This window comes from Agrobacterium sp. MA01, assembly GCF_009650195.1.
GTDB lineage: Bacteria > Pseudomonadota > Alphaproteobacteria > Rhizobiales > Rhizobiaceae > Allorhizobium.
This window is the reverse complement of sequence record NZ_CP045854.1, coordinates 3333301-3388842: the sequence shown is the minus strand read 5'-3', so window position 1 is coordinate 3388842 and position 55542 is coordinate 3333301. Positions and strand designations below refer to the sequence as shown.

Below are 55542 nucleotides of genomic sequence, written 5' to 3'. Positions count from 1 at the left end.
AGGTCGATGCCGTTCTCGCGGGCCAGCAAGCGGACCGAGGGTGCTGCGAGTGGTTTGTCGAATTCGGGTGAGGGTTGCCGAGCGGGGGCAGCGGCAGCGGCGGGCGCTGCAGGCGGCGCGGACTTCGTTGGCGTGTGCGGCGCTTCGCCGCTTGTGACCGGCGGGGGCTCGGGTGTCGCGTCCACCGTCTCCGGTGTCGCCGGCTCCTCGCCTGCACCATCCGTTGCGATCCGGATGAGGGGCGCCTTGACCGCGATCGTGTCTCCCACTTCGCCGCCAAGCCAGACCACTGTGCCACTGACGGGTGTGGGGATCTCCACGGTCGCCTTGTCGGTCATCACGGCGGCGACCATCATGTCCTCGCGCACGGGATCACCGATCTTCACCATCCATTCGACAAGCTCAGCCTCGGCCACGCCTTCGCCGACATCGGGCATCTTGATCGTGAATTCGCCCATGGCTCAGGCCTCCATGACGTCGATGAGCGCGCGGCCGACCCGCGCAGGTCCCGGGAAATAGTCCCATTCCTGCGCATGCGGATAGGGCGTGTCCCAACCGGCCACGCGCATGACCGGCGCTTCCAGATGGTAGAAGCAATGCTCCTGCACCAGCGACACGATTTCGCCGCCGAAACCGGAGGTCAGTGTCGCCTCATGCACCACGACGCATCGGCCCGTTTTGGTGACCGACTTGACGATCGTGTCGAGATCGAGCGGCATCAGGCTGCGAAGGTCGATCACTTCGGCGTCGATGCCGGTCTCCTCAGCTGCGGCCAGCGCCACATGCACCATGGTCCCGTAGGTGATTACGGTAACGGCGGAACCCTCGCGGCGGATGTCCGCCTTGCCGATCGGGATCGTGTAATAGCCTTCCGGCACCTCGCCCAGTTCATGGCGGGACCAGGGCGTCACGGGCCGGTCGTGATGGCCGTCGAAGGGGCCGTTATAGAGGCGCTTGGGCTCCAGAAAGATGACCGGATCCGGATCCGCAATCGCAGCGGTCAGCAGGCCCTTGGCGTCATAGGGATTGGACGGGACAACCACTTTCAGGCCGCAGACATGGGTGAACAGGGCTTCCGGGCTCTGGCTGTGGGTCTGTCCGCCGAAAATGCCGCCGCCGGTTGGCATGCGCACCACGATCGGGCAGGTAAAGTCGCCATTCGACCGATAGCGGATGCGGGCCGCCTCCTGGGTCAGCTGATCATAGGCGGGATACATGTAGTCTGCGAACTGGATCTCGACGCAGGGCTTCAGGCCATAGGCCGCCATGCCGATCGCAGCTCCCACGATGCCGGATTCGTTGATCGGCGTGTCGAAGCAGCGGGTCTTTCCATATTTTGCCTGCAGACCTTGGGTGCAGCGGAACACGCCGCCGAAATAACCGACGTCCTCGCCAAACACGACCACGTCGTCGTCGCGCTCCATGGACACGTCCATGGCGCTGCGGACCGCTTCGATCATCGTCATTCTGGCCATGTCAGTATCCTGCCTTCTGACGCTGGCGGCGCAGGTGCGGGGGCATTTCGGCATAGACACCTTCGAAGATGTCCCGCACCGAAGGTTTGCCGCCGGCATGCAGCGTGCCGTTTTCCTCGGCCTTGCGCTGGGCCGTGATCACCTCGTCCATGATCTCGGCTTCGGCCTGCACATGCCGTTCCTCCGACCATGCGCCTCTGTTGATCAGGTGTTTCTTCAGCCGCAGCACCGGATCCCCGAGAGGCCAGGTTTCGGATTCCGTTTTCGGGCGGTAAGCGCCCGGATCGTCGGATGTGGAATGCGCGCCGACCCGATATGTTACGTATTCGACAAGCGTCGGGCCAAGATTACGCCTGGCCCTCTCGGCGGCCCAGCATGCGACCGCATAGACAGCCAGATAGTCGTTCCCATCGACCCTGAGCGCCGGAATGCCAAAGCCCAGCCCACGGGCGGCAAAGGTGCCCGAACCGCCGCGGGCAATGCCCTGAAAGGTGGAGATCGCCCACTGATTGTTGACGACATTGAGGACCACGGGCGCCCGGTAGGTCGAGGCGAAAACCAGAGCCGAATGAAAATCCGACTCGGCTGTCGAACCGTCGCCGATCCAGGCGGCGGCAATGCGGCTGTCGTTCTTGATCGCCGATGCCATGGCCCAGCCGACAGCCTGGACATACTGGGTGGCGAGATTGCCGGAAATGGTGAAGAAGCCATGTTCCTTGGAGGAGTACATGATCGGCAACTGTCGCCCGCGCAGGGGATCGGCCTCGTTCGAGAAGATCTGGTTCATCATCTCGACCATGGGATAGTCGTCGGCGATCAGAAGTCCGGCCTGCCGATAGGTCGGGAAGTTCATATCGCCTTTTTTGAGCGCCTTGCGAAAGGCGCAGCTGACGGCTTCCTCACCCAGATGCTGCATGTAGAAGGAGGTCTTGCCCTGCCGCTGTGCCATCAGCATCCGGGCGTCGAAGGCTCGGAGCGTCATCATATGGCGCAGGCCGGTTCGCAATTCGTCGTCCGTCAGCAGGCCTGCCCAAGGGCCGACGGCCTCGCCATCGCGGTTCAAAACCCGGATGATCGAATAGGCCAGGTCACGGATATCTTCGGCCGCCGCATCGACCGGAGGCCTCGGCACCGATCCGGCCTTGGCAATCTTGACGTTGGAAAAATCGGGCTGGCCGCCCGGCCGAACGGCAGGTTCGGGGACATGCAGGCTCAGATGCGCAGGTTGCACCATCAGTCTCCTCCCGTGAAACCTGCTCCTCTCCCCAGGAGCAGATCAATCGAAGTGAATGGTAAGCGTCTTGCTTGTGGCAAGCCATGACAAAACTGCATCCAATTCTTTGGCCAGTTTTGCCATATGTCTTATGGGACAGCAGATGCCGGCTTCTGGCGTCTAAATAGATCTGGAACTCTTGCGGAAAGCCTCGGGGCTCACACCCATCCATTTCTTGAAGGCCCGATAGAAGGCGCTCGGTTCCGAATACCCCAGGCGGGCGGCAATATCGCTAACGGTATCATGGGTGTTCATCAGCATGTCCCTGGCAAAATCACGGCGAATGTCGTCCTTGATGCTGGCATAGCTTTGTCCTTCGTCATGCAGGCGGTGGCGCAGCGTCGAAGATGACATGCGCATATCGCGGGCCAGATCTGAAAAGCTGCCCCAATCCGCAGGCCCCTTCTGGTTCAGTCGGCGCCTGACGGCGGCAGCCGTGCCGGCGTCATAGCGATAGCGGATCAGGATATTGGCCGGCGCTCCCCGAAGGAATTGCCGCAATGCCTGCTCGTTGCGCGCGATCGGCAAGGCCAGCATGGAGGAATCGAAGCCGAGGCGGCTCACCGGTTGCGAGAAGCGAATGGGAGCGCCGAAGAAAAGCCGGTGTTCGGCACTCAGTTTCGGTTCGCTGCAGCGAAAATCCACAAGGCGGATCGGAATGCGTCTTCCCACCAGCCAGCAGGTCAATCCATGCAGGATGATCCAGTAGCTGCGATAGGCGAAGGCGGAGCGGGGTTTTCCTGTTTCGCAAAGCTCGATCACTGCGGTGCCGTCGCGAACCTCAAGCCGACCTGTCGGTTCCCCCAGGACGACATTCAGAAAACGCAAGGCCCGCCGCAGGGCTCGCTCCAGCGTTGGCGCATGCAGCACGCAATGGCACAGGAGCGTGAAGCTGCCGCGTGGCATCGTTCGTTCGCCGAGACCGAAACACTCGTCATTCAGCTCCTCGGCAATTGCGAGCCAGAGGCGCCCGAAAGTCTGGGTCGAAACCGGTTGGTCGACGACAGGCGGAAGACCGAGCCGGGACAGAAGCGGCTCTGTGGGCCTGCCTGCGCGTCTGAGGCTGTCGAGTGCCTCCTCGACGAAACCCGTCGAGATCATATGTCGTTCGGTCTCAGCCATGGTCGTCGTTCGACCTCAAGTGCGTCAGTGGCAAAAGTGGCCTCAAGAATGGATCAATTTCGTCATCGGTTGCAACTGTGAAACGCAGTAGAGTTTGCGCCATCGGCAGCTTCAGGCGAGGACTGAAGGGGAGGAGGGTCGATGCGCATCGAGAATGGCTGTTTCATCGTGACCGGCGGTTGCTCCGGACTTGGCGCGGCGACGGTGCGCATGATCAGCGAGGCGGGCGGTCGTGTCTTGATTGCCGATCGTGATCGCGATCGGGGGCCATCGCTTGCGCGGGAGATCGGCGACAACGTTGCTTTTCTTGAAACAGACGTGACGCGTGCGCAGGATGGCGCTGCGGCAATCGAGGCTGCGACGAAAGCTTTCGGCAATGTGCGGGGATTGATCAATTGCGCCGGTGTGGCGCCTGCGGAGAAGGTTGTCGGCCGCGACGGGCCGCATGGGCTGGAGAGCTTCGAACGCACGATCGGGATCAACCTTGTCGGCACCTTCAACATGGTCCGGCTCGCCGCTGCCGCGATCCAGACGAACGAACCCGATGCGGAGGGTGAACGTGGCGTCATCATCAATACTGCTTCCGTGGCCGCCTTTGACGGCCAGGTCGGCCAGGCCGCCTACGCAGCGTCCAAAGGCGGGATCGCCGCCATGACCCTGCCGATCGCCCGTGAACTCGCACGGTTCGGCATTCGCGTCATGGCGATTGCGCCGGGTGTGTTCGAAACGCCGATGATGGCGGGCATGCCGGAGCAGGTGCGCGAAGGTCTCGCGTCCAGCGTGCCCTTTCCGCCCCGCCTCGGCAGGCCGGTCGAATTCGCAGCCCTCGCCCGCCATATCATTGAAAACACGATGCTCAACGGGGAGGTCATCCGCCTCGATGGAGCCATCCGCATGGGCGCGCGCTGATCGCTGCTGAAGGAGAAGAGATGGGAGTTCAGGATCCGATCGTCATTGTCGGTTCTGCCCGAACCCCGATCGGGGGCTTTCAGGGCGAGCTGATGGAGATGACCGCAGCCGCGCTAGGCGCTGCCGCCATCCGGGCGGCGCTCGACCGCAGCGGGCTTCCAGCCGAGGCCGTCGAAGAGATCCTGTTCGGCTGTGTCCTGCCGGCAGGCCAGGGCCAGGCGCCTGCAAGACAGGCCGCGATCGGTGCCGGTCTGCCTTTCTCGGCGGGGGCTACGACCGTCAACAAGATGTGCGGTTCGGGCATGAAGGCCGCCATGCTCGCCCATGACTTGCTCGTCGCCGGGAGCGCCTCTGTCGCGGTTGCCGGCGGCATGGAGAGCATGACCAATGCGCCCTATCTGCTTGACCGCGCCCGCGCCGGCTACCGGCTTGGACATGGGCGTGTGCTCGATCACATGTTTCTCGATGGCCTTGAGGATGCCTATGACAAGGGCCGGCTGATGGGCACCTTCGCGGAAGATTGCGCCGAGGCCTACCAGTTTACCCGTGAGGCGCAGGACGCCTATGCCATCGCCTCGCTCACGCGGGCAACAAAGGCTATCGCCGATGGCAGCTTCGAGCGCGAAGTCGTGCCGGTTAACGTCAAGGCCGGCAAGGCGGAACAGGAGATCAGCCGCGACGAGCAGCCGGGCAAGGCAAAGCCGGAGAAGATCCCGACGCTGAAGCCCGCCTTCCGCGATGGCGGTACGGTGACGGCTGCCAATTCCAGCTCGATTTCCGATGGTGCGGCTGCACTCGTCCTGATGCGCCGCTCGGAAGCGGAGCGGCGCGGTCTTGTCCCGCTTGCCACGATCCTCGGGCACGCCACGCATTCGCAGGCGCCTGGCCTGTTTGCCACCGCGCCGATCGGTGCCCTGCAGAAGCTCTCCGATCGCATCGGCCTGCCGCTATCTGAGGTCGATCTGTTCGAAATCAACGAAGCCTTTGCGGTCGTCGCCATGGCCGCGATGCGCGACCTCGATCTGCCGCATGACAAGGTCAATATTCATGGCGGTGCCTGCGCGCTGGGCCATCCGATCGGCGCCTCGGGCGCGCGGATCCTGGTGACGCTGATCGCCGCACTCGAACGGTACGATCTGAAACGCGGCATGGCGGCTCTCTGCATTGGCGGTGGCGAAGCCACGGCGATTGCCATCGAGCGGGCGTGATTGGAGGAAGACGGGATGGTTCTTTCAGAGCTTCAACAGCAGATCCTCGAGATGACGCGCAGCTTTGCCCGGGAGCGGCTTGCCCCAGGTGCCGCCGAACGCGACCGGCAACACCGTTTCCCACGCGAGGAACTGACCGAAATGGGTGAGCTTGGGCTGCTTGGCATGCTTGTGCCGGAAGCCTATGGGGGCTCGGACACCGGTGTGCTCGCCTATGCGATCGCGGTCGAGGAAATTGCCGCGGGCGACGGCGCCTGCTCGACGATCATGAGCGTCCACAGCTCGGTGGGGTGTGTGCCGATCCTGAAGTTCGGCACGGAAGAGCAGCGGCAGCGCTTCCTGCCGAAACTGGCTTCGGGAGAATGGATCGGCGGCTTTGCCCTGACCGAGCCACAGGCCGGATCGGATGCCTCCAACCTCAAAACCCGCGCACGGCGCGAGGGTGATCATTACATCATCGACGGTGCCAAGCAGTTCATCACCTCGGGCAAGAATGGTCATGTCATCATCGTGTTTGCCGTGACTGATCCCAGTGCGGCCAAGAACGGGATCACGGCCTTTATCGTGCCGACGGATACACCGGGCTACGAGGTCGTGCGCGTCGAGGAGAAGCTCGGTCTCAACGCGTCAGACACCTGCCAGATTGCCTTTAACGGGATGAAGATTCCCGTCGAGAACAGGCTCGGCGAGGAAGGGGAAGGTTATCGTATTGCGCTTTCCAATCTGGAGGGAGGGCGCATCGGGATTGCGGCCCAATCGGTCGGCATGGCGCAGGCGGCCTTCGAGGCGGCGCGCGATTATGCAGGTGAGCGAAAGGCTTTCGGCAAAGCAATCGCCGAGCATCAGGCGGTTGCCTTCCGCCTCGCCGATATGGCGACACAGATCGAGGCCGCACGACAGCTCGTCTGGCATGCAGCTTCGCTGCGCGAGGCCGGCATTCCCTGCATTTCGCAAGCCTCGATGGCCAAACTCTTCGCGTCCGAGATGGTCGAGCGCGTCTGCTCGGATGCGATCCAGATCCACGGTGGCTATGGCTATATGCGGGATTATCCGGTTGAGCGGATCTACCGGGATGCGCGCATCTGCCAGATCTACGAAGGGACCAGCGACGTTCAGCGCATGGTGATTGCGCGAAACCTGTAGGATGCCACATTGGGAGCGCTCGGGGACGGACGTGAAAACAGGGAGGAAATGCTATGCTTGAGACGATAGCCTTCATTGGTCTTGGCAATATGGGTGGGCCGATGGCTGCCAATCTCGTCAAGGCGGGGTATCCGGTCCGAGGCTTCGATCTTTCTGAAACAGCGAAGCTCGCCGCGACAGCAAGCGGCATCACGCTCTGTGATACGGCGGCGGAAACCCTGACCGGCGCCTCGATCGTCATTACCATGCTGCCTGCCGGTCATCATGTCCTGTCGGTCTGGAGCGAGCTCGTCGGGGCAGTCGATCAGGGGACGCTGATGATCGACTGCTCGACGATCGATGTGGACAGCGCCCGCAAATGCCATGCGCTTGCCAACGAGGCCGGCTGCCTGTCGCTCGATGCGCCGGTCTCCGGCGGAACGGCCGGGGCAAGTGCCGGCACGCTGACCTTCATGGTCGGTGGGGAGGCGGATGCTTTGAACCGGGGCCGCCCTGTGCTTGAAGCCATGGGACGACGGGTCGTCCATTGCGGTTCGGCCGGTGCCGGCCAGGCTGCCAAGATCTGCAACAACATGATCCTCGGGATCACCATGGCGGGGGTCTGTGAGGCCTTCGTACTCGGTGAAAAGCTCGGGCTCTCGCATCAGGCCCTGTTCGACGTGGCCTCGACATCATCGGGCCAGTGCTGGGCGATTAGCACCAACTGCCCGGTTCCGGGTCCCGTTCCGACATCGCCGGCAAACCGGGACTACAAGCCGGGCTTTGCCGCCGCCCTGATGCTCAAGGACATGCGGTTGTCGCAGGAAGCGGCAAAATCGACCGGTGCGGCTACGGCTCTCGGCGCGCATGCGACTGAGCTTTACGAGCTCTTCGACCAGCTCGGGCATGGCGGCGAAGATTTTTCGTCGATCATCAACACCATCAGAGACAGGTCTCCCTGAAGAACAAGTTGCGGAGGCCCTTAAGCGACGAGCGGCATCAAGCCACCAGTACAGAGCTTAAGCTGCCGTGAACTCACGCGCTTCAGCAAGGCGGCATCATGGCTGATGGCAAGGATGCCGAGGCCCTGGCGGCGACGCTCCATGAGGAAGGACCAAATTTCCACCTGGGTGATCGGATCAAGCATGGCGGATAGTTCGTCGGCGACCAGGAAGCGGGTGTCGGGGCCAAGCGCCCTCGCCAGCACAACCCGTTGCAGTTCGCCGCCCGAGATTTCGTGCGGGTAGCGATCAAGCCAGGCACGCGACACGCCGATGGCATCCAGCGTCTGATCATCCGGCTGCCAGGCTTCCGCGATGATCCGGCCTAGCCGCCATCGCGGATTGACGGCGAAGATCGAGGACTGGTGGATGTGTTGAACCCCGCAATAGCCCAGGGCAGGGGCTGCACCATCGAGGAGAACCTCGCCTTTTTGGGGCTTCAGATAGCCCGCCGCGATGCGCCCGAGCGTCGATTTGCCAGTGCCGGAGGGGCCGGAAAGGCCCAGAATCTCGCCCGGCTTCAGCGTCAGCGACACCCCATCAAGGATGGGCTTTGCTTTGCCAAAGCCGAAGTCGACATCTCTTACCTCAAGCACGCGCAGCCTCCCGCACAAGCGGTGCGGCCGAGAACTGGTTTCCCGGCATGGCCAGCCACAGCGCCCGTGCATAAGGCAGCGTCAGCTGTCTGCCATCCTCCGAAAACGCATTCGCCGGCTCGGTGCCCAGCAATCTGCCCTGTTCCAGGATCGCGACCCGGTTGGCATGGGAGACCGCGGTGACGAGATCATGGGTAATCAGAAGCACGGCCTTGCCGCTATCGGCAAGGCGGCGCAGATGGCGCAGGACGTTTTTCGCAGCGTCCGGATCGAGCCCGCTTGTCGGCTCGTCGGCGACGATCAGATCCGGCTCTCCAATCGTGGCGATGGCGAGAAGCAGGCGGCGCGCCATGCCGCCCGAGACCTGATGCGGATAAAGCCGCATGACCTCGGCGCCAAGGCCGAAGCTCTCAAGGGTGGTCACGAGGTCTGCCATCGTTTTCGTTTTGCTGCTGCGTTTTGCGGCCCACAGCAATTGTTTGCCACAGCGGGCCAGCGGGTCGAGATGGCTGAGCGATTGCGGAACCAGCGCCATGCGAGGGCGGTGGTCCTTGCCGCCATTCGCCGCTTCAACCTGCTCCCCGTTCAGCGATATGTTGCCGCGCACCACAGCATTTTCCGGCAGAATGCCGAACAGGGCATGGGCAAGCAGGCTCTTTCCTGCGCCCGAAGCACCCACCAGAGCCAGGATCTCACCGCGATCCACCTTGAGGTCGATGCCGTCGAGGGCCGGTACTTCGCAGCGATGGATGAGGCCGTCATAGCGCAGGAAACCGATGGACAGGGATTCGACTGAAAGCATCACGTCTGCTCCTGCCGGGGATCGGTCAACAGCCGGAGCCCATTGCCGATGGCATCGAAACTCAAGACCACGAGTAGCAGTGCCAGCCCCGGAAACAGGCCTAGCCACCATTTGCCGGCGGAAAGGTAGCGCATCGAATCCGACAGCAAAACGCCGATTGCGGGGTTGGACGGTTCAAGCCCAAAGCCGATGAAGGTCAGACCCGCCTCATGCAGGATGGCATGGGGGAACAGAAGTACGAGGCCGACAAGCAGCTGCGGCACGAGATGCGGCAGAAAGTGATGCCGGCCGATGCAAATCCAGGATTTGCCGAAATGCCGCGATGCCTGCACGAACTCGGCCTGGCGCAGTTGCAGCAGTTCCGCCCTCAGAATGCGGGTGAGCCGCGGCCAATGGGTGACGGCAACCGCAATGATCACCGCCGTGGTGCCGCCGCCAAGACCGAAGGAGATGAGGATCAAAAGCACGAAATGCGGCAGTCCCATCGCAGCATCGATCAGGAAGGACACGGCTTCATCGGCGAGCCGCCCGCCTGTTGTCGCCACAAGTGCAAGCAGCATGGCGATGACGACGGACCCTGAAGCCGCAATCAGGCCGACCCAGAAGCTCAAGGCGAGGCCATGCAGCGTGCGGGCGAACATGTCGCGTCCGAGCTGATCGGTACCGGCTAGATGGGACAATGACGGTTCGAGCAGGCGCGTGGAAAAATCGGCATCAATGCCGTAGCGCCCGTAGAGATGGGTGGAGACGAGCACGGCAGCCAAAGCGAGCGCTGCTACGGTTGCGACCGCGAGCGTTCGTATCCTGTGTCCGTCTGGCGCGCGATCGGGGGCGGAGGGCGGGAGATCGAGGATGTCGCTCATGCGATGCGCACTCCCGACGCCATGCGCGGATCGACCAGCCTGTAAAGGAGATCGGCAATCGAGTTGCCGAGGAAGACGACAAAGGTCAGCGCCAGTGTGATCGCAAGGAGCAGGGGTACATCGCCACGGATGCCGGCTTCCACGGTTGCTTTGCCAAGCCCCGGATAGGAAAACACCTGTTCGGCGAGAACCGAGCCGCCAAACAACTCGCCAAGCGAGGCAAAGAGAACCGTGATCGCAGGGAGCGCTGCATTGCGTGCGCCATGGCGCAAGGCAATGTCCATGCGCGAGGCGCCTTGCGCCTTGGCATAGAGCGCATAATCGGACTGCATGATCTCGATCATCTTGGCACGCGTGTGCAGCGCGATCTGGGCAATGCCGAGCACGCTGAGCGCCATCAGCGGCAGGGCAAGATGCCGGGCGCGATCAGCCAAGGTCACGTCTTCAGGCAGGACGCCAATCGGGGCAGCACAGCAGATGGGTGCCCAGTTGAGCCCGACTGCAAAGACGACAAGCAGCATGATCGCCAGCCAGAAGGTGGGCGTTGAAGCGAGCACATAGGAATAGAGCCGGATCATCCTGTCCGCCCAGGAGCCGGAAAAGGCACCGGCGATCACGCCGAGGGCGAAGCCGAGCACGCCGGAGAGGAGCCAGGCAAGCCCCATCAGGGGAAGCGACGCCTTGAACCTCGAGACGAGGACGTCGGCGACCGGCGCGTTATAGGTCATGGAATAACCGAGGTCGCCGGCCATCAGATTCTTCGCCCAGCGAAAGAACTGTGTGGTCGCTGGCTGGTCGAGCCCCCATTTTTCGGCAATCAGGGCGCGCTGCTCGGGCCCGACACGCGCGATGTCGGCCCCGAGATAAGCATTGATCGGATCGACAGGTGAATTCTTCATCAGCGCAAAGGCGACGATCGCGACCGTCAAGAGGACGAGCACAAGCCGGAGCGCCTTTGCGGCGATCAACCCGACCCAGCCCAATTGGCCCGCCTTACTCACACGTCCATTTCCAGTTCTGGATCATCGCGGTCATCGGCCATCCATGGCCATGCGGTTCGATCTGGGTGGCGCCAATCTCCAGGCATTCGTTCACGTAGTAGATGTGATCGAGGTTGACGAGCCAAGCCCATGCGGCGTCGCCCTTGGCACCAAACCCAGTCGTCCCGTCCCATTCGGCTTGTCGCCAGTCTGGGAAGGATGCTTCCAGGCTTGGCGCACCCTGCGCTGCGGCAAGATGCCGATCGACGGCGGGGTTTGCATAGAAGCCGGCGTTAAAGAATTCCACGCCGCCAAGGCTCGACTGGTAGAGATTGTAGACCTCGAGCGGCGAATGGCTGCCCCAGCCAAACATCACCGGCTCGGAATGCATGATGCGGTCGATTTCGTCCCAGCTCTTGCCGGTAGCCGTCGCTTCGATGCCGAGGCCCTTCAATTGTGCCGACACGGTTTCAGCCAGCATGCGTCGTGTGGAATCCGAAGCGGGGTAATTGATTGGGAAGGCTGCCCGGAGGCCATCTTTCACACGGATGCCGTCGTTGCCGAGCGTCCAGCCAGCGCTCTCCAGCTCGGTTTTGGCCTGCTCGAGATCGAAGCTTACCGCTGCGTCCGGATTGGACCAGGCGAGCCCGTCGGCGGGGCCCGCTGCCGGGCTCCCGTGACCGAGCAGGGCGACGTCTACCAACTGATTTCGATCGATCCCGAGATTGACGGCACGGCGGATGGCAGGGTCGGCGGTAACATCATTGCCGAGTTTCTTGCCCTCGCCGACGACCTTGCCCTCGTCTTTCACGATCGGGAAGACGATGCCTCTGTTGTCGACGGACCGGGTAACGATCTGCTTGAAGCCCTGTGGCGGCGTATCGGCGGCCGTTGCCGGCACGGAGACCATGTCCACCTGCCCGGCTTGTGCTGCCGCGAGACTCGTATCTTCTTCGGTAAACAGGAAGGTGATCCGCTCGAATGGCCCGGTCTCGCCATAATAGTTCGGGTTTTTCTCGACGATCAGCTGCTGGCCTTCGGTCCAGGAGACGAGCTTGTAGGGACCAGATCCGATCGGATTTCGCGCGTAGCCCTCGCCATAGCCGTCCGAGGGTACGATGCCGAGCGCATAGAGGTTCTCGGTGAAGGTGATCCAGGGCTTCTTCAGCTTGATCTCGACGGTCTGATCGTCAATGACGCGGGCGGCCTCGAGTGCGGTCAGGTCAGCGGCGCTACCGATCTTGGCCGCCTCGTTGAAGGTGAAAGCGACGTCTTCGGCGTCAAGCGGCGAGCCGTCGGAAAACCGTGTGTCCGGCCGGAGCCTGATGGTCCATGTGAGCCGATCATCGGAGAGCAACCATTCCGTCGCCAGATCGGGACGGGTCTTCAAATTGGCATCGCGTGTCAGAAGGGTCGATTGAAAAAGCGGATGACCATAACGTCCCCAGCCCGTCAGAGGGTCGTAGCCGCCTTCGGGTTCGCCGCCGATGGCGAGCACCAGTTGCGATTTCGGCGTGGCAAGGGCGGTGCCTGACAAGACGGCGGCAGCGAAAGCAGTCGAAACTGCAAGCCGCAGAATTGCCTTGGTCATGAAAATTCCCCTATACCCAATCAGATGGTGTCGTAAGCACCCCCTAAGTGGCAGGACAATAATGCTGGGTGTGTATGATGTCTATATCAAAACATCATACGAAGGGAGTTTGATATGCAGCGCGTGACGATCACCCTTGATGACGACCTGATGCAGGAACTCGATGCGCTGATTGAGACACGCGGGGATCAGAACCGGTCGGAGGCGATCCGTGATCTCGTGAGAACGGGTCTGAAGGAAGCTACCCGAAATTCGAAGGGTGATGAACCCTGCATCGGCGTGCTGAGCTATGTCTACGATCACGCGGCCCGCGACCTTGCAAGGCGGCTGACAAACAGCTTCCATCATCATCACGACCTGACGATCGCGAGCCTGCATGTGCATCTCGATACCGAGAATTGCCTCGAAGTCGGCATCCTGAAGGGGTCGATGAACGAGGTGCAGCATTTTTCCGACCACATCACTGCAGAGCGATCGGTGCGCCACGGAAGTGTCCAGATCATACCACTGCAGGGCAGCGAAGACTGACCGCTCGGTTGGGTGGTCCATCCTTCGTCCCAGCCTCAAGCTCCGACAGGTCTCACCGAGCCTGGTGTGACGCCTTCGTGACCTCGGATCTGATTTCCGCCCCATGCTCGTCCAGTCGCGGTGGAGGCGAGACAGCAAATTCCGGCTCGCCGTCAAAGCTGTAAGGTGGCCGGACGGTCGTGAAGTCTCCCATCTCGGCGTTCGGAACGGTGACGGCAATTTGCAGATGCCTTGCTTGTGGGTCTTCGAGCGCCTCGTCGCTGTCGTAGGCCGGCGCATAGGGCACTTCGTTCGTTTCCAGCAAACCGCACCATTCGTCACGCGGTTTGCTTCGAAATACCGGAGCGAGAATGTCGATCAGCTCATCCTGATGCCGGATGCGATCCAGGCGCTCGCGGAAGCGGGGATCGTCTGCCAGGTGGCGCTGCTGGGTCGCATCGAGCAAACCTTCCCAGAACTTCTGTGGCGAGGAGAGATGGAAGGCGATCCATTTCCGGTCGGCGCATTCGAAGGTGTAGGATTGGCTGACCACCGGTCGCGACAAGGGCCCCATGACCTCTCCGGCGCTGTAGTAATGGGTAAAACTGTCCAGATTGAAGTGGCTCATGGCCTCCAGCATCGAGATATCTAGCCTGCGGCCCTTGCCTGTCTTTCCGCGCTCGATCAGGGCCGCGAGGATGCCGGTTGCCGCATAATGTCCCGTCACCGCATCGGCCAGAGCCGGGCCGATAACACGGGGTCGGTCGGGTGGTGTCACGAGGCGCAGAAAGCCGCTGGCCGCCTGTGCCACAGTGTCGTAGGCCGGTCTGTCGCGCGCCGGCCCTGAGGTTCCGAAGCCTGAAATCGCGCAGTAGACGAGCCTCGGATTGAGTGCTCGCAGTTCGGTTTCGCCCGCGCCGAGCTTTTCCGCGACCCCCGGCCGGAAGTTCTGGATGAACACATCTGCCGAAGCGATCAAGGCGAGAAAGACCTCGAGATCTTCGGGGTTTCGTGTGTCGAGGGCGATGGAGCGCTTGTTACGGTTGTAGGTCTGGAAATGCGGCGAGTAGAGCCCGCCTTTAAAGGCCCGGAATGGATCGCCTTCTCCGGGGCGCTCGACCTTGATGACGTCGGCACCGAGGTCTGCCAGTTGCATCGCTGCGGCCGGACCTGTGATGTAGGTCCCCATCTCGATGACCCGAATGGACTGAAGCGGCTTCATTCGGATGTCTCTCCGTCATAGGAAATGGCCAAATCCGCATGGTGGGACAGGATGAAGCCGATCGGGCGTTCGCTTTCCTCATAAAGATGGGCAGCAAGGCCGGCGGCGCGGGCGATCAGCGGGACCGCCTTGAGAGCCGCGAGCGGCCATCCCGCATCAAGCATGACGGCTGGAATGGCGCCCGAGACGTTGATGGGCAAAGGCCGGTTCATGATGCCGGGCGCGAGGTTGCCCAGCAGTCTGAGGGTGGCGATGTGCTGCCCGGAAATCTGCAGTTCGTCGGCCACGGCCAGCAGACGGTCCGCGCGGGGATCTCCGCCTGCATGCTGGGGATGACCAAGCCCCGGAACCTTCCGGCGCTCTTTCAGGAAAACATCAAGCGAGTGGCGGACCGCCGCTTCGTTTCCGCCAGCGGCGACCAGTTCGGCCAGATATCGTCCCGCGACCTCCGATGAGCCGGCAACAACGGTGCCCATGCCGAGAAGACCGGCAGCCATCGCGCCTTGCCAGGCCTCGGGGGCTGCTGCAAGCGTCATGCGGGCCGCCTGCACCGACGGAACCAGTCCGTGCTCGGCAATCGCGACCAGACAGGCATTGAGGGCCGTGGTCTGTCGCTTGTCCGGTCGTTTGCCGCAGACCAGCAGCCAGAAGTAATCGGTGAAATCGATCTTGCCGATCAGGTCATCACACAGATCATGGCCTCTGACCGTGATGGATGTCGCATCCGATGTGGCGATCGCGGTGAAAGCCTGGTCCTGCTTGCCAATTCTCATTCAGAGTTCCTTTTCGCATAGCGAAAATAAATTCACTTGCCGAATAATAGAACCTGTTCTAGCTTTGCGTCAACCCGGCGGGAGACGGGTCGGTCGAGTGGAGGATGTCGATGGGTCAGATCAATCAGTTCACGATCACCGAAGCGGTGAAGGAAAGTTTCCAGACCGAGGAGGGCAGTCGTTTCAAGTTCCTCCTGGAGACGTTCATCGATCACCTCCACGACTATACGCGTGAAGTGAACATGACCCATGACGAGTGGATGGGCATGCTGATGTTCCTCTATGATTGCGGGAAGATCTCCACCCCGGAACGGCACGAGTTCATTCTGCTGTCCGACGTCGTGGGCCTGTCCGCCCTGGTCGACATGATCAACACCCGCGGTGGGGCGACGGAAGGATCCAATCTCGGCCCATTCTACCTCGATGATGCACCGGAACTCGAATTGGGCGGCGATCTCGCCCGGGGGCGTGACGGCACAACGCTGCTGGTGCATGGCATCGTGCGTGACTCTCTTGGCAATCCGCTTCCGGGCGCGATCGTCGATACCTGGCAGGCGGATGGCAGCGGCACCTATCCGATCCAGGAGCATGGGCAGGACAAATACGACTTGCGTGGCAAGATCACCGCGGACGGCGAAGGCCGCTACTACTACACCACGGTCCTGCCGAAGCCCTATACCGTGCCTTATGACGGTCCGGTCGGACGGCTGCTTCGTGCCGGCAACCGGCATGCCTGGCGGGCAGCGCATCTGCACTTCATTATACGTGCCGAAAAAATGCGGGCGATCACGACGGAACTGTTCTTCGAGAACACCGAATACATCGACAATGACGCGGTTTTCGGAGTGCGAAAATCGTTGATCGCCAAACTGGAACCTGTCAAGAAATCCGAGGAATTCCCGTTTGCCCTCGAGAAGCGTCCGGACGCGAAGTGCAGGTTCGATTTCGTGCTTGCGCCCGAGGGCTGAACTTTGCTGGACAGGGTGGACATGGTTGAGGATCCGAAGCGATCGGCGGAGTTCGTTGAAGCGCTGGCAAAGGGGATCGCCGTCATCGAATGTTTCGATGCAGCGCATCCTGACATGACCCTGAGTGAGATCGCGCGGCGCGTCGGTCTTTCACCGGCTGCTGCCCGCCGAAGTCTGATCACGCTGTCGGCGCTCGGTTACGTCGGCTCGGTCGGAAAGCGGTTTTTCCTGAAGCCAAAGGTTATGACGCTCGGCTCCGGCTTCTACTTTGCCGCCCGCATCGATGAGATCCTGTTGCCGGAACTTAGGCAGATCGTCGAAACCCATGGTGACGCGGCCTCCATCGCCATGCTCGATGGGCACGACGTCATCTATATCGCGCACCATTCCACCCAGCGCGCGAGAAGGGCGACGGCCGTGGTCGGCGCGCGCTATCCCGCTCACGCAACCTCGCTGGGGCGCGTTTTGTTGGCGGGCCTGCCGAAGACCGAGCTCGAGCGCTACTTCGCGAGGGTGGAGCCGAAGGCGCTCACTTCACGCACAGTCACTGACAAGAATGCCCTGCGTGCGCTGATCGACGAAGCCGGGGAGCGCGGATATGCGACGACTGTCGATCAGCTAGATTTCGGGATTACGGCTCTCGCGGTGCCGATCCGCAATGCAGAGGGCAAGGTTACGGCTGCGGTCAACTCCTCGGGCTATTCGGGGCTAATCGGCCCGGACCAGATGGTGACGGACCGACTGGGTGATCTTCGGGTTGCTGCAGGCCGGATCAGCGCTGCTGCGGCCCGAACGCCAGCGCTGTCGGCAGCACTGAACGGTTAAGGGAGCCGAAGGGCCTGCGCCGGCTTTGCGCGCTCTGATTAATCAGCGAATTAAATTTCGTATTGCGAAGATTGGGAGGTGGGCATGTGTAAATTCTGTGACGTGAGACTGAGATCCCCTGCAGATTCCGGCGGAGGATCCGTTCCGCAGCTTGGTCGCTCCAGCGCGACGCAGCCGCTGCCGGCTGGACTGGGCCAGCCCGGTCGCAAGACCTTGATCAAGGGCGGCGCCGTCCTGTCCATGGATCCGTCCGTCGGCAATTACACCATCGGCGATGTGTTGATCGAGGGGGCGAAGATCCTCGCCGTCGGCCCCCACCTGGACTCTGCCGATGCGGCGGTCATCGATGCCAGCGGCATGATCGTCATGCCGGGTTTCATCGACACCCATCACCATCAGTTCGAGACCGCTCTGCGCAGTCTCTTGTCCGATGCCATTCTGGTGAATGACGGGCGTCCGGAAAGCACCGCCAATTATTATGAGTGGATGCTGCAGAAGTTTTCGGTCCTCTATCGCCCGGAGGATGTCTACATCTCCGAACTCGTCGGCGGCATTTCCCAGATCGATGCCGGTGTGACGACCGTGATGGACGTGAGCCAGATCCATCACTCGCCGGAGCATTCGGATTCCGCGATAGCTGCCCTCAGGGATGCCGGCCGCCGCGCCGTCTTCGGCTATTTCGAAGGCTGGGGCGATCTTGCCAAGTATCCGGGCGACGCTCGCCGGATCAGGGCCGAACATTTCTCCAGCGATGATCAATTGCTGACCATGGTGATGGGCGGGGAGATCTACCTGCCTTTCCATGAAGAGGCGTGGGCGACGGGTCGCGAGCTCGGTCTGCCGATCGCCCTGCATGTTGTCGGAACCTTCGGCATGCAGCCGACATTCGACGGCCTGGCCATGGCCGGCAAGTTCGGCCCGGACAATATCTTCATCCATATGACCGGCATGAGCGACATGGCCTGGCAGCGGGCGGCGGATGCCGGCGCGCATATCTCGCTCTCCGTGCCGATCGAGATGCAGATGCGCCACGGTGAACCGCCGCTTCAGAAAGCCCTCGACCTCGGTCTGCAGCCATCGCTTTCCACTGATGTCGAATGCACGATGACCGCAGACATGTTCACGCAGATGCGCTCGACGATCACCCTCCAACGGATGATCGCCAACGAGAAGGCGCTGCGCGGCGACGACTATCCCAAGCTGCTCTCGGCCATGGATGTGATCCGGTTCGCGACCATCGAAGGCGCGCGGGGCCTGAAGCTTGAGCACAAAACCGGAAGCCTCACGCCCGGCAAGGATGCCGATATCATTCTGCTCGATGCAACCGCGCTCAATGTGGCGCCCCTCAACCATGTGCCCGGCGCCGTTGTCACGCTGATGGAGCGCAGCAATGTCTCGACGGTCTTCTGTGCGGGGCAGGTCAAAAAGTGGCAGGGAAGCCTGATCGGTCACGATATCGGGAAGCTGCGGCGGGAGCTGGAGGCGAGCCGCGACTATCTGTTCGAGAAGGCGGGCGTTGAGCAGGATCTGTTTCGCCAGTAGCGCGAAACCTGGCGCAAAAAGAAGCTGACGGGCGCATTCCATACGGATGGGCCCGCCAGCTGTGCGGAAAAGAAGATGCGACCCGGAGCTCAGCTGCGGGTCCAAGGGCTCGATTGAGCCGCAGTCAGGCTTGGTTCTTTTGCACCAGCACGAAGTCGTGCTTCACTTCCCAGAATTCCTCGCTGAAACCGTATTCGGCGGCACGCTGCGGATCCCTGCGGCGCTCGAATTTCGCCAGCAGGCTTTCCTTGACGCCGAAGACGGCATCCGAATGGATGTACTTATCATCCGGATCGAAGATATGGGTGACAAGCGTCTCGTATCCATTCGCCTTGATAATGTAGTGCAGATGGGCCGGGCGATAGGGATGGCGGCCGAGCTTGCCGAGCAGCTGGCCGACCGGGCCGTCGTCGGGGATGGGATAGAATTTGGGCTTTACCGCCCGGAACCAGTAATGACCGTCCGGGCCCGTGCGGAAGACGCCGCGCAGGTTGAAGTCGGGCTGGATACCCTTCTGCTGCACATCGTAGAAGCCCTCGTCATTCGCCTGCCAGACATCAATCACGGCATCTGCGATCGGCTTGCCCTCGGTGTCGAGGATGCGGCCCTCGATCACCATGTCCTCGCCCTTCGAGTCGAGGCAGATGTTGGCCCCCATCTGCAGTTCGGGGGCGTCCGCCACGTGGAAGGGGCCCAGCACTGTGCTTTCCGAGGCGCCAGAGGGTTTGCGGTTGTTGACCGCATCGACCAGCATTGAGACGCCGAGCACGTCGGACAGCAGGATGAACTCCTGGCGCCACTCGTTGCACATCTGACCGGTGCGGGTGAGGAAGAGGATCGCCTCCATCCATTCCTCCTGGCTCGGTTCCAGTTCCTTGACCGCCTCGTGCAGCTTGCGAGTGATGACCTCCATCACCTGTTTCAGCCGCTCGTCCTTGGCATTGGCGTTGCGGCCGGTGACCACCTCGACGGAGGTCTCCTCAGTGAAGTAGCCCTTTTCATGCGCTTCCATGATCGTTCCTCACCGGTCCAGAATGGTTTTCAGGACGCGCCGCAGCTCGCCTTCGGGGTCAGAGACCGCGGCTTCCGCACGCCAGGCGACGTGATGGTCGGGGCGAACCAGAAGTGCACCGGAATCGCGGATTTCGCGGGCGCGAGCCCAATCGCCGGAAAAGTCCTGCCAGGTCTGGCGAGGACCGATCTTGTGGACCGTGATCGGGAGGCCGAATTCCTTGGACAGGGACTTTGCGGCCGCCACCCATCCATCGCCGCCGATGCCGGTCAGAACGGTGAAGACGCCATGGCCAGTCAGGTCGAGACTCGAGACCTTTTCGCCTTCCGGGCCGAACAGCCAGACATGCGGCAGGCGGGCGCCGGGCCAGCTTGTCGGCTGGTGATGCAGTTCGGCATCCTTTTCGAAGGCCGGTTCCGGCTGCCCGTCGGTGACGATGGCGCCCGACTTGTAGCGCTGGTTCATCTCCACGCCGTGCGCGTCGAATTCATAGACCTTGTGCACAATCGCTTGGCGGATGGCCTCACGCTGCCTTTCCGCATCCGCCGTGTTGTCGCAGCGGGCGTCCATGTTTTCCTGCATCTTCACCGGGTCGACGGAGTCGAGCATGCCGAGCGCCTTGAAGATCGGACCGAATTCCTCGATCGACTTGTTGGCGCGGGTGACGATCTGTTTGGCAACCGGGGCGCGTTCGGCCTGGTAGCTGTCGAGCAGACCCATGCCGGCCTGGCCGCGGATGACGGCGGCGAGCTTCCAGGCGAGGTTGAAGGCATCCTGGATCGAGGTGTTGGATCCGAGACCGTTCGACGGCGGATGGCGGTGGGTGGCGTCACCCATGCAGAAGACGCGGCCGTTCGACATCGTGGTCGCGTACATGTTGTTGACTGTCCAGGTGGAGACCGACTTGATCTTCGGCTGCAGGTCCTGAACGCCGACGAGATCGCGCACGACCTTGGTGGCGAAGGCATCGTCAACCGCCGGTGCCGGCTGGTTGATGTCGTAGCCCCAGACGATCAGCCACTCGTTCCATGGGCGTACCATGCGCACGAGACCCATGCCGATGCCGCCGACATCGGCGCCCGGCTGCAGCACCCAGTAGAGTACCGAGGGGCGGTGGGCGACGTAGCGCGAGAGATCGCACTCGAAGAGGATGTTCATCGAGCCGGCGACGCCCATCTTGCCTTCGAAGGAGAGGCCGGCATGCTCGGCAACCTTGGAGTTGCCGCCATCGGCGCCGACCAGGAACTTCGATCGGATGGTGATGTCCTTGCCCGTCAGCCGGTCGCGGCAGGTGGTGGTCACGCCGTCTGCATCCTGCACATGGCTCAGATATTCCGTCGACATGCGTGACTGCGCACCGCGCGAACAGGCGGTCTTGAAGAGCAGCGGCTCCATATAGGTCTGCGGCAGGTCGTTCATCCGCCCGGGCGAGGAGAGGAGATGTTCGGCGCGCGAAAGCGGATGGTTGCCCCAACTCTGCATTCGGCCGATCTCTTCGCCGGCGACCGCCGTGCAGAAGACGTTCTGGCCCATCAGGTCCTGTTCTGTCGCGAACATATAGGCTTCGTCCTCAACGTCGCGGCCAAGATCGCGCAGAACCTCCATGGTGCGCTGGTTGGTGATGTGGGCGCGCGGCGTGTTAGCGAGCCAGCGGTAACGGTTGATGACCATGGGCTCAAGGCCGTAGCTCGCGAGCAAGGCGGCGGTTGCCGAGCCGGCCGGCCCGGTGCCGATGATCAGGACGTCGGTTGTGATGTCAGCCATGTGGCCCTCCCTTTTTCGTTTGTTCAAGCGATCCACCCCTCAAGGTGCGGCGGACCGGAAAGAGTTCGATGCCGGTGCGGTCGGTGATCAGGCCCCAGATCCCGCGCGGTGCAAAAAGCATGGTGACGATGGCGAGCGCCCCGAGCAGCAGCAGGTACCAGGACCCATAGCTCGACAGCGCATTCTGCATCAGGAAGAAGATAATTACGCCGAGGATCGGCCCTTCGATGGTGCCGATGCCGCCGATCACCACGATGAAGATCACATAGGCCGTCCAGTCGGTGAGCGAGAAGGCAGCATCCGGCGAGATGCGAGCCTTCTGCAGATAGATGAGTGCGCCGACGACGCCGGTGATGAAGGCGGTGGAGAGGTAGATCACGAGCTTCAGCTTCTGGGCGTCCACCCCGAGTGCCCGGGCGGCCGTCTCATTGTCGCGCACGGCGGCGAGCCCTAAGCCCTGCTTGGAGCGCAGCAGGCGGTAGACGAACCAGATGGTCAAAACGAGCACGATCAGCGCCAGCCAGAAGGCGATGGCGTCGGCGGCTGCTGCGGTCCGCATGCCGAACCAGTCTTCGAGGAACGAGACGCCGAACATTTCGCGCGTCGCTTCGCGCGGAAGTGAGGTGCCTGTGCCGCCGCCGAGCGCCTTCCACTGGGCAAAGAGCAAGCGACCGACCTCGGCGATGACCCAGGTGCCGATGGCGAAATAGGGACCATAGAGGCGGAAGGCGAAGAAGGCGGTTGGTATCGAGACCAACACGGCGAAGAGGCCGGCAAGCGGGATGGCCAGGATCGGATCGACACCCAGAAGGATGACGAAGCCGAAGAGCGCATAGGCGCCGCAGCCGACGAAGAGCTGCTGGCCGACGGAGATCAGCCCCGCATAACCTGCCAGCAGGTTCCAGCTCTGGGCGAGCGCCAGCATGGTGAGGATGAAGAAGAGGTCCTGCACCACGCCGCGCGAGACGACGAAGGGGGCTGCTGCCAAGAGCAGCACGAAGAGGATGGCTGCAAGCGAGAACAGCGTGGAGAGGCGGGTGCGCGTCTCGACCCGCCAGGATGGCGTCGGGCGCATGACCTTCGGCAGGATTTCTCTGTTGGCGTTCATCGTCACCTCAATCGACAGCGCGCGGGAAGAGACCCCGCGGACGGAACAGCAGGACGAGCAGGAAGGCGATATGGCCCGAGAGGATCTGCCATTCCGGATTGATGGCGGCTCCGACGGTTTGGGCCACGCCTAAAATGATGCCGCCGGCAAGCGTGCCCCAGAGCGAGCCGAGCCCGCCGATGATGACGGCTTCGAAGGCGTAGATCAGACGTGCCGGCCCGGCTGTCGGATCAAAATTGGCGCGGGTGCCGAGATAGAGAGCGGCGATCGTGACGATCACCATGGCGAGCCCGGTTGCGATGGCAAAGATCTGGTTCGGACGGATGCCCATCAGGCCGGCCGTTACCACATCGTCTGATGTGGCGCGGAAGGCACGGCCGAGGGCGGTCTTGTAGATCAACTGGTTCAGGCCGACGATCACCAGGATCGCGGAGGCGAAGGTTAGCAACGGCATCACGCCAGCATTGATGCCACCGAGCGAGAGCGAGGCCTGTTCCAGTGCGCCTGCGGGGATGCGCTGGCTGTCGGCGGTGAAGGCTTCGAGCAGTCCGTTCTGGATGACGATCGACAGGCCGAAGGTGACGAGAAGCGGCGGCAGGATATCCTTGCCCAGCGTCCGGTTGAGGAGGTGATATTGCAGCAGGTAGCCGATCCCGAACATCAGCGGTCCCGCGATCAGGGCCGCCAGGAATGGATTGAGCCCAAGCGTCGAGACGAGCAGCAGGATCAGGAAGGCGGCAAAGACGATCAGGTCGCCATGGGCGAGATTGACCAGCCGCATGATGCCGAAGACGAGCGAGAGGCCCGCGGCGAAGAGGGCATAAAGCCCGCCGAGCAGAATGCCCTGGAGAATGGTATCAAGCCAGTTCATGGGGTTCCGCTCCGAAATAGGCTGCGTGGATATCGGCGCGGTCGAGGTCTGCGGGACGCCCCTCGAGGGTGACCCGACCTTCCATCATGCAATAAACGCGGTCTGCGACCTTCAGCGCCTGGGCGATGTCCTGCTCGACGATCACGATGGCCGCACCCGTTTCGCGGATGCGCGGGAAGGCGGCGTAGATGTCCTTTATGACGACAGGAGCGAGGCCGAGGCTCAACTCGTCACAGAGCAGAACCTCCGGATTGGACATCAGCGCCCGGCCGATCGCGACCATCTGTTGCTGGCCACCTGAGAGTGCCGTCGAGGGATTACGGCGACGCTCCTTCAGGATCGGGAAGAGCTCATAGACTGTTTCGAGCGACCAGGGACCGCTCACCTTTCGGCCGTGGCGACCGACGAGCAGGTTTTCCTCGACCGTCAGCGAGGGGAACAGTCGACGACCTTCGGGAACGAGCGCGATGCCGCGGGCCATGACATCGGGTGCTGCGAGCGCGCCGATCGGCTGGCCACGATGCAGGACGGCGGCAGGATCATTGCGCAGCACGCCTGCTATCGAGCGCATCAGCGTCGATTTGCCCGCGCCATTTGCGCCGATCACGGCGATCGTCTCGCCGGGATTGAGGACGATGTTAACACCGAACAGGGCCTGGAAGTCGCCGTAGAAGGCGGTGAGGTTCTTCGTTTCGATGAGGCTCATGGTTCAGACCTCCATGCCCAGATAGATTTCGCGCACCTCGCGCGAGTTCATAATGGTCTGCGGATCGCCATGGCCGATCATCCGCCCGAAGTTCAGGACCAGGATCTTCTCGGCGACCGCGTTTAAGGCGTGTAGAACATGCTCGATCCAGATGATCGCCATACCGCGCTGGTGAACGCGCTTGATCGTTGCGACGAGCTGCCGGCACTCGCCTTCGGTCAGCCCGCCGGCGATTTCGTCGAGCAGCAGAAGCTTGGGCCTGGTGGCAAGGGCCCGGGCGAGTTCCAGCCGCTTGCGCTCGAGCAGCGTCAGGCTGCCCGCTGGGCGGTTCGCCTTTGCGATCAGGCCGGTCTCGACGAGGATCTCGGCGCAGAATTCCGCGACCTCGGCTTCGCCGCTTTCACTGCCGAAGGCGCCGGCGACGATCAGGTTTTCGAAGACCGTCAGTCGCTCGAAGGGCTGAGGGATCTGGAAGGTGCGGCCCATGCCGGCGAAACAGCGCTGCATCGGCGGGACATTGGTCACGTCGCGACCATCGAAATGAACAGTGCCCTTGGCGACGGAGAGGTTGCCGGTGATCAGGTTGAACAGCGTCGACTTGCCGGCGCCGTTCGGTCCGATGATGCCCAGCGCTTCGCCGGGTTCGACGGAAAAGCCGATATCCTCGGCGACCACCAGGGCCCCGAAGGATTTCGACACACCATTCAGTTCCAGAATCGGCATGGACACTCCTCCGTCAGGCCAACGGCGCCCCGACAAGCACGGGCACCGCAGCCACATGCTTCACAGGGTTCAGCTCAACGCTTCCATCTTGCCGCCGAGCGGGATGTTCGGTGCCTGGCCGTTTTCGACGACGACCAGATCGTAACCACCGCCGGATTTCAGCCGCCACTGGCCGCCGACGAGCGGGGTCTTGGCGACGTTCTTCTGGGCGAAGGGCGGCAGGTTGGCGTTGTTCCAGGCGATGGGACCGACCAGCGTGTCGAGCTTGGTTTCGCCGATCGCCTTGGCCACGGCATCGCCGTCCGTCACGTCTTCCGCGCGCTTCATCACGTCGACGGCGAGTTCGAAGAGCGCATGGGCAAAGCCGATCGGCTGTGTCCACGGGCGGCCGGTTGCCGTGGTGAAGGCGGCGGCCACATCGGAAGCCGTTTCGCCTGTCAGCGAGGACTTGAAGGGATGAGACGGCGTCCACCACACTTCGGTCGAGAGGTTGTGGCCGGCATCACCCAGGGCTTCCACGGTCTGCGGAAAAAGCAGCGCCTTGCCGATCGAGGCGATCTTCGGCTTCAGGCCCTGCTGCTTGGCCTGGTTCCAGAAGGTGGTGAGGTCAGGCGGGATCATCACGCCGGTTAGGATCTCGGTCTCGGCCTGCTTGAAGGCGTTGATCTGGGCGGAGAAATCGTCCGTCAGGTTCTGGTAGCGGCCGGTGTCGGTCAGGCCATAGCCGAGCTTCTCCAGCACCGGCGGGAAGCCGACGACCTTGTCGCCCCAGGCATTGCCGTCGCCGTCGTTCGGGAAGAGACCAGCGACCTTTCTGTTGGTCTCGATCTGACCCCACATACCGGTGAAGACCGCAATGATGTCCTCCAGGCCCCAAAAGAAGTGATAGGCATAGTTGAATGGCTTCCAGCTCGCAGGGTCGCCGGGATTGCCCTGCTGTCCGATGAACCAGGGCTGCCAGGGGGCAACCGTCGACAGGCAGGGGACCTGCTCGGCTTCGCAAGTGGTGGAGACCGGATTGGTGGTTTCGGGCGTCGAGGAGACGAGCATCAGGTTGATCTCGTCGTCGACGATCAGTTCCTTGGCGACTTCGGCGGCACGGTTCGGATTGGACTGGCTGTCCTTGACGATGACCTCGTAGTTCAGCCCCATCTTCTTCGTCGTCGCGAGGAAGCTGTCGATGACGAATTTGTCGGCCTCACCGAAGCCCGCGAGCGGGCCCGTCTGCGGGCTGACATAGCCGAGCTTCACCGCTGCTGACTGCGCAATCGCCGGGGCGGCAAGGCCCGAGGTCGCCAGCACGGCGCCGCCGGCTGCCGTCGTCTGCAGGAATTTGCGTCTCGTGAACATGTTTCCTCCCATCATCGTCTCTCCTCCCAAAGAGTGCGCTCTGCGCGAGATGTCGTCTCTGTCAGTCGGGCCTGACGCCCTCCCAGGCCTTTTGCAGAAGTGTGCGGATCGACGCGCGGTCGATCGGACGCGGGTTCCAGTAGGGGTTTTCGGTGGCGATATCGGCAGCGCGATCGAGATCGGCTTCAACAAGCCCGAAATCCTTGAGCGACAACGGCGCGCCGATCGACTTGGCGAAATCCCAGAGGCCACCACCGATCGAGCCGCCGAAGAGCTCGGCTGCTGCCTTGAGCTCTTGTTCTGCAGCCTCTGCATTGAAGGCGGCCGTGTGCGGCAGCATGACTGCATGGGTTTCGGCATGGGGCGTGTCGAAAGAGCCGCCCAGCGTGTGGCAGATCTTGTGGTGCAGCGCCATGCCGACAGTGCCGAGCACCGTGCCGCAAAGCCAGGCGCCATAGAGCGCTTCCGCCCGCGCCTCGGTGGCTTCAGGGCTCTTCACCAGAACCGGAAGGCTATCCCTAAATGCCCGTAGACCGTCGAGCGCCATCAGCGTCGAGACCGGGTTGCGATCCCTAGCATAGAGGCCCTCCACGGCATGGGCCATAGCGTTGAGACCGCTGGTGACGCTCATGCCGACCGGAAGACCTAGGGTCAGGTCCGGATCGTAGATCACCACTTCCGGCAGGATGCTTGCGTTCCGGACCGTGGTCTTGCGACCACCCTCGGTCTGGCCAAGGATCGGGGTGACTTCGGAGCCGGCATAGGTCGTGGGGATGACGACCTGCGGCAGATCGGTGCGATAGGCGATTGCCTTGCCGAGCCCGGTTGTGGAGCCTCCACCGAGCGAGACCACGCAGTCGGCTTCGGTGTCCCTGACAACCTTCAGCGCTTTCTCCGTCACCTCGACGGGTGTGTGCATGACGGCACCCGAGAAGACACCAACTGAGAGGGCTCCGAGCCGATCGGAGAGGGCTTCTGCATCCGCCTTCTGGTGCGGCGTTGCGAGGACCAGCGCACGGCGGCAGCCGAGGGCTTCCACGGCGCCGCTAACCTCTGCGCTGCGGCCGGAGCCGAAAAGTATACGCGCCGGGCTGCCAGCATAGGTGAAGCTCTTCATTTTCCCCTCCCGGGCCGTGCGCGGACCATGACGAACTTGACGCTGATGCGCGAGGTGGGTTTTCCGTCGATCTCCGTCTGCTCGAACGGATGCACCAGTTCGGGTCGGACGCCGAACAGCGCATCTTCACCGAGTCTCGGATCCTCAGAATCGTAGATATGTGTGGTGATCGTCTCGAAGCCGGGTGCCCGCACGACGAAATGCAGATGCGCTGGACGGTGCAGCGGATAGCCCGCCTGGGCGAACAGCCGCCCCACAGGACCGTCACCGGGGACGCCGTAACCTGCCGGCCTCACCGTGCGATAGTGGAACCTGCCGTTCTGATCTGGGCGGAACAGACCCCGTAGGTTGAATTCGGGCTGCAGATCCGGCTGCTGGTTCTCGTAGAAGCCTTCGGCATTCGCCTGCCATGTTATGATTTCAGCCGTGGTGATCGGCAGGCCGTCCAGATCTTCGACGCGGCCCTCGACCAGCAGCGGCTCGCCTTCGCCGTCGAGCGAGATGGAACTGCCCAGTGCCCGCTCCGGGGTATCCGTCCGGAAGAACGGCCCGCGGATGGTGTTGGGGGTGGCGCCGGACGGGCGGCGGGAGTTGATCTCTTCCACAAGCGCCGAAGCGCCGACGAGATCCGAAAACAGCACCCATTCCTGGCGGCGTTCGTCCGAGGCGTGCCCCACTTCGGTCAGGAAGTCGAGCACTTTGCGCCATTGCTCCGGTGTCGGGCGGAATTCCTTGACGAGATCGTGCACATGGCAGACCACGGCAGAGAGCAGGCGCGCGTTTGCGTCATCGGTTGTGCCGAAGCGGCTCGTGAAAGCCTCGGCAGAGGTCGCTTCATTGAAGGTGATGAGGTCTGCGGCCCGCGACATGCATCTCCTCCCAAATCCGCATTGCTGGTCGAGAGGAAACTAGCAGGGCTCGCATGCAGGATTGATGATTTGTTTGGGAGCCAATATAACAATCCGTTATGAAGTTCGACGAGCGACACCTCATCCAGCTGGCTGCCGTGGTCAAAACCGGCGGTGTAACCGAAGGCGCAGCCCTTCTGGGGCTGGCCCAGCCGGCTGTGTCACGCACTTTGTCGATGCTGGAAAAGAGAATTGGCGAACCGCTCTTCATCAAGGGTAGGCGCCCAATGCAGCCAACGCCGCTCGGGATTGCGCTGGCGGAACATGGGCTTGCCATGCTGGCTGCCTCCCGCAAGGCTTCCGATCTGATGGAAAGTTTCCGGGTCGGCAAAAGCGGCGTGGTGCGGGTTGGCGGCAGCCCGTTCTTCATGGATTCGCTGATTGCCGGCATGTGTGCCGAGTTTCAGGCGACCCATCCTGATGTGCGGATCGACCAGTCCTATGGCTATTTTCCGGATTTGCGTGCTGCTCTGAAGGCCGACCAGATCGATCTGGCGATCTGCCCGATCGATATTCTGGATGAGGGCTCGGGCCTTGCCTTCCAGCAGATCCTGCCTGGCCGCAATGTCATTGCCTGCCGGGTCACGCATCCGCTGCTCCTGAAACGTCGTCCGCAGCCGGCCCATCTTCTCGATTATGCCTGGGTGGCCCCGCCGCCTGGCAGTCCGCTGCTGGCAGACCTGCGAGCCCTGCTGCTCTCGTTCGGCGCGACTGAGATCCGCATCCGTTATTCGGGCGGGTCGCTTGCGAGTGTGGTCAATTATCTGAAAGCGGCGGACGCGCTGACCGTGATGCCGCATAGCGTGGTCTTTGCGCAGCGCAAGGAAAAGACGATCACGGCCCTGCCGATCAACATTCCACATCCGGAGCGCGCGCTTGCCATCCTCAGGCGTGTCGATGCACCGCGGTCTCCGGCGGTCGAGCAGTTTTCAGCCTTCATCCGCTCAGGTTTCGACAACCTGAAGCACCTGATCAAACGGCACGAGGAAGCCGTGGTCTGGGGCAGTTAACGGGCCCGCGAGGGCGGGCCCATTTGTTTCATGCAAGCGCTTCCATCTTGCCGGCGGTCGGGATGTTCGGTGCCGTCTTGTTGTCGACGATGACGAGATCGAACGTGCCATCGTCCTTGCGACGCCATTGACCGCCGACAAGCGGCGTCTTGGTGACGTTCTTCGCCGCGAAGGGCGGCACGCCCTGGCCGTTCCATTCGACGCGACCGACGATCGTGTCGACCCTGGAGGAGGCGATTGCCGCTGCCACGGCTTCGGCATCCGTCACGTCGTCCACGCGTCCCATGACATTGGTTGCCATCTCGAACAGCGAGTGGATGAAGCCGATCGGCTGCGTCCAGGGGCGGCCGGTCTTGGCGGTGAAATCGGCTGCAAGTTCGCCTGCACTCTGGCCCGTCAGCGATGACTTGAACGGATGCTGCGCCGACCACCAGACTTCCGAGGAGAGGTTGTGTCCTGCGGGTCCAAGCGTCTCGACCGATTGCGGGAAGAGGATCGCCTTGGCGACGGTCACTGCTTTCGGATTGAAGCCCTGCTGCTTGGCCTGGTTCCAGAAAGTGGTGAAGTCAGGCGGAATGACGACGCCGGTGATGATGTCGCACTGACCGTCCTTGAAGGCGTTGACCTGGGCGGTGAAGTCGTCGCTCAGGTTCTGATAACGGCCTGGATCTAGCAGGTCGAAGCCGGCCTGCGCGAGGCCCGGCTTCAGGCCGACATTCGGATCACCCCAGGCATTGCCGTCTGCATCATTGGGGAAGAGGCCGCCGACCTTTTTGTTGGTGTCAAGCTGGCTCCACATGTTGGTGAAGACGGCGATGACGTCTTCCAGGCCCCAGAAGTAATGGTAGGCGAAGTCGAACGGTTTCCAGCTCTGTGGATCGCCCGGATTGCCCTGCTGCCCGATAAACCAGGGCTGCCACGGCGCCTTGGTGGATATGCACGGGATGCCTTCGGCCTCGCAGGTCGTGGCGACCGGATTGGTGTTTTCCGGGGTCGAGGCGACCAGCATCATATTGATCTCGTCCGAGAGGATGAGTTCCTTCGCCACGTCCGCCGCCCTGTTCGGGTTTGACTGGCTGTCCTTGACTATGATCTCGAAGTTCTTGCCTGCCTCGGTCGCGAGGAAGGAAGCGATGTTGTAGGCGTCACTCTCGCCGAAGCTTGCCAGCGGCCCGGTCTGCGGGCTGACATAGCCGAGCTTGATCTTGGCCCCTTGGGCGATCGCCGGTGCGGCGAGGCCCCCGAAACCATAGGCGAGACCGGTAGCAGCCCCCGCCTTCAGCAGTTTTCTGCGCGTAATCATGCTGTCCTCCTCCCAGTTGTGTTTGTGAAACTATGCCGCGACGCGGCGAAATGGCCGGCTTCCCTCCGCAAGATCGTGCAGGATCGCGTCCAATGCTGCGACTTCCATCTCGGACGCCTGGTGTATGCGTCCCGGAAAGAGTTCGCATCGGAGCCTCGCACGCGCCCTCCCAAGCGCTTCCGAGGCTTCTGCGAAAGCCGAGACCGGGATCCAGGGATCCTGATCTGAGCCGGAGAGATAGACGGGCATGCCGTCGAGATCGCGTGCGGGACGCTGGTCCGCCGCCTGACCCACACGGCAGCCGGTGAGATTGACCATCGCGCCGTTCCATGGCCCGAAGGCCATGGCATATTCGAGCGACAGGCAGGCGCCCTGGCTGAAGCCACCGATCAAGAGCGGTTTTTCCGGACCGCCTGCCTGTCGCAGGGCCCCCACAAGCCCGTTGACATAGTCGAGCGAGGCCTGAAGTTCGCTGCGCGTCGGGTCAGTCAGGGCATCGGTGGCACGCGCGGCATACCAGGAATTGCCTGTGGCGCGTGGCAGACAGAAGGATACGCCGCGCACCGAGAGCCGCCCGACGACCTGCTCGATCATGTCCTCGGGCGATTGGGTTCGCCCGTGAACGAAGACGCAGAGTACCTCGGCCTCCGCGGGTCCAACTCCTGCGGATAGCGGCTCGCCATGGATGGCCATGATCGCCTCCGGATCAGAAGTTGGCGGGTTCGAGACCGGCGATCAGCTCTTCGCGGCGATCCTCGAACCATGGCGGGAAGACGAGCGTCGAGCCGATGGCGTCGGCCGGCTCGTCCTTCGCCCAGCCGCCTTCGACCGACCAGGCGATCTCGAAGAGCGCCCCGCCTGGCGAGCGGACGTAGCAGGATTTGAAGTAGTTGCGATCCTTCTGGTCGGAGACGTCGGTGAAGCCGAGGCCTTCGATATGTGCCTTGAGCTTCAGCTGGTTCTCCTCGTTGACCGTGTTGAGCGCGAGGTGATGGATGGTGCCGCCCGATAGCGTCCAGGTGCCCTGCGGCCCGGTCGGCTGGTGAAGCACCTCGACCATGCTCGTCGGACCACCATTGTTCGGCACCGAGAACATCAGGCCCTCGTCGCTGTCGGCTTCCTTCTTCATGCCCATGCCAATCGTCAGGAAGTCGTCCATCGAGGTGCGGTCGAAGACGGCGATGGCTGCGCCGTAAATGCCGCGGATGCCCTGTACCTCGCCAATGCCCTCGGCCTCGTTGGTGATCGGCGGGCGGGTGTCCGCCGGGCTCTCGACCAGTTCATGGTCGATGCCGCAGGGATGGGCGAGCGCCACGCGGGTGATGCCGAAGCGGCTGGTCTTGGCGGCAGGAATGCCGCGCTCGTTCAGCCTGTCGACCCAGAAATCGGCCGAACCGACGGGGATCGACAGCTGGATGATCTTCGACTGGTTCGTGCCGCGTTTGCCGAAGATGCCGGGCTTCTTGAAGGGGAAGGTGGTGACGATGGTCGAGGGGTCGCCGCTCTTGGCACCGTAGTAAAGGTGGTAGACCGGGATCGTGCCATCGAAAAGCACGGTGCGCTTGATCGAATGCAGGCCAAGTGTCTTTGTATAAAAGTCATAGTCCTCCTGAGCGCCGTCGGTGCTCAGCGTGAGGTGATGATAACCCGAGATGAACGACATGTTTCTTCTCCTCCAGAAACTGCAAATATACGGATCGCGCCGATCCCCGACACACGGGCCCTCCAGCGGCTAACCGTGCCGCACCCGTTCTCCTCGCGTCGGAGCGGATCTACTCCAATTGTCAGACTATAGAGGGCGCAAGGCCGTCTGTTGATAAAATTGCTTATGCTCGATATAGCAGATCGCTATGAAGATCGATGAGCGTCATCTCGTCCAGCTTGCAGCCGTCGCCGAAACCGGTGGTGTCACGGAGGGTGCTGCCATGCTCGGCATGACACAGCCTGCGGTTTCGCGGACACTGTCCATGCTGGAGCGCCGGGTGGGTGAACCACTCTTCACGCCAGGCAAGCGCCCACTGCAACTGACACCGCTCGGCCAGCAGCTGGCCATCCAGGGTCGCTCGATCCTGGCCGCATCGCGCAAGGCGGTGGAGATCGTCCGCAGTTTCCAGTCAGGCACGACCGGGCGGATCAAGGTGGGCGGTGTGCCTTTCTTTATGGATGCCGTCATTTCCCAGATGATCGCGAGTTTCCAGTTGCGCGAGCGCGACATCATGGTCGAGCAGTCCTACGGCAACCTGCCAGATCTGCTGACCGAGCTCGATTCCAGCCAGATCGACGTTGCCATCACCCCGATCGGCAGCACGGACCTGAAGAGCGACTTCGAGTTTCAGCCGATCCTGCCGGGGCGCAACGTCCTGACCTGTGCCGTCGGGCATCCGCTGCTGAGGAAGCGGCGGCTTAGCATCGAAGATATCATGACCTATCCCTGGGTCGCGCCGCTTCCTGGCTCGCCTCTGGTGCTTGATTTGCACAATATCCTGATCACGCTGGGGATCAGCGAGTTGCAGGTCCGCTATTCCGGCGGCTCCCTGTTGTCGGTTGTCAACTACATCGCCTCGACCGATGCGCTGGCGATCCTTCCGCATTCGGTGGTCTTTTCCTTCAAGGGTGAGAACAAGATCTCTATCGTGCCCGTCGATATCCCTCAGCCGGAGCGGACGCTTGGCATCATCACCAAGCGCAAGACCTATCCGAACCCGGCCTGTCGCAAGTTTCAGGAACATATCGTCCGGGAATTCACCGACCTGAAGAAGGTGATCGAGCGCCACGAGAGATCGATCGTCTGGGGTGAGGGGCCCTTCCTTCCGGAACGGGATCGCTGATCCATTCCCGAGCCTATCCTCGGTGCCTGCGAAAAAAATGTTCTAAAGAGCGTAACGAAACGCAGTCTGCGCCGTCTAATCCGTGTAACCCCCAACGCGTCAGCGGAACCGTCAATGACAAGCACAGACCAAATGCCAGGCGCTTTAGCAACTGGCTGGACAAAGCCCAAGCGCTTCGATCGCAACCTCGTCGTGATCGGTGCGGGCTCGGCCGGGCTCGTCTCCGCCTATATCGCAGCCGCCGCCAAGGCGAAGGTGACGCTCGTTGAAGCCAACAAGATGGGTGGCGATTGCCTGAACTTCGGCTGTGTTCCGTCCAAGGCTCTGATCAAGAGTGCCAAGGTGGCGCATCAGATGCGCAATGCCGATCATTACGGTCTTGAAGCGGTCGAACCCAAGGTTCCCTTCTCGGCTGTTATGGAGCGGATCCACAAGGTGATCGCGGAGATCGAACCGCATGACAGCGTCGAGCGCTATACGGGTCTCGGCGTCGAGGTTCTCCAGGGCTATGCGAAGCTGATCGATCCGTGGACGGTGGAGATTGCGCTGAGCAGCGGCGGTACACAGCGGCTGACGACGCGGGCGATCGTGATCGCAACCGGCGCGCAACCCTTCGTGCCTCCGATCCCGGGCCTGGCTGAAGTCGGTTATCTGACCTCCGACACTTTATGGGAGCGGCTGCGCGACCGGCCGGAGGTGCCGCGTCGTCTCGTCGTTCTCGGCGGCGGGCCGATCGGGTGCGAGCTCGCACAAAGTTTCGCCCGGCTGGGCTCGCAGGTCGCTCAGATCGAGATGGCCCCGCGTGTGATGATGCGCGAGGATCCAGACGCGGCCGGCTTTGTCGAGGCGTCGCTGAAGGCCGATGGTGTGCAGGTGCTGACTGGCCACAAAGCGGTCTCCTGCGGCACGGATGGCGACGACAAATGGATCGAGGTGGAGCATCCCGGCGGCCGGGACCGTATCGGCTTTGACGAGATCATCGTCGCCGTCGGACGCGCGCCGCGTCTGAAGGGCTTCGGGCTCGAGGAACTCGGTATCAAGGTCGATCGGGTTGTCGAGACCAACGATTATCTTCAGACGCTCCACCCGAACATCCTGGCCGCCGGTGACGTGGCAGGGCCTTATCAATTCACGCATGTTGCCGGGCATCAGGCCTGGTTTGCCGCGATCAATGCGCTGTTTGGTGATCTCAAGCGCTTCAAGGCCGACTACTCGGTCATCCCCTGGGCGACCTTTACGGACCCGGAAGTGGCGCGCGTCGGCCTCTCTGAAACGGATGCAAAGGAGAAGAACATCCCCTACGAGGTGACGCGCTTCGGCATCGATGATCTTGATCGGGCAATCGCCGACAGCTCTGCACATGGCTTCGTCAAGGTGCTGACTGTACCCGGCAAGGACAAGATCCTCGGCGTCACCATCGTCGGCGAACATGCAGGCGATCTGCTCGCGGAATTCGTCTTCGCCATGAAGCACGGCCATGGGCTCGGAAAGATCCTCGGCACGATCCACATCTACCCGACGCTGGCCGAAGCGAACAAGATGGTGGCCGGGCAGTGGCGGCGCGCGCATATCAATGGTTTTCTGCTGTCGCTGCTTGAGCGCTTCCAGACCTGGAGGCGTGGATGATCGATGCGAAGATCCTGCCCCTGCAAAAGGCGGCGCTCCAACCAATCGCCGAGTTTCTTGCGAGGCGCGGCGTGCGGGCGGATCAGATCAGCGTCGTCGGTTTTATCGCCGGGTTCGGTGCCTTTGCGGCCCTCGGCTTCGGATACTGGCTGGCCGCGCTTCTACTTATCCTCGTCAATCGCGGCTTTGATGGCCTCGATGGTGCGGTTGCGCGTATTCAGGGGCCGACGGATCGCGGTGCCTATCTCGATATCGCGTTGGACATGGTCTTCTACGCGTTGATGCCGCTCGGCTTTGCGATCGCCTCGCCAGAGGACAACGCTCTGCCGGCGGCGATACTCATCGTCTCCTTCGTCGGCACGGGCTCTTCCTTTCTCGCCTTTTCGGCGGTCGCAGCAAAGCTTGGCCGCAACGCGCCAGAGTTTCCGACCAAGGGCATCTATTATGCGGGCGGTCTGGCGGAGGGTTTCGAGACGATCGCCGTCTTTGTCGCCATGTGCCTTTTCCCCGAGAGCTTTGCGCTGATCGCCTACGGTTTTGCCGCGCTTTGTGCGCTGACCACTGTCATTCGCTGGCGTCAGGGATGGGTCGCTTTCTCTCAGGGGCCGCGATGAAGGCTCGACACGCCGTTTCAGCTGACCGCGTTCAAGCGGTCGAGTGCGTTGCGGACCGCCAGCCGGGCGCGATGCAAGAGAACGCGCATATTGCCTTCGCTGATGTTGAGCAATGCGCATACCTCGCTGGGGTCGAGTTCCTGCTGGCCGCGAAGGATGAGCACGGCCCGTTGCGTCGGCGGCAGAGTGTCGATCACCTCTTCGACGTGCTGCAGCACGCTTCGACCCTCGATGTGACGTTCCGGGGTCAGGTTCTCCCAGAGTTCCGGGATCTGGCGCCAGTGGCCGCGACCGTCAAATGCGTCTGCCAGGCTGTCGCCACTGGCGTGATCGTCGAAGAAGACGGTGCGTCCTTCGCGTCTGGCGCGGCTGCGCGCCTTGTTGATGAGGATGGTGTAGATCCAGCTGGCAAGCGAGCTGCGGCCCTCGAAAAGGTCGATGCGACCGAGCACGGCGATCCATGTGTCCTGAACGACCTCCTCGGCAAGGTGCCGGTGCTGGACGATGCCGGTGCAGAAACGGATAAGCGCGGCATTGTGGCGCCGATAAAGAATGTCGAAAGCCGCAGCATCGCCATCCACCAGGCGCAAAACCAGAGCCTGATCATCCCCTTCGACCTGCGTCACGCCGCCCCTCACATCAATCCGGCGGCCATTAGCGAAACAATCATCTTTAAAGTCCAGCCGCATTCGCCCCCATCAAGTCATAGTGACCATGCCGTGTCTGTCGTCGCTGGCGATGCGGTCTTACAGCGCGTCGACTGCTTTTCTGGAGATGTCCATGACTGAACGCAACGCGTCTCGCCCCGGCCATCTATCGTCGGATGCGAACGAGCCCGCCTCACCAACCACGGCCCGCAGAAGCAAAATCTGGCGGTTTACGCCTGTGGTCGTCGTCCTTGCTGGCCTTGCTCTGGGCTATGCCTTTGGCCTGCAGGACTATCTCAGTCTGGCATTTCTCGCTGAACAGAGGCAGGCCCTGAGGGCCTATGTCGATGCCAATTTCCTCTGGTCGGCAATGCTTTTCCTTGGGATCTACATTGCCGCCGTCGCCTTCTCCTTCCCGGCCGCTTCGGTGTTGACCATCTTCGGCGGCTTTCTGTTCGGCTGGATGATCGGTGGCGCACTCGTCGCGGTCGGTGCCACGGTCGGGGCCTCGATGCTCTTCCTTGCGACGCGATCGGCCTTCGGCAGTTTCCTTCGCCATCGCGTCGACGGTGTCGTGAAGAAGCTTGCCGACGGCTTCCGCGAAAACGCTTTCGGCTACCTCTTCGTCATCCGTCTGGCGCCAGTCTTTCCGTTCTTCGTGGTGAACATTGCCGCAGCTCTTTTCGACATCAGCCTTGGCCGTTTTTTCGCGGCGACGTTCTTCGGCATCCTGCCCGGCACCTTTGCCTATGCCTATCTCGGGCAGGGTGTCGACAGCGTCCTCCTGGCCGCACAGGAGAGCGGCCAGGAAGCGAAGATCTCGGATCTTGTCACCCCGGAAATCACGCTCGCCTTTTTCGCGCTGGCGCTTGTCGCGCTGATCCCGACCGTGGTGCGGCAGATCCGCAAGCGGGGTGCTTCGCGATGAACAGTGAGATCACAGGGTTGGGGGAAGCTTAAGCCATGTTTCGATGCAGCGAAGTCGCCGAACGGGCGAGCCTTCTGATCGATGGCGAACTGGGCTTGTGGCCACGATTGAACATCCGTCTTCATCTGGCGATGTGTCGGGGATGCCGGGCATTCGTCGAGCAAATGCGGATAACCCGCGATCTTGCCGTATTGGCTGGGGCTGCGGAGGATCCGCTGCCGAGTGCCGAGATCGAGGCCGCGCTGGCCAGACGACGGATCCAGTCTGGACGACCATCATGAAATCCGTCGGACATCACGAGCGTAGTTCCAGAAAAAAGAGCCAATGTGCTCGAATGCCATAAGGTCAATTTCAGGGAGAAGGGCAGATCATGCGATTAATGACAGGGATTTTCGCCGCAGGGTTCATCGCGGCCGCCAGCGGTTTGCCAGCACTTGCGTCCGGCCCGGATCTTTCCGATTGGGCTGCCATCGAGAAGAGCGCTTCCGGCCAGACGGTCTATTTCAACGCTTGGGGTGGGTCGGAGAACATCAACGCCTATCTCGAATGGGTCGGCGCCGAGATGCAGTCGCGCTACGGAGTGACCGTCATCCAGGTGAAGCTCGATGACACCGCGAGTGCGGTCGCCAAGGTGATTGCCGAGAAAGCCGCCGGCAAGGACGCGGGTGGCTCCGTCGATCTCATCTGGATCAACGGCGAGAACTTCGTTTCGATGAAGCAGCAGGAGCTGCTTCTGACACCGGGCTGGGCGACTTCCTTGCCGAACTGGGTTTATGTCGATGTCGACAACCAGCCGACGATCCTGACCGATTTCACCGAGCCGACGGAGGGGTTGGAAAGCCCCTGGGGCGGCGCGAAGATGGTCTTCTTCTATGATAGCGCCCGGACCGACGCCTCAACCCTGCCTGACAGCGCAAGCCAACTGCTCGACTGGGCAAAGAAGAACCCCGGGCGCTTCTCCTATCCGGCTCCGCCTGATTTCATCGGTTCGTCCTTCCTCAAGCAGGTGCTGAGTGAAGTGATCGACGATCCGGGCAAGCTTGCCGAACCGGTGAACGAGGCAAGTTTCGAACGGGACGTCGAGCCGCTCTTTGCCTATCTCGACCAGCTTCATGACGCCGCATGGCGGTCGGGCAAGGCCTTTCCGCAAAACTATCCGGACATGAAGCAGAAGCTCGCCGATGGCGAACTCGACATCATCTTCGCCTTCAATCCGTCGGAAGCCTCTGCCGGCATCAAGGCAGGGGAGCTTCCCGACACGGTGCGATCCTTCACCTTCTCCGGCGGCACACTCGGCAATACCCATTTCGTTGCCATTCCCTACAATGCGAATGCCAAGGAAGGTGCGCTGCTGACGGCGAATTTCCTGATTTCGCCGGAGGCGCAGCTGCGCAAGCAGGATCCGACCTATTGGGGTGACCCGACCGTCCTTTCGATGGCGAAGCTGCCGGATGCCGATCGTTCTGCCTTCGCAGCACTCGATCTCGGCGTTGCGACGCTTTCGCCTGAAAAGCTGGGACCCGTTATCGCCGAGCCGCATGCCAGCTGGATGGAGCGGATCGAAGTCGAGTGGCGTCGACGCTATGCCAGCGGCAACTGAGCCGTGCAGGGAAGTCTGAAGGCTCGCAGTTTTGTCGATCGTTTGACCGCGCTTCTTCCTAGAAGCGCGGTCTTGCTTACGCTCGGCCTGTTGCTGCTGCCAATCGCCTTCGGCCTTCTCGGAACGCTCCTGCCAGCCTTTGGCTACCTGCCTGCGCTCGGCGGTGTGGGCCTCAGCCTTGAACCTTTCCGAGCTCTCGTTGCTACGCCGGGGCTTGTTCCGGCTGCCGTTCTCAGTCTGGTTACTGGGCTTGTCGCCACCATCCTCTCGCTCGGTATAACCCTGTTGTTTGTCGCGGGCTTTGCCGGGACACCCGTTCTTGCGCGCATCCAGCACATCATCTCACCGCTTCTCGCCGTGCCGCATGCTGCCGCGGCCTTCGGGCTCGCCTTCCTCATCGCGCCCTCCGGCTTTCTCATTCGGCTCGTGGCGCCGCTTTTCGGAATAGAGCGGCCGCCCGACATTCTCATTCCGCATGATCCCTGGGGGCTGGCCATGATCGCCGGCCTTGTGATCAAGGAAACGCCCTTCCTGTTCCTGGTGACCTTGGCGGCTCTGCCGCAGGTCGACCTCACTGCTGCCCGCAGGCTGGCAGCCTCTTTCTGCTATGGGCGGATTGCGGGTTTCGTCTATCTGCTCTGGCCAGCGCTCTACCGGCAAATCCGTTTCGCTGTTTATGCCGTCATTGCCTACTCGTCCTCGGTCGTCGACGTTGCCGTGATCCTCGGCCCCAATCTGCCCGGCACACTTGCCACGCGTCTCGTGCAGTGGATGAACGACCCTGACCTTTCCGTGCGGTTTCTCGCGTCGGCCGGTGCCGTATTACAGCTCGGCGTCACCCTCACCGCACTGCTTGCATGGTTCGGTCTGGAAAGATTGAGCACCATACTGCTGAGATCGTTCGGCGATCGCGGCTATCGTTTCGTGCATGACCTGACGGTCCGCAGGCTCGCGATGATCGCAGTCACCATCATAGGCGCAAGCGTGTTCGCGGGTCTTTTCCTCCTCGGTCTTTGGTCGCTCGCTGGCCTCTGGCAGTTTCCAGATCTTCTGCCGCGCGATTTCACCCTGCGCAGCTGGATGACGACCCTTCCGCGCATCGGCGATCCCCTCGTGACGACGCTGATCGCGGGGCTTGCCTCGACGCTGATCGCGGTGGTGCTGACTGTCGGCTGCCTAGAGCGCGAAATCCAGACGGGACGACGGGGCGGTGACAGGAGCCTGCTGCTCCTCTATCTGCCGCTCATCGTGCCGCAGATCGCCTTCGTTTTCGGCCTTCAGCTGCTCTTTGTCGGTAGCGGCAGTGATCAACGCCTCACCGCTCTCATCCTGGTGCATCTTGTGTTCGTGCTGCCTTACGTATTCCTGTCCCTTGCCGATCCGTGGCGGGCGCTCGATCGCCGCTATGAAATCATCGCCACCGCGCTCGGCCGCTCACGTCTCTCGGTGCTCCTGTCGATCCGCCTGCCGATGCTGATCCGCCCCATCCTGACCGCTCTTGCCGTCGGCTTCGCGGTCTCGGTTGGGCAATATCTGCCGACGGTTCTGATCGGGGAGGGGCGGCTGACTACCATCACCACGGAAGCTGTCGCACTCGCCTCCGGCAACAACCGCCGCGTCATCGGAGTCTATGCCCTGTTGCAGACCATTCTCCCCTTCCTCGCCTTCGTGCTTGCCGCGCTCTTGCCGGTTCTTCTCCATCGCAACCGTCGTGAGATGAGGGTGTGATGATGCCGCAAAGTCAGGTCGCCACGGGCCTTCGCCTCTCCAGCATCGTGATCTGCCTCGGAGATTTCAGGCTGATCGCGCTCGATACAGAAGTGCCCCCTGGCTCGATTTTCACAGTCATGGGTCCTTCGGGCTCAGGGAAATCGACACTGCTTTCCTTCATCGGCGGTTTTCTCGAGCCTGCCTTTCATGCGGAGGGTGGCGTCTCCGTTGGTGATGTTGATCTTCTGGCGCTTGCGCCGGAGCAGCGACGGGCTGGTATCCTCTTCCAGGATCCGTTGCTCTTTCCGCATATGTCCGTCGGCGCCAATGTTGCCTTCGCCATTCCCGGCGAGGTTTCGGACCGGAAGCTCAGATGGCGGATGGCAGCCGAGATCCTTCGGGAGATGGAGTTACCGGGCTTTGAGGATCGCGATCCGGCGACGCTTTCAGGTGGCCAGAAGGCGCGCGTGGCGCTCGCCCGTGTCCTGGTCTCGCAACCCCGCCTGCTGTTGCTCGATGAACCCTTCTCCAAACTCGACATGGCGCTTCGCAACCAGATGCGCTCACTCGTCTTTGACCGCGCTCGCAGCGCCGGTCTGCCGGTCATTCTTGTCACGCATGACGAGGCCGATGCGGAGGCGGCGGGCGGACCGGTGCATCGGCTTGGCGATCAGGGGAACGATCATGGATGAAGACGCCGGCATCAACGCCGAGATCCTGCTGCTCGGTGGTGGCCATGCGCATGTCGAGGTGATCCGGAGGCTTGGCCAGTTGGGTCTCGGGGCGAGGATGATGCTCGTCTCCCCTGGCCGATTTGCGCCTTATTCCGGCATGCTCCCGGGCTATATCGCCGGCGTCTACAGTTTTGACGACTTTCATATCGATCTGGCCGCATTGTGCTTGCGCTTCGGTGTGACCTTTCTCGAAACATCTGCCAGGCACATCGATCCCGAAGAACGCATCGTGCGCCTCGCAGAGGGCGGCGCCGTCGGCTACCGCTACCTTTCCGTCGATATCGGTTCCACGCCGTCGTTGCCGCTGGGGATATCAGCCGGCATTTCCGTCAAGCCGATTTCAAGTTTCACCGATCGCCTCGGACGGCTCGACGCTCTCATCGCTGCAGGCGAGAGCGTGAGGCTCGCAGTCGTGGGGCAGGGGGTGGCGGGGGTCGAGGTCGCTTTCGCCCTGAAGCAGAGATTTGCCGGCCGGGATGTCGAGATTGCGCTGATCGGTAGGTCTACGGTACCAGTGCCGGAGCGTAGCGTTCGAGCACGGCAATTGGTGGAGAAAGAATTGCAGGTGGCAGGGATCGCCCACCATCCGACTTTTGACGTGGTCGGTTTTCAAAACGGCGAAGTCGTCGCGCGAGATGGTCGGAGGCTTGTCGCCGACGAAGTCATCTGGACGACCTCGAGCGGTTCACAAGGGTTCCTGCGGGAGACCGGGCTTCTGCTCGATGCAGGAGGTTTCATCCGCGTCGACGAAAGCCTTCGCTCCCTGTCGCACCCGGATATCTTCGCCGCCGGTGACGTGGCATCTCTGGCTGATCCACGTCCCAAGGCGGGTGTCTTTGCAGTCCGTCAGGGCCCAGTCCTTGCGGACAACATCCATCGCAGTCTGAAGGGGGAGCCGCTCGAAGCCTATCGCCCGCAGCGATCCTGGTTGGTGCTGATATCGCTGCCGAACGGCCAGGCGATTGCCGACAAATGGGGATTGGCCGTTGTTGGGCGCTGGGTTGCCCGCTGGAAGGACCGGATCGACCGAGGTTTCATGCAACGCTACAAGTCGGATATGTGATCGCGCACTCCGTCACCTGGACGTGGGCTGTTCTCGGCGTGAAAAAAGCCCCGCACACCGAAGTGTGCGAGGCAGGCCAGGGAGGCCTTGGGGAGTTGGGCAGGGATCAGAGGTCGCCGAGCAGTTCGTTCACGCGGCTTTCTGCCGAAGCGAGCGCTTCATCGACCGACTTGTCGCCATTGACGGCAGCGCCGATTTCCTCGCCAATGATGTCCTGGATCGGGAACTGACGCTGGACCTCAGCCGGCAGGGAGCGGCCAGTGTCGGCAATCTTCGCGATGTTCTCGCGATGCGGAAGGTCCTTGAACTCGGCCATGTCGAAAACGGCCTTGGAAGCAGGCAGGTGACCGGTGCGGGCCCACTGGAAGTCGTTGTCAGAGAGGAACTTGAAGAGCTTGCCGATGGCATCCACCTGTTCCGGTGTGCGGTCCTTTTTCGGCATGACCCAGCTGTGGCCATCGGCATAGGTGCTGTCCTGCGCGGCAAAGAGTTGCGGTACGGGATAGACGGTATAGCTGTTCGAGAGCGCCGTGCCTTCATTCTCGGACTGGGCGACATAATCCCCGATCAGCCAGGTGCCGTTGATGGCAATCCCGCCTTCGCCGTTGGCAAAGCCCGAGACGGCGGCAGCATAGTCGAGGCCGGTCGTCGAGATGCCCTCATCCTTGGTGGCCTTCATCAGCTCGACGGCAGCCTTGGCTTCCGGCGTGTTCAGCTTGATTGCCGTTGGATCCGAGAAGAAGTCGGAGTTCTGCTGCTGCAGCAGGGTGTAGAGAATGCGCGCGTAGGAGGCCGTCTCGTTGGCCATGATCTGGATCAGATAGGGTTTTCCGGTCTTTTCCTGGAACTGCTTGCCCTGGGCGATCAGTTCTTCCCCTGATGTCGGGAGCATCGGCGTGCCGTCCGCGTTGACGAGACCTGCCTCCTTCATGAGGTTCAGGTTGACGTGGAAGAGCATTGTCCAGTTGTCGAAGGGCAGCCCATAGAGCTGGCCTTCCTTGGTGACGCCATTGCGGCCCGCATCGGTAAAGTTCTCCGGCGACACGCCCTGAGCGGCCAGGACTTCGTCGATCGGCTCGATCAGGCCACGGCTCTGATAGTCTGAGATCGCGGAGTAATGCATGGAGACGACCTCGGGTGCTGCACCGGAAGCCAGCTGGGCGTTCAGCTGGTCGTAACCCGGCCATTCGACCGTGGTGACGTTTACGTCGATATCCGGATTATCGGCTTCGAACTTGTTGACGAGTGCGGTGATGATGCCGCATTCGCCGACGGCGGCCGATACGTCGGTCACGCTGCCATAATCCGCCTCGCAGGCGCCGAAGAAGCGTTGCAGCTCGATTGTGGTTTGCGCCTGCGCCGAGGCGCCGTAGCCCAGCGCAGCGATCGCAACGGTGGTCATCAGAATCGTTTTCATCGTGTCTCACTCCCTTGTGTCGGGCTCCTGGCCCTGTTGGAATAAAGCCGGCCGGCTCCTCTCCGGCCGGGTAGGCTTCACTTCACCGCGCCGCCGGAAACGGCCGTCACGATGTGTTTCTGGAAGATCACGTAGACGATCAGCGCCGGGACGCTGGCGAAGACCGCCTGGGCCGCGAGAAAGCCCAGGCCCTCGCTCTGGGCAAAGTTGGATTGCGACGAAGCAAGCCCCACCGTCAGGGTGTACATTTCCTTCTTGGTCGCAGAGATCAGGGGCCACCAATAGTCGTTCCAGCCGCCCAGGAAGGTGAAGATACCGAGCGTCGCCTGTGCGGGCAGGGTCTGCGGCAGCATGACCTTCCAAAAGATCCGCCATTGCGAGGCGTTGTCGAGCAGTGCCGCCTCGTCGATCTCCTTGGGGATCGCCCGGAAGAACTGCGTCATCAGGAAGACACCGAAGGCGCCGGACAAGCCCGGCAGCATCAGGCCGAGATAGGTGTTGTGCAGGCCGAACCAGTTGAACATCTGGTGGCGGGCGATGATGACCGCCTGTTCGGGGACTGCGAGACCGAAGAGGACGATAATGAACAGCGTCCGGCGGAAGGGGAATTCGAGCCGCCCAAATCCGTAGCCGGCGAGCGACGACAGCACCAGAACCAGCAGGGTCTGACCGCTGGCCACGACGAGGCTATTGAAAAACCAGCCGAAGACCTGGGAGGAATGCCAGATGTTCAGGTAGTTGGCGATCGTGTAGGGCGCGCGGAAAACCGAGTCAGTGCCTACCATCAGATCCTGGTTGCTCTTGATCGACAGGCCGATCAGCCAGGCCACCGGCGCCATCATGACGACGGAGAGGAGGGCGGCGCCCCAAAGCAGTGGCCTGTAGGTCGTCAGCACTTCCGGCTTGTAGGTGTCGTCTCGGGCGGTCATGCGCCGTCCTCCGTCTTGCGCGTGGACACGATGTACTGCGCCATCGCCGCCACGAGGATGATCAGGAAGAGGTATTGCGACGCTGCTGCCGCACGACCGACATCCCATCGGACGAAGCCGACTTCGTAGATGTACATGACCAGCGGACGCGAGGATCCGTTAGGGCCGCCGTTGGTCATCAGTTGGGCCTGTCCGAAGAGCTGGAACTGGAAGACGATCTGGATGATCGTGACCAGCATGATGGTGCGCGCAATCGACGGCAGGGTAATGCGTGTCAGGACGCGCCAGGGGCCGGCATTGTCCAGGGAGGCTGCTTCATAGAGATCCTGAGGGACCTGCTGGAGTGCCGCCAGAAAGAGCATCATCGGCAAGCCGACACACCACCAGACGGTCGCGACACCGACGGCGAACAGCGACCAGCCTTTGGTCGAGATGAAGTTGATCTGGTCGATGCCCGCCTGCGCGAACAGCACGGACAACAACCCGTCTCCCGGAATGAAGACGAAGCGCCAGATCAGGGTGACGATGGTCACCGAGAGCACCGAGGAGGAAAAGAAGAGCCCTCGGAAGAAACTGGTCGTGCGCGTTGTCCTGTTGAGCGCCAGCGCCAGGAACAGGCCCAGCGCCACGAGTGTCGGCACGCTGACCAGGACAAAGACGATGGTGTTGCGCAGGGCCTGCAGGAAGACGGCGTCGCCGGCGACCCGGAAGTAGTTGGTCAGGCCAACAAAGCGGCCCGGACCGAAGAGGTCCACCTTGTGCAGGCTGAGCCACATGCCCCAGAAGAGGGGAAACACGAGTAGGGCGATGAAGACCAGCAGATAAGGCAGGATGAAGAGCCCATGGCTCCACTGACTGCGGCGATAGCTCTCGGCCATGTCACTCCACCTCCCTGCGATAGGCGCGACCATCGGCGCCGAAGAGGTGGAAGGCATGCGGATCGGCCGAGACCATGACCCGGTCTCCGGCCTTGATCAGCGAGCGGCCGTCTGCTTCCACGACAAGCTTGCTGCCGTCGTCGAGCACGCCGTAGACGAGAGATCGATCGCCAAGGCGCTCGACCACTTCGGCCGTCAGCGGCACGCCGCTGGCTCCGTCGATGACGATGCCGACATCTTCCGCGCGAATGCCGAGTGCTGCACCTTCAGGACTGGAACCATCCGCGACATGGAAGCCGGTGTCGACAGTTCCAAGGCCTGCCGTACTGACGGCAAGGCCTGTCGCGGTGTTCTGCCAGGCGGCAACGGGCAGGAAGTTCATGGCCGGAGAGCCGATGAAACTTGCGACGAACTTGCTCGCCGGACGCTGATAAACATCCATCGGCGTCCCGATCTGTTCGATCTTGCGGGCGTTCATGATGACGATCCGGTCGGCAAGCGTCATCGCTTCCACCTGATCGTGGGTGACGAAGATCATCGTCGAGCCGAGGCGGTGGTGCAGTTGCGCAAGCTCGAGGCGCGTGCGGCCACGCAAGGCCGCGTCCAGATTGGACAGCGGCTCATCGAACAGGAAGGCCTTTGGCTCCTTGACGATGGCGCGGCCGATGGCGACGCGCTGGCGCTGGCCGCCCGAGAGCTTCTGTGGCTTGCGATCGAGCAGGTGGCCGATCTCGAGTGTTTCTGCGGCGGCGAGCACGCGGCTCTCGATCTCGCCCTTGGCCATGCCGATGTTTTCGAGCCCGAAAGACATGTTCTGCTTCACTGTCATATGCGGATAGAGCGCATAGGACTGGAAAACCATGGCGACCCCACGCTTGCCTGGTGGCAGGGTGTCGACGCGCTGGCCGGCCACCGAGATGGTGCCGCCCGTGACGTCTTCGAGGCCCGCGATCATGCGGAGCAGAGTGGACTTGCCGCAGCCCGAAGGGCCCAGGAAGACGACGAATTCGCCCGCTTCAATGGACAGTGAAATGTCCTCGAGTACGGTCAGCGCGCCGTAGCGCTTGGTGACGTTGTCAATTTCAATCGAAGCCGACATGGTTTCTCCTCCCCGTCGTCGATTGGTTACTGGCCCAGCCGGATCATCCGGTAGCTGAGCGGCGCGATCTCTCCCGTGAGGCGCCCGCTTTCGATGATTGCTCCATCGCCATCTACCGGTGCGACGGTCTGCTGCTCGGGGCCATTGACGGCTTTCAGCGCATGTCCCGCGATCACCTTGTCCATGATCACCTGGCGAGCGCCGAAGCCTTCGAGCGCGACATCAAGAGTGATGGCGTCGGTCTCGTGGCGGTTGACGATGAAAAGGGTCAGCGCGCCGTCCGTTTCGCTCTCGACGGCAGAGACGTCGAGATAGGGAACGGCGTCTGCAAAGTCGGTCGAATAACCAGGGCAATCGATCGACAGCTGGTAGGAGGTTCCGCGGCCATAACGCGAGGCGAAGAGGTAAGGGTAGTAGGTGGTCTGGCGCCAAGCCGGGCCGCCGGGCACGGTCATGATCGGAGCAATCACGTTGACCAGCTGCGCAAGGCAGCCGACCTTCACCACGTCTGCGCGGCGGATGAAGGTGTTGAGGATGCAGCCGACCTGCAGAACGTCCTCGAAATTGTAGATGTCTTCGAGAAGCTCAGGCGCATGCGGCCAGCCATCGCGGCCTTCGAGAACCTTCCGGTCGGCTTCGTTGGAATGGTACCAGACGTTCCACTCGTCGAAGCTGATATAGACGTCCTTCTTCGAGCGCTTCTTCGCCTTGGTCACCTTGATCACGGAAGCGATGGTCTCGATGTAGTCGTCGAGGCGGGCGTTCTGCGCCAGATAGGCGGCCGTGTCGCCGGCGTGGTTCTCGAAATACATATGGAGGCTGATGTAATCGACGCTGTCATAGGTGTAGTCGAGGACGGTCGCTTCCCAGGCCGGATAGGTCGGCATCTTGGGAGAAGAGGAACCGCAGACGACGAGCTCGATCGACTTGTCGAAAGCGCGCATGGCCTTGGCGGTCTCGAAGGCGACGCGGCCATATTCTTCGGCCGTCTTCTGGCCGATCTGCCAGGGGCCGTCCATCTCGTTGCCGAGGCACCAGAGCTTGACGTTCCAAGGCTCTTCGCGACCGTTCTTGCGGCGCAGATCCGACCAGTAGCTGCCGCCGGGGTGGTTCACATATTCGAGGAAGGCGCGGGCTTCATCCAGGCCGCGAGATCCGAGATTGACGGCGAGCATCATCTCGGCGTTGGCGGCCTTGGCCCAGTCGGCGAATTCGTGGATGCCGACCTGGTTGGATTCCGAGGTGTGCCAGGCGAGATCGAGGCGAACCGGGCGCTCTTCCTTCGGCCCGATGCCATCTTCCCAGTTATAGGCCGAGACGAAGTTGCCGCCGGGATAGCGGACTACGGGGACATCGAGTTCGCGTACCAGGTCGATCACGTCCTGGCGCATGCCGTTTTCGTTAGCGGTCGGGTGATCGGGCTCATAGATGCCGGTGTAGACCGCGCGACCGAGGTGTTCGACGAAGGATCCATACAGACGTGGATCGATCGTGCTGATCTTGTAATCGCGGTGAACGGTGCCGACAGCCCGCATGTGCATTTCCTCCAAATATATCCGTTATTCGGATATGTATCATAATTGAGGATATGATACACGGGATCGACCGGAGGTCAATCCGGCAACGTGCAGGGGGAATAGGAGGGGGCGCTTCAGGTCTTGATGCGCAGGACAATGTCCTGGTCGTAATTGCCGAAGCCTCGGCCGAAGATGTTGATTCCGCCGGGATGTTCGGCCGTTTCCGGCACTTCGATCCGGACGCGGATCGATCGGTGATCGAGCAGCTCGAGGTCGCCGAGTGTCGTCTCGGAGACCCGCATGCCATCGATGAAGGTGCCGTTGTCCGTCACCCGGAAACTTTTGAGAACGCCATATTGGCTGCCGCGCAGCTTCCACCAATCAGGCGTGAACTTGCCGCGCCGATCACCGAAGTCACCGGGTGAGGTCCAGGTCGCGACCGCCTTTCCGTTGATCGAAATGGTGATGTCGGACGGCCAGTTTTCGGAGGTGCCCGGCACTTCCGAGGAGAGCTCCATGAGCAGCTCGAGTTCCCGGATCGGTACGCCCTTGATCCTTGCATTGTTGGGAAACTGATAGTCGACATAGCCGCGCGTGAACCAGAGAAGGCCCGCCTTCATGCGGTCCGGAGACAGGAAGGTGTCGGGGCTGTCGAGATAACCGATGATCGCATCTGGGCCGCACATGCCGCAGGGAGCGTAGACGTCGTAGCCGCTATAGAGGCCGACCGGCATGGAGACTTCGATTGCCTCGTCCGTCGCCTCATTGGGGCGCGTAAACGTGAGGACGATCTCGTCATGAACGGCATGACAGATCTTCTGACTGCCCTTGCGTGCCTTCTGAACCTCGGTGCGAACCAGGCCCGCTTCTTCCATCTGGTTGAGATGTGTGGATGTGGTCGATTGCGGGAGTTCCAGCACCTCGGCAATCTCGTTGACGTTGAGTGGGCCTCTGGCGTGAAGCAGTTCCAGGATCGCCAATCGTGCCGGCGCGGCGAGGCTCTTGAGGACATCCTTGCCGTCTTCCGGCGTGATCATCAAAAAACGGCTGCTCAAATCGGCTCCCCCTGCATTTCTCAATGCGTATCAGAATTCTTGATTAAAACAAGTCTAGGGAGAGCGCTCCGGTGGCTCCTGAGCGTGATGCGGTTGTTTTGGAGCCCCAGTTTCCGGTTGATGGCGCGTGTATACATCTGGCGCTAAAGGGGCGGGTTTCCTGCGCCGATGGAGTGTCTCACCGCAGCTGTTGTTGACATGATGTATACATTGTGGCTCTCTAGCGTTCGATAGAGGAGGAGCTGTCATGTCCAAACCCACCTTTCCGCTGAATGCCTGGTACGCGGCGGCCTATGATGTCGAGTTGAAGCGCCAGCTCTTGCCGCGGACGATCTGCAACAAGCCGGTTGTCCTGTATCGCAAGGAAAATGGCACCCCTGTCGCGCTCGCTGATGCCTGTTGGCACAGGCTCGTGCCGCTGTCGCTCGGGCGGCTCGAGGGTGACAACGTCATCTGTGGCTATCATGGTCTCGAATTCGACGAGACGGGGCGCTGTGTATACATGCCGTCGCAGGACACGATCAATCCGTCGGCCTGCGTCAAGTCCTATCCGATCGCCGAGAAGCATCGCTTCATCTGGATCTGGCCGGGCGATCCAGCGCTCGCCGATCCCGCACTCATCCCCGACATGCACTGGAACCAGGATCCCGACTGGGCCGCCGATGGCAAGATGATCGAGGTGAAGTGCGATTATCGTCTGGTTGTCGACAATCTGATGGATCTCACCCACGAGACCTTCGTGCACGGCTCGTCGATCGGCAATCGCGCCGTCGCCGAGGCGCCGTTCGAGGCAAGCCACTCCGATAGCTTCGCTTACATCACGCGCTGGATGGAAGACATCGACCCGCCGCCCTTCTGGCGCAAGCAGTTTGGTCGCCCGGGCAAGGTCGACCGCTGGCAGATCATCCGCTTCGAGGCGCCTTGCACTGTCACCATCGACGTGGGCGTTGCCGAAGCGGGAACGGGCGCTAAACAGGGCGACCGCTCGAAGGGCGTCAATGGCTATGTGCTGAACACGATCACGCCGTCGACGGACAAGACCTGTCTCTACTTCTGGGCCTTTGCCCGCAATTACGACCTCGGCAACCAGGCGCGAACGCATGAGCTTCGTGAGGGCGTGGCCGGTGTCTTCCGTGAGGACGAAGAGGTGCTCGAAGCCCAGCAGCGGGCGATCGATGCCAATCCCGATCACCAATTCTACAACCTCAACATCGATGCCGGATCGATGTGGGCGCGCAAGCTGATCGACCGGATGATCGACGCCGAGACGAAGCCACAGGCCGGGCCTCATGCGGTCGCTGCGGAGTGATGGCATGACGGCTGATAACGAACGCGCTCCGAAACAGCAGACGGCAAAGGCGCTGCTTGGGCTGCGCGACCTCATCCTGACGGGTGAAATCGAACCGGGCGAGCGGCTGTCGGAAGTCGCGCTCGCAGAGCGTCTTTCGGTGTCGCGCACGCCGCTTCGTGCCGCCTTGCAGCGGCTCGAACAGGAGGGCCTGGTCGCGCTCATCCCGTCAGGTGGTTACGCCGTGCGTTCGTTCAGCCGGCAGGAGGTGATCGATGCCATCGAGTTGCGGGGCGTGCTGGAGGGCACCGCCGCGCGGCTTGCCGCCGAGCGAGGTGCGACGCCGGCCCGGATGAAGGCCATTCGCGAGGTCGTCGCCCAACTCGACGATGTCTTGTTGGTCGAGCCGTCTGCCATGAATTTCGAGCGCTACGAAGCTCTGAACGGCAGGTTTCATCGCCTGCTCTGGGACTTGGCCGGCAGCGAGGTTCTGCGCCGCGAAATCGAGCGGATGACGAGCCTGCCCTTTGCGAGCCCGAATGCCTTCGTCAACACGGAGTCCGATGCGCCGGCCTTCTACAGGACGCTGGTCGTCGCGCAGGCGCAGCACAAGGCAATCGTATCGGCGATCGAATTGCGGGAGGGGGCGCGGGCCGAGGCGCTGGCGCGGGAGCATGCGCGGCTTGCCCGGCAGAACCTCGATTTCGTGCTGGAGGAGCAACCCGATCTGCGCCGCAAGGTTCTGGCGCTTGCCCTGATGGCGGGCTGATCGGATCTGGGATCAATTTATCTGGGAGGATTTCATGCGTTCCAAGCTGGAATGGCGCGCGGCGCGCGTCATATCGATCGAAGCCCCGGCGGAGGATGTCCGGGCCGTCACCTTCGCGGTGGATGGGCTGCGGCAGGCCTTCGATCCGGGGTCGCATACGAATATCAAAGTCGTCATCCGGGGTGAGCCGGCAATTCGAACCTATACAGTGCTGCCGAGCGCGCCGGACACGCTGAAGATCGCGGTCAAGCTGCATCCCAACAGTCGGGGTGGCTCAGCCTTCGTCTGGAACATGGCTGTCGGTGACGAGACCGAGATGACCGAGCCGGAGAACCGTTTCGAGCTCTCCTGGCGGGCGTCGCGTTATCTGCTGATCGCCGGCGGTATCGGGATCACGCCGATCTATGGCATGGCAAAGGCGCTGGTCGCGCGCGGTCATTCCGTGCGGCTGATCTATGGGGCGAAAAGCCGGGCGCAGATGGCTTTTGTTGATGAGTTGCAGGCTTTGCTGGGGGATGGTCTCGAGGCCTTCGTGCAGGACGAGGGCCAGGCCTTCGATCTCGCAGCTGAATTTGCCACGCTTCCTGTCGATGGCGAGGCCTATATCTGTGGTCCGCACGGTCTGCTGGAAGCCGCACGCAATACCTGGCGCGAGAGTGGCCGATCCATGAGCCGCTTGCGCTTCGAGGTCTTCGGCGACAGCGGGCGCTTTGCCGAGCAACCGTTCTCGGTCACGGTTCCGCAATACGGCCAAACCGTCGAGGTGCGCGCCGACCAGACCATGCTGGATGCGCTGATGGAGGCGGGGATCGACATGGTCTATGACTGTCGCCGCGGTGAATGCGGATTGTGCGCGGTCAGCATCGTCGACGCATCCACGCCGATCGATCATCGCGACGTGTTCTTCTCCCCGGAAGAGCGACACGAGGGAGAGAAGATGTGTGCCTGTGTCTCGCGTGCCGTTGGGGGAAGCGTGACGGTCGACACCGGCTATCGGCAAGAGGCATTGCGGGCCTGAGCCGGCAGTTGCATCAGTCGCTCTCACCCTCGATCAGGATCATCGGCCAGAGCCGGCGGCGCACCGCATCGGGATAGTGGTGGGCGAAGTCCGGCATGGTCGCAAGCAGGCTTTCTGCCAAGGCAATCCCGAGCCCCCTCAAATCAGGGCGAAAGCAGGTGAGAACCGGGTGCAGGAACTGCGCCTGGGGGCTGTATTGGCCGATGACCGCGATATCCTTGCCCGGCTTCAATCCCACCTCCTGCAGGCCGCGATAAAAGCCGACCACGGTCGCCTCGTTAAGGAGGATGATCGCTGTGGGGCGGTCGCGTGATTTCATCACCTGCTGGGCGACGTGGTAGCCGCCCGGCTCGTTCGGGCCGGAGCGATAGACATGCGCCGGGTCGAGCTCCAGGCCGTGGCGGGCGAGCACGACGCGGCAGTGGTTCTCGAAGACATGGCCGAGATTGATGTCGCCATGGGGGCGGCTGATCGCAATCCGCTTGTGGCCGCGCGCCACAAGGCGTTCGATTGCGTCTTCCGCCATGCCTTCGAAATCCAGATCGTACCAGGGCTGGCCGACATCCGTCTGGCTTCGGCCGAGGGTGATGAAGGGTATCTTCGTCTTGTGCAGGAGCTCGAAGCGGGGATCCTGGTGGCGCGTGGCCGACAGGATGATGCCATCGGCGAACCCCCGGGCGACGATTCGCTTCAGGTAAGCGTCCGGATCTTCTTCCGACGAGCAGAGCAGGGCGACGAGGTCGAGCTTGTGGCGGGCAAGCACCGTCTGCATGCCGTCGAAGACGCGCATGAAGAAGGTATCTCCCTGACCGGTAATGTCATGGCCGGTCTGCATCATGAAGCCGATTATGCCGGTTGCGCCCTTGCGTAGCGAGCGGCCGGCCTGGTTGGCCACGTAACCCAGCTTCTCTGCGGCTTCCAGAACGCGTCGGCGTGTCTCCTCGTTGACGTCGGGCTTGCCATTCAGCGCGCGCGAAACCGTACCGATGGAAATATCCAGATGTTCGGCCAGCTCCCGAATGCCTGTCATTTCCCCTCCCCAAGCAGTGGTCCGTAATCGTTTACGAAAAACTATTGACACATGCGGGGTCTCGTTCATAGTGTCGTAAACGTTTACGGGATGTGCGGAAGAGGAGTTTCGCTCATCCCTTGGGAGGATATCAGTGACATCAAGAGCCGTTTTGTGCGGGTGCGGAGCTATGGCTAAAGGCTGGCTTCGAGCGCTTCAGTCTGCTTCCGATTTGGGCCGAGAGGTCGAAATTGTCGGTCTCGTCGACCTCGACCCGACGATGGCGAAGGCGCTCGCGGCTGAATTCGCCCTGGAAAACGTGACCATCGGAACGGATCTCGCATCGGTGATCGAGGCGACGCGCGCGAACATGGTGTTCGACGTGGTGGTGCCGTCGGCGCGCTTCGCCGTCGTTTCGACCGCGCTCAAGCTTGGCTGCCATGTGCTGTCGGAGAAGCCGCTCGCCACGTCCATGGATGAGGCCAAGGCGCTGCTTTCCCTCGCTGCCGAGACTGGCCGGGTGCATGCCGTGGTGCAGAACCGCCGTTTCATTTCCGGTGTCCGACGCCTGCGTCGCGCCGTCGAGGATGGCTTGATCGGGGAGCTCTCCGGAATTCATTGCGACTTCTTCCTCGGGCCGCATTTTGGTGGTTTCCGCGAGGCCATGGACAATGTGCTTCTGCTCGACATGGCGATCCACACCTTCGATGCCGCCCGCTTCGTGTCGGGGAAACACCCGCTTTCGGTCTATTGCGTCGAGAGCAATCCGCTCGGCTCCTGGTATGCCCATGGCGCGTCGGCGAACGCGATTTTCAAGCTCTCTGGCGATGCAGTCTTCACCTATCGCGGCTCCTGGTGCGCCGAAGGGCGCCGCACCAGCTGGGAGAGCGCCTGGAGGCTGGTTGGCTCCAAGGGCATGATCACCTGGGACGGTGAGGAGACCTTTGAGGCGACGGTCGCTGGCCACGAGCCCGGCCTGCTGCGCGGTCAGCAAGTTTTGCCTGTGCCGTCGGCGCCTGATGAATACGACACGCACGGACATCAGAGCGTGCTCGCCGAATTCATCGACGCGGTGAAGTCCGGGCGCAAACCGGAGACTGCCAGCGACGACAATATCAACAGCCTGTCCATGGTGTTCGGCGCAATCGAGAGCGCGCGAACCGGACTTCCCGTCAGCATTTCAGTCGAAGGACATTAAACCCGTGAGCATTTCCGCAAAATCGATCCGCATCGGAACCATGGTCAGCGCCAGCGGCGGCAAGGCGGCCGAGCGGATCGGACAGATCGCCGATATGGGCTTCGAGAGCTTCGAGCCCTTCTTCTGGCAGACCACCAACGGTCAGGATCTTGCCGATCTCGGCAAGCGTTGCGTCGAGGCGATCGGCGATCGCGACCTCACCATCTCGACGCTCGGCATGTTCGGCAATCCGTTGGAAGAGACCGACATGGATCTCCAGACCCTTCAGGGCTGGAAGGATTGCATCGACAATGCCCATCATTTCGGCGCGACCTGCGTCGCCGGTTTTACGGGTCGTATCCGTAACCGCCCACTGACGGAGAGCCTGCCGCGCTATCGCGAAATCTGGAGCGAGCTCGCCAAGCGTGCTGCCGACAAGGGCGTGAAGATCGCGTTCGAAAACTGCGCCATGGACGGCAACTGGCAGACCGGCGACTGGAACATCGCGCACAATCCGGATGCCTGGGAGCTGATCTTCAACGAGACGCCGGACGATCACATCGGGCTCGAATGGGAGCCCTGCCATCAGATGGTCTATCTGATTGATCCGATCCCGCAGATCCGCAAATGGGCGCACAAGTTTTTCCATGTGCATGGCAAGGACGCGACGATCCGCTGGGACGTGATCCGTGAACACGGCGTCTTCGGCAAGCATCCCTTCGTCTTCATGCGCACGCCGGGCTTCGGCGACACCAACTGGACCGACGTCATCTCGGAGCTCCGGCTCGCAGGCTGGTCCGGTTCGATCGATATCGAGGGCTGGCATGATCCGGTCTATCGCGACGCGCTGGAGATGACCGGCCAGGTGCATGGCCTGAATTACCTGAAGAATTGCCGGGGCGGGGATTTCGTCACCGATCCGGTCTGAGCTTTCGGAAATATGGGTCTTGTGGAGGACAAGGCCCATGCAAAAACCCAAGAGGAG

Annotated in this window: 54 protein-coding genes (1 of these 54 only partly in view); 23 read left to right on the top strand and 31 right to left on the bottom strand. The window is 62.0% G+C overall.

Annotated elements, in window-relative coordinates; all coding sequences use genetic code 11:
* The 4 genes from GH983_RS16370 to GH983_RS16355 form a co-directional block, all read right to left on the bottom strand.
* Positions 1-458: the 5' portion of a dihydrolipoamide acetyltransferase family protein gene (locus tag GH983_RS16370; protein ID WP_153762950.1), read on the bottom strand. It extends 814 nt beyond the left edge of the window; 458 of the gene's 1272 nt are visible here — the first part of the coding sequence; its start codon is at positions 456-458; its stop codon lies off the left edge, out of view.
* Between the two features lie 3 nt (positions 459-461).
* Positions 462-1475, bottom strand: coding sequence for an alpha-ketoacid dehydrogenase subunit beta (locus GH983_RS16365; RefSeq protein ID WP_054147729.1), 1014 nt, complete (start codon positions 1473-1475; stop codon positions 462-464).
* A 1-nt stretch (position 1476) separates the two neighbouring features.
* The gene (locus GH983_RS16360; protein ID WP_153762949.1) at positions 1477-2709 is read right to left on the bottom strand and encodes a 3-methyl-2-oxobutanoate dehydrogenase (2-methylpropanoyl-transferring) subunit alpha; all 1233 of its coding nucleotides are present in this window, start codon (positions 2707-2709) and stop codon (positions 1477-1479) included.
* A 159-nt stretch (positions 2710-2868) separates the two neighbouring features.
* Positions 2869-3870, bottom strand: a complete 1002-nt coding sequence (locus tag GH983_RS16355; protein ID WP_153762948.1) for an AraC family transcriptional regulator — start codon at positions 3868-3870, stop codon at positions 2869-2871.
* 141 nt (positions 3871-4011) lie between these two features.
* On the opposite strand from GH983_RS16355, the gene GH983_RS16350 reads away from it, so the two are divergent.
* Genes GH983_RS16350 through mmsB form a run of 4 tightly spaced genes read left to right on the top strand, consistent with a single transcriptional unit; the run spans position 4012 to position 8071 of the window.
* On the top strand, positions 4012-4779 hold the full coding sequence (locus GH983_RS16350) for a 3-hydroxyacyl-CoA dehydrogenase (RefSeq protein ID WP_054147732.1): 768 nt from the start codon (positions 4012-4014) through the stop codon (positions 4777-4779).
* A 20-nt stretch (positions 4780-4799) separates the two neighbouring features.
* On the top strand, positions 4800-5987 hold the full coding sequence (locus tag GH983_RS16345) for an acetyl-CoA C-acyltransferase (RefSeq protein ID WP_054147733.1): 1188 nt from the start codon (positions 4800-4802) through the stop codon (positions 5985-5987).
* A gap of 15 nt (positions 5988-6002) precedes the next feature.
* Positions 6003-7130 (top strand): acyl-CoA dehydrogenase family protein, encoded by a 1128-nt coding sequence (locus GH983_RS16340; RefSeq protein WP_069043171.1) that lies wholly within the window; start codon positions 6003-6005, stop codon positions 7128-7130.
* Between the two features lie 53 nt (positions 7131-7183).
* Positions 7184-8071 carry a 3-hydroxyisobutyrate dehydrogenase gene (gene mmsB, locus GH983_RS16335; protein WP_069043172.1) on the top strand — a complete coding sequence of 296 codons (888 nt, stop codon included), beginning with the start codon at positions 7184-7186 and terminating at the stop codon, positions 8069-8071.
* A 20-nt stretch (positions 8072-8091) separates the two neighbouring features.
* On the opposite strand, the gene GH983_RS16330 is transcribed toward mmsB, so the two are convergent.
* From GH983_RS16330 to GH983_RS16310, 5 genes are read right to left on the bottom strand one after another with little or no spacing between them, the layout of a single operon-like run.
* Positions 8092-8706, bottom strand: a complete 615-nt coding sequence (locus tag GH983_RS16330) for an ABC transporter ATP-binding protein (protein ID WP_153762947.1) — start codon at positions 8704-8706, stop codon at positions 8092-8094.
* Entirely contained in the window at positions 8699-9508 is an 810-nt protein-coding gene (locus GH983_RS16325) for an ATP-binding cassette domain-containing protein (protein ID WP_153762946.1), read from the bottom strand. The genes GH983_RS16330 and GH983_RS16325 overlap by 8 nt, the downstream gene beginning before the upstream one ends.
* Complete coding sequence (locus GH983_RS16320) at positions 9508-10371, bottom strand: ABC transporter permease (RefSeq protein WP_153762945.1); 864 nt, start codon at positions 10369-10371, stop codon at positions 9508-9510. The genes GH983_RS16325 and GH983_RS16320 overlap by 1 nt, the downstream gene beginning before the upstream one ends.
* Positions 10368-11372 (bottom strand): ABC transporter permease, encoded by a 1005-nt coding sequence (locus GH983_RS16315; protein ID WP_246727411.1) that lies wholly within the window; start codon positions 11370-11372, stop codon positions 10368-10370. Before GH983_RS16315 ends, GH983_RS16320 begins: the two co-directional genes overlap by 4 nt.
* On the bottom strand, positions 11365-12942 hold the full coding sequence (locus GH983_RS16310) for an ABC transporter substrate-binding protein (protein WP_153762944.1): 1578 nt from the start codon (positions 12940-12942) through the stop codon (positions 11365-11367). The genes GH983_RS16315 and GH983_RS16310 overlap by 8 nt, the downstream gene beginning before the upstream one ends.
* 114 nt (positions 12943-13056) lie before the next feature.
* Between GH983_RS16310 and nikR the strand changes: the two genes are divergently transcribed.
* Entirely contained in the window at positions 13057-13470 is a 414-nt protein-coding gene (gene nikR, locus GH983_RS16305) for a nickel-responsive transcriptional regulator NikR (RefSeq protein WP_006724913.1), read from the top strand.
* A gap of 52 nt (positions 13471-13522) precedes the next feature.
* On the opposite strand, the gene GH983_RS16300 is transcribed toward nikR, so the two are convergent.
* Positions 13523-14671, bottom strand: coding sequence for a CaiB/BaiF CoA-transferase family protein (locus tag GH983_RS16300; protein WP_069043177.1), 1149 nt, complete (start codon positions 14669-14671; stop codon positions 13523-13525).
* Positions 14668-15444, bottom strand: a complete 777-nt coding sequence (locus tag GH983_RS16295) for a citryl-CoA lyase (protein WP_069043178.1) — start codon at positions 15442-15444, stop codon at positions 14668-14670. Before GH983_RS16295 ends, GH983_RS16300 begins: the two co-directional genes overlap by 4 nt.
* Positions 15445-15554: 110 nt before the next feature.
* Between GH983_RS16295 and GH983_RS16290 the strand changes: the two genes are divergently transcribed.
* From GH983_RS16290 to GH983_RS16280, 3 genes are all read left to right on the top strand, one after another.
* Positions 15555-16412 carry a dioxygenase gene (locus GH983_RS16290; protein ID WP_054147743.1) on the top strand — a complete coding sequence of 286 codons (858 nt, stop codon included), beginning with the start codon at positions 15555-15557 and terminating at the stop codon, positions 16410-16412.
* Positions 16413-16433: 21 nt separating this feature from the next.
* Positions 16434-17237 carry an IclR family transcriptional regulator C-terminal domain-containing protein gene (locus tag GH983_RS16285; RefSeq protein WP_153762943.1) on the top strand — a complete coding sequence of 268 codons (804 nt, stop codon included), beginning with the start codon at positions 16434-16436 and terminating at the stop codon, positions 17235-17237.
* 84 nt (positions 17238-17321) lie between these two features.
* Positions 17322-18779, top strand: a complete 1458-nt coding sequence (locus GH983_RS16280; RefSeq protein ID WP_069043180.1) for an amidohydrolase family protein — start codon at positions 17322-17324, stop codon at positions 18777-18779.
* Positions 18780-18903: 124 nt separating this feature from the next.
* Here the strand turns inward: GH983_RS16280 and GH983_RS16275 are convergent, their stop codons facing one another.
* The 9 genes from GH983_RS16275 to GH983_RS16235 form a co-directional block, all read right to left on the bottom strand.
* Entirely contained in the window at positions 18904-19791 is an 888-nt protein-coding gene (locus GH983_RS16275; RefSeq protein ID WP_153762942.1) for an intradiol ring-cleavage dioxygenase, read from the bottom strand.
* A gap of 9 nt (positions 19792-19800) precedes the next feature.
* The gene (locus GH983_RS16270) at positions 19801-21555 is read right to left on the bottom strand and encodes an FAD-dependent monooxygenase (protein WP_153762941.1); all 1755 of its coding nucleotides are present in this window, start codon (positions 21553-21555) and stop codon (positions 19801-19803) included.
* The gene (locus GH983_RS16265; protein WP_153762940.1) at positions 21548-22663 is read right to left on the bottom strand and encodes a branched-chain amino acid ABC transporter permease; all 1116 of its coding nucleotides are present in this window, start codon (positions 22661-22663) and stop codon (positions 21548-21550) included. The genes GH983_RS16270 and GH983_RS16265 overlap by 8 nt, the downstream gene beginning before the upstream one ends.
* A 7-nt stretch (positions 22664-22670) precedes the next feature.
* Positions 22671-23534 (bottom strand): branched-chain amino acid ABC transporter permease, encoded by an 864-nt coding sequence (locus tag GH983_RS16260; RefSeq protein WP_153762939.1) that lies wholly within the window; start codon positions 23532-23534, stop codon positions 22671-22673.
* Complete coding sequence (locus tag GH983_RS16255) at positions 23521-24240, bottom strand: ABC transporter ATP-binding protein (RefSeq protein WP_153762938.1); 720 nt, start codon at positions 24238-24240, stop codon at positions 23521-23523. Before GH983_RS16255 ends, GH983_RS16260 begins: the two co-directional genes overlap by 14 nt.
* A gap of 3 nt (positions 24241-24243) precedes the next feature.
* Positions 24244-24963 carry an ABC transporter ATP-binding protein gene (locus tag GH983_RS16250; protein WP_153762937.1) on the bottom strand — a complete coding sequence of 240 codons (720 nt, stop codon included), beginning with the start codon at positions 24961-24963 and terminating at the stop codon, positions 24244-24246.
* Positions 24964-25032: 69 nt separating this feature from the next.
* Positions 25033-26313 carry an ABC transporter substrate-binding protein gene (locus GH983_RS16245; protein ID WP_153762936.1) on the bottom strand — a complete coding sequence of 427 codons (1281 nt, stop codon included), beginning with the start codon at positions 26311-26313 and terminating at the stop codon, positions 25033-25035.
* A gap of 61 nt (positions 26314-26374) precedes the next feature.
* Entirely contained in the window at positions 26375-27430 is a 1056-nt protein-coding gene (locus GH983_RS16240; protein ID WP_153762935.1) for a maleylacetate reductase, read from the bottom strand.
* Positions 27427-28299 (bottom strand): dioxygenase, encoded by an 873-nt coding sequence (locus tag GH983_RS16235; RefSeq protein WP_153762934.1) that lies wholly within the window; start codon positions 28297-28299, stop codon positions 27427-27429. Before GH983_RS16235 ends, GH983_RS16240 begins: the two co-directional genes overlap by 4 nt.
* Positions 28300-28397: 98 nt before the next feature.
* Here GH983_RS16235 and GH983_RS16230 point away from each other — a divergent pair, with 98 nt between their 5' ends.
* The gene (locus GH983_RS16230) at positions 28398-29348 is read left to right on the top strand and encodes a LysR family transcriptional regulator (protein ID WP_153762933.1); all 951 of its coding nucleotides are present in this window, start codon (positions 28398-28400) and stop codon (positions 29346-29348) included.
* A 28-nt stretch (positions 29349-29376) separates the two neighbouring features.
* Here the strand turns inward: GH983_RS16230 and GH983_RS16225 are convergent, their stop codons facing one another.
* The 3 genes from GH983_RS16225 to GH983_RS16215 are packed head-to-tail and all read right to left on the bottom strand — an operon-like array spanning position 29377 to position 32314.
* On the bottom strand, positions 29377-30651 hold the full coding sequence (locus tag GH983_RS16225) for an ABC transporter substrate-binding protein (RefSeq protein WP_153762932.1): 1275 nt from the start codon (positions 30649-30651) through the stop codon (positions 29377-29379).
* A gap of 30 nt (positions 30652-30681) precedes the next feature.
* Positions 30682-31344 carry an alpha/beta hydrolase gene (locus GH983_RS16220; protein WP_194842731.1) on the bottom strand — a complete coding sequence of 221 codons (663 nt, stop codon included), beginning with the start codon at positions 31342-31344 and terminating at the stop codon, positions 30682-30684.
* Between the two features lie 13 nt (positions 31345-31357).
* Positions 31358-32314, bottom strand: a complete 957-nt coding sequence (locus GH983_RS16215) for a VOC family protein (protein WP_054147757.1) — start codon at positions 32312-32314, stop codon at positions 31358-31360.
* 187 nt (positions 32315-32501) lie between these two features.
* Here GH983_RS16215 and GH983_RS16210 point away from each other — a divergent pair, with 187 nt between their 5' ends.
* The 3 genes from GH983_RS16210 (at position 32502) to GH983_RS16200 (ending at position 35719) form a co-directional block, all read left to right on the top strand.
* The gene (locus GH983_RS16210; RefSeq protein ID WP_054147758.1) at positions 32502-33479 is read left to right on the top strand and encodes a LysR family transcriptional regulator; all 978 of its coding nucleotides are present in this window, start codon (positions 32502-32504) and stop codon (positions 33477-33479) included.
* 114 nt (positions 33480-33593) lie between these two features.
* Positions 33594-35105: an NAD(P)/FAD-dependent oxidoreductase gene (locus GH983_RS16205; RefSeq protein WP_246727410.1), complete on the top strand. Its 1512-nt coding sequence runs from the start codon at positions 33594-33596 to the stop codon at positions 35103-35105.
* The gene (locus GH983_RS16200) at positions 35102-35719 is read left to right on the top strand and encodes a CDP-alcohol phosphatidyltransferase family protein (protein ID WP_153762931.1); all 618 of its coding nucleotides are present in this window, start codon (positions 35102-35104) and stop codon (positions 35717-35719) included. The genes GH983_RS16205 and GH983_RS16200 overlap by 4 nt, the downstream gene beginning before the upstream one ends.
* A 17-nt stretch (positions 35720-35736) precedes the next feature.
* Here the strand turns inward: GH983_RS16200 and GH983_RS16195 are convergent, their stop codons facing one another.
* Positions 35737-36345, bottom strand: a complete 609-nt coding sequence (locus GH983_RS16195; protein WP_054147760.1) for an RNA polymerase sigma factor — start codon at positions 36343-36345, stop codon at positions 35737-35739.
* A gap of 154 nt (positions 36346-36499) precedes the next feature.
* On the opposite strand from GH983_RS16195, the gene GH983_RS16190 reads away from it, so the two are divergent.
* The 6 genes from GH983_RS16190 (at position 36500) to GH983_RS16165 (ending at position 42401) form a co-directional block, all read left to right on the top strand.
* Positions 36500-37294, top strand: a complete 795-nt coding sequence (locus GH983_RS16190; RefSeq protein ID WP_153762930.1) for a TVP38/TMEM64 family protein — start codon at positions 36500-36502, stop codon at positions 37292-37294.
* Positions 37295-37329: 35 nt separating this feature from the next.
* Complete coding sequence (locus GH983_RS16185) at positions 37330-37575, top strand: zf-HC2 domain-containing protein (RefSeq protein ID WP_082347534.1); 246 nt, start codon at positions 37330-37332, stop codon at positions 37573-37575.
* A gap of 86 nt (positions 37576-37661) precedes the next feature.
* The gene (locus GH983_RS16180; protein WP_371418492.1) at positions 37662-38894 is read left to right on the top strand and encodes an ABC transporter substrate-binding protein; all 1233 of its coding nucleotides are present in this window, start codon (positions 37662-37664) and stop codon (positions 38892-38894) included.
* Positions 38895-38966: 72 nt separating this feature from the next.
* Positions 38967-40622, top strand: a complete 1656-nt coding sequence (locus tag GH983_RS16175) for an ABC transporter permease (RefSeq protein WP_246727409.1) — start codon at positions 38967-38969, stop codon at positions 40620-40622.
* Positions 40622-41296 (top strand): ATP-binding cassette domain-containing protein, encoded by a 675-nt coding sequence (locus GH983_RS16170; protein WP_153762928.1) that lies wholly within the window; start codon positions 40622-40624, stop codon positions 41294-41296. Before GH983_RS16175 ends, GH983_RS16170 begins: the two co-directional genes overlap by 1 nt.
* The gene (locus GH983_RS16165) at positions 41289-42401 is read left to right on the top strand and encodes an FAD-dependent oxidoreductase (RefSeq protein WP_153762927.1); all 1113 of its coding nucleotides are present in this window, start codon (positions 41289-41291) and stop codon (positions 42399-42401) included. The genes GH983_RS16170 and GH983_RS16165 overlap by 8 nt, the downstream gene beginning before the upstream one ends.
* Before the next feature lie 106 nt (positions 42402-42507).
* Here GH983_RS16165 and GH983_RS16160 read toward each other — a convergent pair whose 3' ends face one another.
* From GH983_RS16160 to GH983_RS16135, 6 genes are all read right to left on the bottom strand, one after another.
* Complete coding sequence (locus tag GH983_RS16160; RefSeq protein WP_153762926.1) at positions 42508-43818, bottom strand: extracellular solute-binding protein; 1311 nt, start codon at positions 43816-43818, stop codon at positions 42508-42510.
* A gap of 77 nt (positions 43819-43895) precedes the next feature.
* Complete coding sequence (locus GH983_RS16155; RefSeq protein WP_069043198.1) at positions 43896-44747, bottom strand: carbohydrate ABC transporter permease; 852 nt, start codon at positions 44745-44747, stop codon at positions 43896-43898.
* The gene (locus GH983_RS16150) at positions 44744-45625 is read right to left on the bottom strand and encodes a carbohydrate ABC transporter permease (RefSeq protein ID WP_153762925.1); all 882 of its coding nucleotides are present in this window, start codon (positions 45623-45625) and stop codon (positions 44744-44746) included. The genes GH983_RS16155 and GH983_RS16150 overlap by 4 nt, the downstream gene beginning before the upstream one ends.
* A 1-nt stretch (position 45626) precedes the next feature.
* Entirely contained in the window at positions 45627-46724 is a 1098-nt protein-coding gene (locus tag GH983_RS16145; RefSeq protein ID WP_153762924.1) for an ABC transporter ATP-binding protein, read from the bottom strand.
* A gap of 26 nt (positions 46725-46750) precedes the next feature.
* Positions 46751-48259, bottom strand: coding sequence for an alpha-N-arabinofuranosidase (locus tag GH983_RS16140; protein ID WP_153762923.1), 1509 nt, complete (start codon positions 48257-48259; stop codon positions 46751-46753).
* 116 nt (positions 48260-48375) lie between these two features.
* Positions 48376-49296, bottom strand: a complete 921-nt coding sequence (locus GH983_RS16135; protein WP_054147770.1) for a transcriptional regulator — start codon at positions 49294-49296, stop codon at positions 48376-48378.
* Between the two features lie 247 nt (positions 49297-49543).
* Here GH983_RS16135 and GH983_RS16130 point away from each other — a divergent pair, with 247 nt between their 5' ends.
* Genes GH983_RS16130 through GH983_RS16120 form a run of 3 tightly spaced genes read left to right on the top strand, consistent with a single transcriptional unit; the run spans position 49544 to position 52371 of the window.
* Positions 49544-50605: an aromatic ring-hydroxylating dioxygenase subunit alpha gene (locus tag GH983_RS16130; protein ID WP_153762922.1), complete on the top strand. Its 1062-nt coding sequence runs from the start codon at positions 49544-49546 to the stop codon at positions 50603-50605.
* A gap of 4 nt (positions 50606-50609) precedes the next feature.
* Positions 50610-51353 carry a GntR family transcriptional regulator gene (locus tag GH983_RS16125; protein WP_153762921.1) on the top strand — a complete coding sequence of 248 codons (744 nt, stop codon included), beginning with the start codon at positions 50610-50612 and terminating at the stop codon, positions 51351-51353.
* Positions 51354-51387: 34 nt separating this feature from the next.
* On the top strand, positions 51388-52371 hold the full coding sequence (locus tag GH983_RS16120; protein ID WP_153762920.1) for a PDR/VanB family oxidoreductase: 984 nt from the start codon (positions 51388-51390) through the stop codon (positions 52369-52371).
* A 13-nt stretch (positions 52372-52384) separates the two neighbouring features.
* Here GH983_RS16120 and GH983_RS16115 read toward each other — a convergent pair whose 3' ends face one another.
* Positions 52385-53401, bottom strand: a complete 1017-nt coding sequence (locus GH983_RS16115) for a LacI family DNA-binding transcriptional regulator (RefSeq protein ID WP_153762919.1) — start codon at positions 53399-53401, stop codon at positions 52385-52387.
* Between the two features lie 133 nt (positions 53402-53534).
* Here GH983_RS16115 and GH983_RS16110 point away from each other — a divergent pair, with 133 nt between their 5' ends.
* Both GH983_RS16110 and GH983_RS16105 read left to right on the top strand, forming a co-directional pair.
* Positions 53535-54578 (top strand): Gfo/Idh/MocA family protein, encoded by a 1044-nt coding sequence (locus tag GH983_RS16110; RefSeq protein WP_153762918.1) that lies wholly within the window; start codon positions 53535-53537, stop codon positions 54576-54578.
* A gap of 4 nt (positions 54579-54582) precedes the next feature.
* On the top strand, positions 54583-55485 hold the full coding sequence (locus tag GH983_RS16105) for a sugar phosphate isomerase/epimerase (protein ID WP_153762917.1): 903 nt from the start codon (positions 54583-54585) through the stop codon (positions 55483-55485).
* The last annotated feature ends 57 nt before the right edge of the window (positions 55486-55542 follow it).

What these genes read in the sequence shown, in the direction of transcription:
- GH983_RS16255 (WP_153762938.1), bottom strand. Translation starts at nt 24,240, where the DNA reads ATGAGCCTCATCGAAACGAAGAACCTCACCGCCTTCTACGGCGACTTC.
- GH983_RS16365 (WP_054147729.1), bottom strand. Translation starts at nt 1,475, where the DNA reads ATGGCCAGAATGACGATGATCGAAGCGGTCCGCAGCGCCATGGACGTG.
- GH983_RS16145 (WP_153762924.1), bottom strand. Translation starts at nt 46,724, where the DNA reads ATGTCGGCTTCGATTGAAATTGACAACGTCACCAAGCGCTACGGCGCG.
- GH983_RS16160 (WP_153762926.1), bottom strand. Translation starts at nt 43,818, where the DNA reads ATGAAAACGATTCTGATGACCACCGTTGCGATCGCTGCGCTGGGCTAC.
- GH983_RS16130 (WP_153762922.1), top strand. Translation starts at nt 49,544, where the DNA reads ATGTCCAAACCCACCTTTCCGCTGAATGCCTGGTACGCGGCGGCCTAT.
- GH983_RS16345 (WP_054147733.1), top strand. Translation starts at nt 4,800, where the DNA reads ATGGGAGTTCAGGATCCGATCGTCATTGTCGGTTCTGCCCGAACCCCG.
- GH983_RS16150 (WP_153762925.1), bottom strand. Translation starts at nt 45,625, where the DNA reads ATGGCCGAGAGCTATCGCCGCAGTCAGTGGAGCCATGGGCTCTTCATC.
- GH983_RS16260 (WP_153762939.1), bottom strand. Translation starts at nt 23,534, where the DNA reads ATGAACTGGCTTGATACCATTCTCCAGGGCATTCTGCTCGGCGGGCTT.
- GH983_RS16250 (WP_153762937.1), bottom strand. Translation starts at nt 24,963, where the DNA reads ATGCCGATTCTGGAACTGAATGGTGTGTCGAAATCCTTCGGGGCCCTG.
- GH983_RS16185 (WP_082347534.1), top strand. Translation starts at nt 37,330, where the DNA reads ATGTTTCGATGCAGCGAAGTCGCCGAACGGGCGAGCCTTCTGATCGAT.
- GH983_RS16320 (WP_153762945.1), bottom strand. Translation starts at nt 10,371, where the DNA reads ATGAGCGACATCCTCGATCTCCCGCCCTCCGCCCCCGATCGCGCGCCA.
- GH983_RS16170 (WP_153762928.1), top strand. Translation starts at nt 40,622, where the DNA reads ATGATGCCGCAAAGTCAGGTCGCCACGGGCCTTCGCCTCTCCAGCATC.
- GH983_RS16165 (WP_153762927.1), top strand. Translation starts at nt 41,289, where the DNA reads ATGGATGAAGACGCCGGCATCAACGCCGAGATCCTGCTGCTCGGTGGT.
- GH983_RS16340 (WP_069043171.1), top strand. Translation starts at nt 6,003, where the DNA reads ATGGTTCTTTCAGAGCTTCAACAGCAGATCCTCGAGATGACGCGCAGC.
- nikR (WP_006724913.1), top strand. Translation starts at nt 13,057, where the DNA reads ATGCAGCGCGTGACGATCACCCTTGATGACGACCTGATGCAGGAACTC.
- GH983_RS16220 (WP_194842731.1), bottom strand. Translation starts at nt 31,344, where the DNA reads ATGGCCATCCATGGCGAGCCGCTATCCGCAGGAGTTGGACCCGCGGAG.
- GH983_RS16290 (WP_054147743.1), top strand. Translation starts at nt 15,555, where the DNA reads ATGGGTCAGATCAATCAGTTCACGATCACCGAAGCGGTGAAGGAAAGT.
- GH983_RS16270 (WP_153762941.1), bottom strand. Translation starts at nt 21,555, where the DNA reads ATGGCTGACATCACAACCGACGTCCTGATCATCGGCACCGGGCCGGCC.
- GH983_RS16115 (WP_153762919.1), bottom strand. Translation starts at nt 53,401, where the DNA reads ATGACAGGCATTCGGGAGCTGGCCGAACATCTGGATATTTCCATCGGT.
- GH983_RS16265 (WP_153762940.1), bottom strand. Translation starts at nt 22,663, where the DNA reads ATGAACGCCAACAGAGAAATCCTGCCGAAGGTCATGCGCCCGACGCCA.
- GH983_RS16360 (WP_153762949.1), bottom strand. Translation starts at nt 2,709, where the DNA reads ATGGTGCAACCTGCGCATCTGAGCCTGCATGTCCCCGAACCTGCCGTT.
- GH983_RS16275 (WP_153762942.1), bottom strand. Translation starts at nt 19,791, where the DNA reads ATGGAAGCGCATGAAAAGGGCTACTTCACTGAGGAGACCTCCGTCGAG.
- GH983_RS16225 (WP_153762932.1), bottom strand. Translation starts at nt 30,651, where the DNA reads ATGATTACGCGCAGAAAACTGCTGAAGGCGGGGGCTGCTACCGGTCTC.
- GH983_RS16355 (WP_153762948.1), bottom strand. Translation starts at nt 3,870, where the DNA reads ATGGCTGAGACCGAACGACATATGATCTCGACGGGTTTCGTCGAGGAG.
- GH983_RS16245 (WP_153762936.1), bottom strand. Translation starts at nt 26,313, where the DNA reads ATGTTCACGAGACGCAAATTCCTGCAGACGACGGCAGCCGGCGGCGCC.
- GH983_RS16300 (WP_069043177.1), bottom strand. Translation starts at nt 14,671, where the DNA reads ATGAAGCCGCTTCAGTCCATTCGGGTCATCGAGATGGGGACCTACATC.
- GH983_RS16310 (WP_153762944.1), bottom strand. Translation starts at nt 12,942, where the DNA reads ATGACCAAGGCAATTCTGCGGCTTGCAGTTTCGACTGCTTTCGCTGCC.
- GH983_RS16240 (WP_153762935.1), bottom strand. Translation starts at nt 27,430, where the DNA reads ATGAAGAGCTTCACCTATGCTGGCAGCCCGGCGCGTATACTTTTCGGC.
- GH983_RS16235 (WP_153762934.1), bottom strand. Translation starts at nt 28,299, where the DNA reads ATGTCGCGGGCCGCAGACCTCATCACCTTCAATGAAGCGACCTCTGCC.
- GH983_RS16215 (WP_054147757.1), bottom strand. Translation starts at nt 32,314, where the DNA reads ATGTCGTTCATCTCGGGTTATCATCACCTCACGCTGAGCACCGACGGC.
- GH983_RS16190 (WP_153762930.1), top strand. Translation starts at nt 36,500, where the DNA reads ATGACTGAACGCAACGCGTCTCGCCCCGGCCATCTATCGTCGGATGCG.
- GH983_RS16210 (WP_054147758.1), top strand. Translation starts at nt 32,502, where the DNA reads ATGAAGATCGATGAGCGTCATCTCGTCCAGCTTGCAGCCGTCGCCGAA.
- GH983_RS16285 (WP_153762943.1), top strand. Translation starts at nt 16,434, where the DNA reads ATGGTTGAGGATCCGAAGCGATCGGCGGAGTTCGTTGAAGCGCTGGCA.
- GH983_RS16140 (WP_153762923.1), bottom strand. Translation starts at nt 48,259, where the DNA reads ATGCGGGCTGTCGGCACCGTTCACCGCGATTACAAGATCAGCACGATC.
- GH983_RS16280 (WP_069043180.1), top strand. Translation starts at nt 17,322, where the DNA reads ATGTGTAAATTCTGTGACGTGAGACTGAGATCCCCTGCAGATTCCGGC.
- GH983_RS16200 (WP_153762931.1), top strand. Translation starts at nt 35,102, where the DNA reads ATGATCGATGCGAAGATCCTGCCCCTGCAAAAGGCGGCGCTCCAACCA.
- mmsB (WP_069043172.1), top strand. Translation starts at nt 7,184, where the DNA reads ATGCTTGAGACGATAGCCTTCATTGGTCTTGGCAATATGGGTGGGCCG.
- GH983_RS16325 (WP_153762946.1), bottom strand. Translation starts at nt 9,508, where the DNA reads ATGCTTTCAGTCGAATCCCTGTCCATCGGTTTCCTGCGCTATGACGGC.
- GH983_RS16125 (WP_153762921.1), top strand. Translation starts at nt 50,610, where the DNA reads ATGACGGCTGATAACGAACGCGCTCCGAAACAGCAGACGGCAAAGGCG.
- GH983_RS16155 (WP_069043198.1), bottom strand. Translation starts at nt 44,747, where the DNA reads ATGACCGCCCGAGACGACACCTACAAGCCGGAAGTGCTGACGACCTAC.
- GH983_RS16120 (WP_153762920.1), top strand. Translation starts at nt 51,388, where the DNA reads ATGCGTTCCAAGCTGGAATGGCGCGCGGCGCGCGTCATATCGATCGAA.
- GH983_RS16230 (WP_153762933.1), top strand. Translation starts at nt 28,398, where the DNA reads ATGAAGTTCGACGAGCGACACCTCATCCAGCTGGCTGCCGTGGTCAAA.
- GH983_RS16205 (WP_246727410.1), top strand. Translation starts at nt 33,594, where the DNA reads ATGACAAGCACAGACCAAATGCCAGGCGCTTTAGCAACTGGCTGGACA.
- GH983_RS16295 (WP_069043178.1), bottom strand. Translation starts at nt 15,444, where the DNA reads ATGAGAATTGGCAAGCAGGACCAGGCTTTCACCGCGATCGCCACATCG.
- GH983_RS16350 (WP_054147732.1), top strand. Translation starts at nt 4,012, where the DNA reads ATGCGCATCGAGAATGGCTGTTTCATCGTGACCGGCGGTTGCTCCGGA.